This is a genomic window from Natranaerofaba carboxydovora (assembly GCF_022539405.1).
GTDB classification, from domain to species: Bacteria; Bacillota; Natranaerobiia; order Natranaerobiales; family Natranaerofabaceae; genus Natranaerofaba; species Natranaerofaba carboxydovora.
Window position 1 is genome coordinate 2,893,600 of the sequence record NZ_CP054394.1, and the last position, 57,671, is coordinate 2,951,270.

Genomic DNA, 57,671 nt, shown 5'->3' on the forward strand with positions numbered 1-57,671 from the left:
AATATTTTCATCCCTTAGTGCACTATATACTCCTTCATCTGAAGTTTCATTAATTTGATTATGAGAAGCAAATAAATAAGGATTAGAAGCTACCTCAGAATATATACACTGGTATACTCCTATAACCAAACTTATAACACCTAGAAGTACAAAAAAACATTTTATATTATACTTTTGTCCTTTTATTTTATTCAATATTCGACCCATCTACGCTCTCCCCCTGCTTCTCTGCTAAAGATTTTTTCAAAGCTTTCAAAGATGTTTTTTCAAGTCTTGATACCTGAGCCTGGGAAATATTTAATTCACTAGAAACTTCCTCCTGAGTTTTGCCCTGGAAAAACCTCAGTATCAAAAGCTCTCTCTTTTTTTCTGGCAGCTTGTCTAAAGCTTCCTTCAGTGCCAAATTTTCAATCCAGGAATCAAAGGTCTCTTTTTCATCTTGAATTTGGTCGAGAACAAGTAAAGGCTCAGTACTATCTGAGAAAACCGGTTCGTGCAAACTCATAGGTGTATTGTTAGCATTCATAGCCAGTACAACTTCTTCAGAAGAGATAGATAGTTCATCTGCAATCTCTTCAAGGGTAGGCTCTTTTTCTTTATCTTTAGACAATTTTTCTTTGGCCCTTGTTATATCTTGACCTAAGTTTTTTAACGAACGGCTTATTCTTATTGAGTTATTATCCCTTAAATATCTTTTTATCTCACCGATTATCATTGGAACCGCATAAGTAGAAAACTTGACATTATGTGTCGGGTCAAAGTTATTAACCGCTTTTAATAATCCTATACAACCAACTTGAAAAAGGTCGTCCATATTTTCATTACGATTCTTAAATTTTTTTAAAACACTTAGTACCAGCCTTAAATTCCCCTGTATAATTGTTGTTTTAGCTTTTTCATCTCCATTCTTGTAGCGCCAAAAGAGTTCTTCTTGTTCTTTAGAATCCAAAACCGGTAGTTTAAAGCTATTTACACCACTAATGGTAACTTTTTTTAGTTTAATTTTTCTCCCCTCCTTTCCTTCCTTCAATTTCCTTCTATTGTGAAGTATTGCCAAATGTTAAATGATTTAGACATTAAATTGTAAATTTTTTTAATAGAATTAATTTGATATAATAGGGACGACTATATTATTCGAAGGGAGAATACACATGGCAAAGCTAACGAGGTTTGGGATATCTATACCGGAAACACTTCTCGTGGAATTTGATAAAGTAATAAATAGGAAGGGATATCCTAATAGAAGTGAGGCTATAAGGGACCTTATAAGGGAACACTTAATTGAAAAGGAATGGACAGACGACAGGGAGGAAGTAGCAGGAACTGTCACACTAGTATATGACCATCATGTTAAGGGGCTAACCAACCATCTAGTAGCTCTGCAGCATGATTATCATGATATGATCTTATCCACAATGCATATACACCTAGATCATGATAACTGTCTAGAGGTTCTTGTAGTTAAAGGAAAAGCAAAGAGGGCTCAGGAAATGGTAGAGCAGATGACCACAGTAAAAGGTGTAAAACATGGAAAGTTTACAATGACCTCAACAGGAAAAAATATTTCATAAAAAAAAAGAAGCGGATACCGCTTCTTTTTTTAAGCTTTATATATTTCATGTTAATTGTTGGTGTTCTTAAGAACGGGCATGTTACCAACGTATCGCAAGAGCTTTTTATTAATTATTTTTAATCTCATATTTTAACTTTTATAATTCTAGGACGATTAGCTAAATCTCTTATAATACAGGTATTTTCTTCTTCCAAAAAAAGTTCTAAAACCTGTTCTTTTTGACTTTCCCCTATTTCTAACAACATAACACCATCTGAAGTTAAGTATTTTTTATATTCTTCTTTTATTTTTTTATAGTAATATAAGCCATCTTCCCCACCATCTAGTGCAATTTTTGGTTCTTTATTTACTTCATCTGATAGATTTTTCATCTCAGAAGTAGGTATATATGGTGGATTTGCTACTATTAGATGAAAACCTTTATTTTGGGGAAAGGAAGAAAAAATATCGCTTTTCTTAAATACTATCTTTTCGTCACTTAATTGCAGCTTATTTTTGTTTTTCCTGGCAACATTTAATACTTCTTCTGAAACATCACTGGCATATATTTTTAATCCATCTTGCAACATCGCAAGGGATAGACCTATAGCTCCACTACCTGTAAAAGGTTCTAAAACAAATAACGGAGGAGAATATTTTTCATTTAGCTCATCGATTGATTTTAAACACTCTTCAACAAGGAGTTCTGTTTCAGGACGGGGAACCAATACATTTTCATCAACACTAAACATAAAGCCCATAAACTCCTTTTCCCCGGTCAAATAGTGATACGGAACACCTTCAGCTCTTTTTTTAATCAACTGCTCAAATTCCTGTGCTTTAGAATTTGTCAATTCGTATTCTGGATAGGTATAAATTATTGCCCTGTCAAAATTTAGAACATATGCTAAAATATAATCGACCTCAGAATATATATCATTTATTTTATTTTTTTCCTTAAAATAATTATAGGCCCATTGCCGGGCCTTCTCTATAGTTAAGCTCATCTTCAATTATATCTCCCTACAATTTTTACTCTTCTTCTATTCTACTTCCTGTAAAAGCTCGGCCTTCTCATACATAACTAACTTCTCAATAAGCTCTTCAATCTCGCCTTCAAGTATATGTTCTAATTTATGAAGGGTCAGGTTTATCCTATGATCAGTCACACGGCCCTGCGGGAAGTTATAAGTTCTAATTCTTTCACTTCTGTCCCCGCTTCCAACCTGGCTTTTTCTGGCCTCAGCTTCTTCTTCTTCTTTTTCTTGTTGATATTTATCAAGTAGCCTTGCCTTAAGAACCCGCATCGCCTTTGCTTTATTTTTGTGCTGGGATTTTTCATCCTGACAGCTAACCACTATTCCTGTGGGTTCGTGGGTTATTCTTACGGCAGACTGAGTAGTATTAACACTTTGCCCTCCCGGACCAGTAGAACAAAAAGTATCTATACGCAGGTCTTTCTGTTCAATCTCGACGTCTACATCTTCTGCTTCAGGTAACACTGCAACAGTAGCAGTAGAGGTATGAATCCTTCCTCCTGATTCAGTTGAAGGGATTCTCTGTACCCTGTGAACACCACTTTCATATTTTAATTTTGAAAAAGCACCTTTCCCTTTTACAAAAAACACCACTTCTTTAAAGCCTTTCATATCGGTTTGGTGTGAATCAACGATCTCTACCTTCCAGTTGTTTAGCTCTGCATATTTAGAGTACATCCTAAAAAGATCACCTGCAAATAAGGCAGCCTCATCACCACCTGTTCCTGCCCTAATTTCAACAAAAACGTTTTTGTCATCATTTGGATCTTTAGGTACCATCAGCATCTTTATTTCTTCTTCTAAAGATGCTTTTTTATCTTCAAGCTCCTCTACCTCCTGCTTGAAAGATTCTTTCATCTCATCGTCAGCTTCCTCATCAAGAAGTTCCCTGGCATCTTCTACGTCTTCTTTGACTTTTTTATATTCATTGTATTTTTCTATTATATCTTTTAGAGAAGAATATTCCTTTGAATATTCTTTAAACGTTCCCTGATCATTAATGATCTCAGGGTCTGACATTAACTTTTCTAATTCTTTAAATCTATTTTCAAGTGATTCTAGCTTATCAAACATCTTTACACCTCACAAAAATTCCAATTTAACCTGATTTATCAAAATTAAATTCTAAATACTTTAATTTCTTAAGTCTGCTTTTTTTCTTCGATAGTTTCTAAAGCTCTAATAGCAACTTCTAACTGCTGTTTATCTGGTTCTCTAGTAGTAAGCTTCTGCAAAAATAACCCTGGATACGATATCAGGCGTGTAATAAAATTATTTTTCCTTCCAGCAAACCTAATCACTTCATATGACAGACCAGCCACTATCGGCAGTATCAAAAGCCTAATGCCAAATCTGGCTAAAAGGTTTGGCCAGCCAAAAAAGGAAAATAGAATTATGCTTACCATCATAACTATCAATAAAAAGCTTGTGCCACACCTGGGATGTAATGGGCTAAAATCTTTGGCATTTTCGGGAGTTAGTTCTTTGTTTGCTTCATGGCAGTGAATTACTTTATGCTCAGCTCCGTGATATTGGAACACTCGTTGAATGTCTTCAATACGTGAAATTGCAAGAACATATATCAAAAAGATACTAACCCTTACAACACCTTCTCCCAAATTTATATAAAAGGGAACCCCAATTGAGTTAGAGGCAAATCCCATTAAAAATGTAGGGAGAAAAAAGAACAGGCCGATACCCATTGTCAAAGCAAAAGCAATGGTCAAAAATAGCTGAAAGTTAGTTAGCTCCTCTTCGTCTTCGTCAAGAGCTTCATTGGCCGAATAGGTTAGAGTCTTAATCCCAAGAACAAGGGACTCAAAGAAAGCTACAATGCCTCTTAAAACAGGAGCTTTCAACATGGGGATCCTACTGCTGAGTGAATTCACCTCTTCAAATTTAAGAGAAATATCTTCACCAGGCTTTCTAACGGCTACACAAACTTTTCCCTTGTCGCGCATCATTACACCTTCAATAACTGCTTGACCTCCTATTGGATCTTTGCCCAATTTAAAAGACCTCCCCTACAAAAATAGCAGAGCATAGCGGCCCTGCCATAAATAAATTCTCTATTCAAGCCCATATTTTCTCTTAAATTTCTCAACTCGACCGCCACTATCAACAAATTTTTGTTTGCCAGTAAAGAATGGGTGGCAGTTGGAACAAATTTCTACACGCAAACTCTCTTTAGTAGAGCCTGTTTCAAAGCTAGCACCACAGGCACACTTTATAGTCGTCACTTCATATTTAGGTTGTATTTCTGCTTTCATTAATTTTCACCTCTCCTTCAAAATCCTCAAAAGTTGGCAAAGCTAATAATACCATAATATAATTTAAATGGCAATAGCACACTCAGAAACTTTTCACATTCAAAAACTGTACATTTTCTTTAAAAATACTTCATTGCTTTCAGTCGTTTTAAGTTTTTCTACCACTGACTCGATAAAGTTTTCTGACGAGGTATCATTCATAGCCTTTCTAAGGCTCCATAATAACTCTAAATTATCACTATCTATTAACAGCTCTTCTCTTCTCGTACCTGATCTAAATATATCGATCGCAGGGAAGATTCTTCTGTCAGCAAGCTTTCTGCTCAAATGAAGCTCCATGTTCCCTGTACCTTTAAATTCTTCATAAATTACATCATCCATTTTACTACCTGTCTCTACCAAAGCAGTGGAAAGTATTGTTAAACTTCCACCTTCTTCAATATTTCTTGCAGCCCCAAAGAATTTTTTGGGTTTGTATAGAGCTGCCGGATCAATCCCTCCAGAAAGAGTCCTACCGCTTGGAGGTATTACTAAATTATACGCCCTTGCAAGTCTTGTCATTGAGTCTAAGAGTATGACTACATCTTTTTTGTGCTCAACTAATCTCTGAGCCCTTTCAAGAACAAGCTCTGCTAGCTTAATATGATTTTCCGGATAGTTATCAAATGTGGAACTTAAAACCTGACCATGAGCTGCTCTTTCAATATCTGTCACTTCTTCTGGGCGCTCATCTATTAATAATATTATAATTTCAACTTCCGGATGATTCTGTGCAATACAGTTAGCAAGCTGCTTTAATAATATAGTTTTCCCAGCTTTGGGCGGACTTACTATCATTCCCCTCTGCCCTTTCCCAATTGGGGCAAAAAGATCTATAATCCTTGGAGGATATAGATTTTGACTCACTTCTAACTTTAACCTAGAATCTGGATGTATAGGTGTTAAAGATGAAAATGAGTCTCTAGTAGAAGCTTCTTCAGGAGGCCTTGAGTTTACTGAAAAGACATGTAATAATGCCTTATATCTTTCCGAATCTTTTGGAGGCCTTACCTTACCTGCAACCAAGTCACCGGTACGAAGACCAAAGCGCCGAATTTGTGAAGCAGAAATATAGATATCATCACCACTAGAGAAAAAATCCTCCTGCCTTAAAAAACCATAACCATCTGGCATCACTTCAAGGACACCATTGGCAAACTGGTATCCATCATCCTCAATATCTTTTTCAATAATTTTAAAGATAAGGTCACATTTTTTCAGTTTTGTATAGTTTTTCACATCATGTTCTGCTGCAATTTTTTGAAGTTCTGATAAGTTTTTCTGTTCTAGTTCTTTCATCTCCATAAAATGCTCACCTGGTTTCTAAAATTTAAATAGCTATAACCAGGTCGCACCTCCCTTCCTAATAATAAAAAAATTTCAAGCATTCTGATCTAAAAAAGGAAATTTATCACACAATAATCCTGGAATGTAAACTAAGAAGCTACCAAAAAAAGAAGTAAATGTGAAGTAAATGTGAGGCTTATAGTACGGGGCAGTGAGTTTTATTCACTGCCCATAATATACTGAGGCTTTTTGTCAAGGCTATGTATAGCACTTACATACCTCATAGTTCCTGTTTTCTTTCTCATGACAAGAGAATGAGTTCTAGCTTTATAATTCCCTTCATACCTAACACCTCTTAAAAGATCACCATCGGTTATGCCTGTAGCTGCAAACATAAGATCATCCCCACTAACTAGATCTTCCATATCCAAAAACTTGTCAACATCTAAGCCCATCTCTTTTGCTTTATTTTCTTGTTTTTCATCTTTTGGCTTAAGCCTTGCCTGCATCTCTCCATCTACACACGAAAGAGCAGCAGCAGCAAGTACTCCTTCAGGGGCACCACCTATCCCAAACAAAATATCAATCCCTGTATCAGGGATAGCAGCGGCTATAGCAGCAGATACATCACCATCACTTATAAGTTTGATCCTTGCTCCTGCTTCCCTAATCTCTTTTATTATATGTTCATGTCTAGGCCTGTCAAGAACAATCGCTACTACCTCTGAGAGTTTTTTCCCGTTGGCTTTTGCAACTGCGTTTAAATTTTCCTTGACTGACGCATCAAGGCTAACCTTTCCTTTAGCTTCTTTTCCAACAGCAATTTTGTCCATATAAATGTCAGGTGCATGTAAAAGAGCACCTCTTGCGCCAACTGCAATAACAGCGAGGGCATTTGGAAGGCCTTTGGCGATTAAATTAGTCCCCTCTACTGGATCTACAGCAATATCTACCTTGTCTCCACCTTCTCCAACTTCTTCTCCAATATAAAGCATCGGGGCTTCATCCTTCTCCCCTTCACCTATAACCACTTTCCCGTCTATCTTAACCGTATCAAAAGCTCTTCTCATAGCATCCACCGCTGCCTGATCAGCACCTTCTTTATCGCCTTTACCCATATATTCTGCAGCAGACATAGAAGCAGCTTCTGTCACCCTGGCAAACTCCAGGGAAAGTACTCTTTCCATTTTAAATCAAGGCCCCCTTTTTATTTCCTAGGAAATTTATAATGATCAATTTTTCTTATTCCAGTCATCTAAAAATTTCTGAATGCCAATATCTGTCAGGGGATGTTCCACCATTTTCTTTAGCACATCATATGGAACTGTAGCTACATGGCATTTTCTTTTAATTGCCTCTTCCACATGTGCTGGATTTCTTATACTTGCAGCAATAACTTCTGAATCTAAATCATAATAATCAAACGCTTCTACAATATCCCCAGCAATCTTCATGCCATCAACCCCGATGTCATCCAAGCGACCTACAAATGGACTAACATAAGTCGCCCCTGCTTTAGCAGCAAGCAGTGCCTGGTTCACTGAAAAAACAAGAGTAAGGTTGGTCTTAATCCCTTCTTTCTTTAATGTGCTAGCTGCTTTTAGGCCATCTTCAATCAACGGGATTTTAACTACTACGTTTGAAGCAATAGAGTGAAGCTCCCTGGCTTCTTTTAGCATATTATCATAGTCAGTTGCAATAACTTCTGCACTTACCGGGCCATCAATTATTGAAGTGATTTTCTTAACTATTTCCTGAAGACTTAAGTTTTCCTTTGATACCAAAGAAGGATTCGTAGTAACACCTTCGATAATCCCCCAGGATGAAATTTCTTTTATATTATCAAAACTAGCAGTATCTATAAAAAAACGCACAATTCCAAGCCTCCCTTAAATTAAAACCTTTTAACAAAGCTAGGCTTTGCCCGCACAGCCAAAAAGTCTTATTTTTTCTTTTATTACTTCTTTCATTTCTTCTTTAGCCGGGCGAAGAATTTTTCTTGGATCATACTCATCTGGCTTTTCACCAAGAAGCTCTCTAACCCCTTTGGTGAAAGCTTGGCGAATATTTGTGTCTATATTTATCTTTCTAACACCTAAGTCAATAGCTTTTTTGATAGATTCATCGGGGACTCCTGATGCACCATGTAATACTATCGGTGTGTTTGTCAGGTTTTTAATTTTTTCTAAACGTTCAAAGTCGAGTTTTGGCTCTTTGCCTTTGTAGGGGCCATGAGCTGTACCTATAGCAACAGCCAGGGCATCAACCCCTGTTTCTTTAACAAAAGTTTTAGCCTCATCAGGATCAGTCAAAAACGCATCCTCTTCTTCTACGTTAATATTGTCTTCTGTACCTGCAATTCTTCCCAGTTCACCTTCAACAGATACACCTACAGCGTGAGCAATTCTTACAACTTCTGCTGTTTTTTTGATATTTTCTTCAAGAGGTTCTTCTGAACCATCATACATAACAGAGCTAAAACCTTTACGAATACATAACATATTCTGATCAAAACTTGTTCCATGGTCAAGGTGCAGTGCAATTGGAATATCAGTTTGCTTTGCTGCCGTTTCAACAAGACCTACTATGTAGTCTATCCCAGCATATTTTATTGCTCCCTGACTTGCCTGTAAGATAAGTGGCGAAGATTCTTCCGTTGCAGATTCGACCAAAGCCTGTATAATCTCCATATTATTAACATTAAACGCACCTACTGCATAATTCCCCTCTTCTGCTTTTTTCAAAAGTTCAGTCACAGTTACTAGTGACATTTTAGAACCTCCTTTTTTTATATATTTTAACCCGTAGGCTCATCCACTAATTTAGAGAATAGCACTTATAATAAATCTATTCAAGCATAGCAACACAAATACGTTTATTTAAAGAAAATTTCTTTTGTTGTTTTATTTTCATAAAACTAAATTCTATTAATATTAAAAATCTCCTCCTTTTCAAAGATTAATCTGTTTTACGCAGTAGAATCAATTTTATTCTTTCTCTTCCTTAGTATTGTTTCTTGTATCCTTAACTAACTGTAGGGAAATATATTAAAGAAAGGAAAGGAGGCAACCAGTAACATGAAAGAGATTATAAAGAGATTAATCAAAAATTTCAAATTTACATTTTTAGGATTAATTGCAGGTTTAATAAATGGAACTTTAGGAGTCGGAGGAGGAACTTTTCTTATCCCTTCCCTTACACATATAAGCAAAACAAAACAGCATATTGCTCACGGAACTACTATTCTTGTAATACTCCCTACTGCAATTGCCAGCACGATTGTATACGGGATAAACCAACAAATAGATTTTGCTCTTACATGGCGAGTAATTTTAAGTGGTATGATTGGCAGTTTTATCGGCGCAAGGCTAATGAATAAATTGTCTGCCCCCCTATTAAAGAGTTTATTTGCTATTTTTATTATTATTACTGGGATAAGGTTAATACTGATATGATTTATGTTATTGGAGTTATAACAGGCATAATTACAGGCCTAGCCCTTGGAGGGGGAGCAGTATTGATACCATTTTTGGTAATTTTCTTGGAAGTAAGACAACATGTAGCCCAGGGTATTAGCCTGATGGTATTTCTCCCAATTTCTGTAGTTGCTATAATCACTCATCTAAAGCAGGGAAATATCAATGTAGAACTGGCCATTTATATTGTAATAGGTAGTCTTGGCGGGGCTATTGGCGGCGCTTTACTAGCTATGAATCTTGAACCAGGTTTTTTGCAAAGCTTATACGGGGTTTTTTTGATAATCATGGGGATATTCGAGATTTGTGAAGCAAAAAAAATGAAAATGTAATGTTGATTCTACTGCAAAAGTCATATGAACAAAGTTTTGTTTTTGATTAATAAAAAACACTATATCTTATGTGAATAGACTTTTTGAAGTAGAGTCAACATTTACCAAACACCCCAGTGAAGCCCTGGAATATCAAAATGCTCATCACATATTTCCCTTGACACCTTGTTTGGCAAGAAATGTTCTTCTTTTACATGGTCATCCGGGCAGTTAGTACTAGCTATATTGCCTGACTCTTGACATATATCTTTTGCGACCATCCCATCAGGCTTATCAAAGTTACCAAATTCATATTTTTCATCTGCCCTATTCATAAACCTGGCCCAAAGGGGCGCAGCAAGACCACCACCAGTACCCTGTAAAACTTCATTTTTATCATCTCCAATGTGAACACCCACAACAAGCTCAGGAGTATAACCGACAAAAGCTGCATCTCTACCATCTTGACTTGTACCTGTTTTGCCGGCAGCATCAAAGCTAACATTCTGATATATTGAAGAAGCTGTACCTTCAGGAGATATTACATCTTTTAACATATTAGTTAGTTGATAAGCAATCCTTTCGTCAAGTACTACCTCTCTACTATTCTCATCCTGGTATACGGTTTCATTTTTGAAATTTTCTACTTCTTTAATCAGAGTTGGAGCAGTTCTTACCCCATGATTTGCAAAGGGCGCATAAGAAGCTGTAACTTCATAGAGACTAACCCCAAAGGCACCCATCGGCAAGGACAGCCAGGGGGAGAGATCGCTTTCTATCCCTAGTTTTTTGGCATATCTAACACTATTTTTAGGATTAATTTCTTTATTTATGGTTACAGCTGCAACATTGCAAGACTTGGTAAGGGCGCGTCTTAAGGTGAAATCTTCATCATGGTATCCCCCGCCAAAACAGGTAGGTGTATAAACTTCATCACTATTACCATCCAGCTTAAATTCTGTTTCTTCACACGTGATCATAGTTGCTGGATGATAGTGTTTTTCTTCTAGGGCAGTAGCATAAACAAAAGGTTTAAAGACTGACCCCATTTCCCTTCCATTTTTTAAGTTGGCCCTGTTTAGCTCTGATTTTTCAAAACTCCTACCGCCCACCAGTGTTCTCACAAATCCTGTGTCTGGCTCTAATGCTACAAGAGAACCCTGGGGTTGTGCCAGCCTAGTTTCATCAACCTCCAAATATCTTTGTACAGGTAGATCGTTTTGCATAATTGATTTTGCTTCTTTTTGAAGCTCCCTATCAAGAGTTGTATGTACTACTAATCCATTTTCGTGAATAGACTTTCCTTTGTTTCCTTTAATCTCTCTAAGCTCTCTAATTACCTGGTTGGCGAAATAAGGAAACTCGGATTTCCCTCTGCTGATCTCAGCTAGCTCTATATCATCATTCATTGCTTCAGTAACCTCTTCTGCACCAATAAACCCATTATCATACATTTTTGATAGAACTACATTCCTTCTTCTTTTGGCTGCGCTTATATCATTATGAGGGGAATAACCATAAGGACTTCGAATGAGACCGATTAACATAGCTTTTTCTGACAGAGTAATGTCAGAAACATTTTTGTCAAAATAAAGCCTGCTAGCGGCTTCAATACCATACGCACCATGGCCGAAATAAACTTTATTTAAATACCTCTCAATAATTTCTTGCTTGGTCAGGTTTCTTTCAAGAAATATTGTATATGCAACTTCATTAATCTTTCTGGCAAAAGTTCTATCCTGGCTCAAAAAATAATTCTTGGCTAACTGCTGGGTTATCGTAGACCCACCCTCTACTATCCTTCGCTCACTTATATTAGTAAGTGCTGCTCTTGCTACACCTCTAAAATCAATGCCATAATGATCATAAAAACGTTCATCTTCTACGGATATTAAAGCTTGTATTACCTCGTTTGGAATTTCATCAATGGATTTTTTTATTCTGTAATCACTATAATCTTTGTAGAATTCATTGCCATCCTTATCTAATAAAGTTACTGCAGTCTTTTGGTCTGGTATAGGATCCTCTTCAATTGCTTTTACTACAATGGGTAAATAAAATACACTTAAGAAAAATATTAGGACAAAAATAAGGAAAACTAATAGCAAGAACATTTTTTAAAAAAAGATCTTTTAGGTCTTTTTTGTTTTTTAGCGAGATACATATGCTAGTTCCTCCCGTTTTTAAACCTATTCTTCCATGTTTGGCCGAGAATTATTACTCTGATGATTAATCTGATGATAAATTGTTTTTTTTATTAAAAAATAAGTTACCTTCTGTCAATCTTTGTTGAAAAGGTTGTCTAAAAGTGATAATCTTATATAGATTAATATTTATTTAAAAGTCAAGGAGGCAAGTTTTTGATGCCAGAACAAAGAAGTACTTATTTTGAATCAATACCTGTAGATTCTTGGAATGATTGGAAATGGCAATTAAAAAACAGAATTACAAGTGTTGACGAGTTAAAGGAAATAGTTAACCTAACGAAAAATGAAGAAAAAGGTATTGGCGAAACCCTTAAACATCTTAGAATGGCAATAACACCTTATTATGCTAGTTTAATGGATAAAGACAATCCTAGTTGCCCCATACGGCTTCAAGCTATCCCAAGTTCTTTAGAGGTTGATAGAAGCAAACATGATTTAGAAGACCCTTTACATGAAGATACAGATTCTCCTGTGCCAGGTATTACCCACAGGTATCCTGATAGAGTTTTATTTCTTGTTACTGACCAGTGTTCAATGTACTGTAGACACTGTACAAGAAGGCGAATTGCAGGCACCACTGATAACATAAGACCTTCAGAAGAGTTAAATAATGCTATAGAATACATTAAAAAAACACCTGAAATTAGAGATGTATTAATCTCGGGTGGCGACGGCTTATTAATCCCTGACGAAAAACTTGAAGAGTTAATCAAAAAACTAAGAGAAATTTCCCATGTGGAGATTATTAGAATAGGAACTAGAACACCAGTGGTTATGCCGCAAAGAATTACAGAGGATCTAGTAAGTATTTTAAAAAAATATCATCCAATTTGGGTAAACACACATTTTAATCATCCTAAAGAAATCACAGAAGAAGCAAAGAATGCTATAACAAAATTAGCAGATGCCGGGATACCTCTCGGTAATCAAAGCGTACTTTTAAACGGTGTCAATAATTGTCCACATATAATGAAAGATCTGGTCCATGAACTAACCAAAATACGTGTACGTCCTTATTATCTGTATCAGTGTGATCTCTCACAGGGAATAGAACATTTTAGGACTCCAGTTTCTACTGGGATAGAAATAATAGAGTCCCTTCGCGGGCATACCAGCGGCTTTTGTGTGCCAACTTTTGTTGTGGATGCTCCGGGAGGAGGCGGAAAAATTCCTGTTTCGCCTCAGTATCTTATATCTCAATCATCTGACAAGGTTATCTTGCGTAATTATGAAGGTGTTATAGCAAGTTATCAGGAGCCACTAAAACAAAACGAAGACGAAAGAACCCATTTGTGCGTTAAAGGTGAATGTTATGATAAATCTTCAAATAATAGCAAGGAAGAGATTGGAATCAAAAAGCTTTTTGCAGAAGAGTCAATAAGTTTGGAACCTAAAGAACTTTCAAGAGAACTTCGCAGAAAAAAATAACTTGCAATCTAGGTGACCTTATAAGATAATAATGCTGGTAAAATTATAGTTTCAGGAGGGTAGGGAGCATGCCAAAATTTATATTTGTAACCGGAGGAGTAGTGTCTTCATTAGGCAAGGGAATTGCAGCTGCATCAATTGGGAGACTTCTTAAAAACAGAGGCCTAAAAGTAACAATGCAAAAGTTTGATCCTTATATTAACGTGGATCCTGGTACAATGAGTCCTTACCAGCATGGCGAAGTATTTGTTACTGATGATGGAGTTGAGACAGATCTTGACCTTGGCCATTACGAAAGATTCATTGACGAAAATTTAACCGGCATCTGCAATATAACTACCGGTAAAATATATTGGTCGGTATTGTCAAAAGAAAGAAGAGGAGAATATTTAGGTAAGACAGTACAGGTAATCCCACACATTACCGACGAAATTAAATCAAAGCTTACAGGTGCAGCCGAAGAAAGTGGAGCAGAAGTAGTTATAGCTGAAATAGGAGGAACAGTAGGAGATATAGAAGGCCTCCCTTTTCTTGAAGCCATTCGGCAAATGAGAAGTGATGTGGGAAGAGATTCAGTAATGTATATACATTTAACTTTAGTGCCCTATTTGGATAAGTCAGGCGAACTAAAAACAAAACCCACTCAACACAGCGTTAAAGAACTAAGAAGTATTGGGATACAGCCAGATATGATCCTTTGCAGAACAGAACAAAAACTGTCTAGAGAGATAAAGGAAAAGTTAGCACTGTTTTGTGATATCAATGTAAATGCTGTAATAGACAATCAAGATGCTAAAACAATCTATGAAGTCCCTCTGGCTTTAAATGAACAAGATGTCGATGAGTTTATTGTCGAAAGATTAAACTTAAATTCAAAACCGGTTCAGTTAGACAACTGGAAAAGTTTAGTTCATAATATTTTTAATTTAAATAATAAGGTCAAGATAGCTTTAGTTGGAAAGTACACTTCATTACATGACGCATATATGAGCCTTGTTGAAGCATTAAATCATGCAGGTTATAACAACAATACTAAAATAGAAATAAAATGGGTTTCAGCTGAAGATCTAGAAAGAGAAGAAGTAGATTTGGGTGAAATTTTTGAGGATGTAAATGGTATCGTAGTACCTGGTGGTTTTGGCGATAGAGGCATCGAAGGTAAGATTAAAGCAGCAAATTATGCTAGAGAAAATAGATTACCATATTTGGGCTTATGCCTGGGCATGCACTGTGCAGTTATTGAGTTTGCTAGAAATGTAGCTAAACTATCCGGAGCACATAGCTCGGAATTCATGCCTGAAACAAGCTATCCTGTAATAGATTTGTTACCTGAGCAAAAAAATGTGAAAGATAAAGGAGGCACCATGAGACTGGGTGCATATCCCTGCAAACTAAAAAAAGATACATTAGTCTATAAAGCCTATAACGAAGAAGATATATCCGAAAGACACAGACACAGGTATGAATTTAATAATGATTATAGAAAAAGATTAGAAGATAGCGGTTTGATGATTTCTGGCACATCGCCCGATGAAAGGCTAGTAGAAATAGTAGAACTCGAAGATCATCCCTGGTTTGTTGGAGTTCAGTTCCATCCAGAATTCAAGTCAAGGCCAGAAAAACCTCATCCATTATTCGTAGATTTTATAAAATCATGTTTTTGATTCTACAGCAAAAAACCTACCTGCTACCAACGTGTTGCAAGAATAAATATCACAATAAACTATATCAAAGCCAAACAAAAAACTTCCGACCTAAAGATTAAATCCCTTGGTCGGAAGTTTTTTATCATTTTATACAGTTATCATTTTGCAGCTTCACTTAAAGTCTTACTTATCAAACCAGGATGTAACGGGTTTGTCATAACCCATCAGCTTAACACCGGTAACAGCTGATGCATTTATATTCAAAGCTACAAGGTCGTCCTTTGAAGGTTCATGAGTATCATTATGGCCTGATAGGGCTGTCAAAGTAACTAGCTCTTCTCTAGTTGCTTTTAGATAGTTACCAAGCTTATCTCCAGCTTCGTCGGGATCAAGTTTTGCAACTTTTTCTTCGTCTTGTGTTGCTATGCCATAAGGACATGTCCCGGTATGGCACTGCTGACACCCTATACAGCCTATTGCTACCATAGCCGCGGTTCCTATACCACAAGCATCTGCCCCTAGGGCAAGAGCTTTGTACATATCTGCACCGTTTCTTATCCCGCCCATAATTAGGAATTTAATACCTCTTTCTTTGGCACCTGTTTCATTGAACGCTTTCATAGCAGGCTCAAAAACACCTAAAGTTGGAACACCAGCGTGTTCTGCTACAATATGTGGAGCACAACCAGTTCCACCTTCTCCTCCATCAATTGCTACTGCATCAGGTCCAGCTTCTATAGCTAGCTTTGTATCTTCATATATGTCTCCAGGGCCTAGTTTAATAATTATAGGAATTTCATAGTTTGTTAGTTCTCTTAATAGGTTAACATGCTTTGCAAGGTCCTCAGCAGACTCAACATCAAGGTGTCTACAAGGGCTAAGGGCGTCTGTATCTTCATCTATTCCTCTAGTTTCTGCAATTTTGTCATTGATTTTTTCGGCCATCAAGTGACCACCCATACCAGGCTTTGCTCCCTGGCCTAGCTTTACCTCAACTGCATCAGCATTTTTCAGGTAGTCCATATTTACTCCAAATCTACCCGTCGACCACTGAACTATTAGTTTGCCACCGTATTTTTCGCAAATCTCTGTTTCTTCTTGTAATCTGCCACCTTCTCCAGTTGCTGTAGCTATTCCAACCTGAGAAGCACCTTTTGCAAAGGCCATTTTGCCGTGTTTGCTAATAGCGCCAAAAGACATAGCAGCTATAAAAATAGGTACTTCTAGCTCTAAAGGACGTTTTAGATCTTCACCTATAACAACTTTGGTATCTATAGTTTCACGATATTTATCGTAAGCTGTCTTGTGTATTTGGGCCGGAACAATGAGTAGATCATCAAGGCTAGGATATGGCATGTTTGCTCCAAAACCTCTAAGTTGATACTTTCCTTCTTCACCTTTTTGTTGTATATTTTTAATTATATTTTTTGTCCATATACTACTTAATGCCATTTACGCTCCCCCCTGACTTTTATCTTTCTCTTTAGTTTTATAGAAAGGTCTTAATACCTCAGGCTCTATTTTTCTAAATTTACTAGCATCAGCTTCAATGCCATATTTTTCAAAATAATTTTTTAATTTATTAATGTCATCATCATTTAGATCTGAAAGTTTTGCATTCCTTCCAAATCCATCAAATTCTCCACCTAAATATATTGAACCTTTTATAATCCATTCTCCAACCTGTGCACCAGCATTACCGGTAATAATTATATCACCAGCCAGGGAAAACAATCCTATGTTGTCTTTAACATTGCCATCAACTATAATTGTTCCACCTTTGTTCATCTGTCCTATTTTATTTCCTGCATCCCCTTTAACAACAATGGTTCCACCATACAAACCAAAACCAAGTCCATCTCCTACACTTCCATCAATTACAATCTCACCATTACACATCATGTTACCTGTAAATCTACGAGCACTACCTTTAAGCTGTAAGCTAGCACCACTATTTAGCGCTCCAAAAAAATCACCTACATCCCCTTCAATTTCAACCGGGTAAGGCTCTTCTATTCCTACGGCAATATTGTCTTCTAAGTTAACATCGTTAATTACAGCCTTTTTCTTCTCTTTCAGCTCTTTCGTAATGGTTTTATTCACGCCATTTGACAAAGCTCCATCCCCCCAATAAAAAATTATATTTTTATTTATATATTTTATTAAAATATATAAATATTAACATTAGTAAAGTACTTTGGTATAGTTCCAAGTTCAAACACACTATTTAGTTCATTACATTATATTAGTTTTAAGTATATTTTCCCCTTCTAGCCTACGAATTTTAACACGAAGAGAATGAGTTGTCAAGTAATTGGATTCAATCCAATAATTAAGACAAATAAAAAATGCGAAGGTTTACTTCACATTTTTTATTCTTACTTCCTCTGAGTGACCTATTGTAGCATTTACCAAAGTATCCATCGGGTCAATCAAAGGCTTCTCTATCATATCCTCTTTTAAAACCATTCCTATCTCACTACAACCACATATTATTATATTAGCGCCGCTTTCTATTAATTCATTGCTAGCTTCTATTAAAAGCTCAACAGGTTCTCCTTCAGTCTGGCCACTCTTCAACCCGTTTTCCCCGTATATTGCTTCCATCACTTTTCTCTTCTGGCTAATATGATTTGGATATATAACATTTACATCACCTAAGTATTTATCAAATAAACCCGTTTCTATTGTGCCAGTAGTAGCAAGCACTCCAACTTTTAAGTGGGAAGGAAAGTTGTTATAGATATATTTTTTAACTTCTTCAAAAACATTCATGATTGTGTATGAGACTTCTTTTTGGATATCTTCTATAAAATAATGAGCTGTCATACAGGGCATACACGCAACATCTACACCTAATAGTTCGAGATTTTTAGCAGTTTTAGTTATTTCGCTAACTGGGCTTTTTCCATTTTCTAAGATGGCTTTTGTTCTATCTGGAATCTTAGCATTACTATCAATGAAAACATGATAATGCTCTTGATCTTTTTTGGCTCGTGTGGCTTTAATTAGCTTCATGTAAAATTCACTTGTTGCTTCAGGGCCCATGCCACCTATTACCCCAATTTTTAAATCGTTCATTATTTCGCCCCCTATTAATCATGTTGTAGTTTTTCATCAATGACCAGTGTGGACATTAACAAACGTATGAATTTAAAAAAATATGAATTTTTTAAATTTTTATATTTTCATCATTTTTTATTATTTTTCTATTATAAAACAGCTCTTAGCGTAAATCAAGAAAAAAATTTTTGACTTAACAATATAGAAACTTACATTTATTCCAATTAACTCTTTTAATCACTTTAACTTTCATTATATTCTTTTCTTTTTTCCTCAATCATTGTTCTTTTCAAATTCCATAAATCTTCAGAAAGATCTACATAGTATTTCTGTGGATTTTTCTTTCTCTTGTGTTCTTCCCACAGTTGTTCTAGAGAAGCTTCTCTGTTGTTTCTAATTTCTTCTAAACTTGGAGGTGTAGTACATCTTTCACCGTTATTTATAACTTTTTCCTGAAGCTCTATAGCCTGATAGTCTTCAACTATTTTTTGCTTCCAGGGGCTAAATGGATCAAATAAAAGTAGGTTGTTTCCTATTTGCGGCAGTCTTTCTTCGAACCTTGTTATATAATCTCCTTCTGACTTACCGGTATTTCGGTTAATAATGCGGTAGGGACGTTTTCTTCCGGGGAAAACAATTTTTTCTATATTATCAGACACCTTAATTTTGGGAATTCTTTCTTTCCCTTCTATTACTTCCACCAGCTTATAAACACCACCTAATGCCGGTTGATCATATGCGGTAATAACTCTTGTACCAACAGCGTACATATCTAGGTCCGCTCCCTGCAGCTTTAGGTCAGAAATAACATATTCATCCAGGTCACTGGAGGCTACAATTTGTATATCACTAAACCCATTTTCATCCAGCATACGCCGTGCTTCTTTTGACAAATAGGCCAAATCCCCACTATCTAATCGTATTGCTTTTACTTTTATTCCTTTTTCGTTTAGTTCTTTTGCCACCTTTATTGCATTTGGAACCCCGGTTTTTAGTGTATTATAGGTATCTACAAGAAGTATAACATTATCTTTATTTTCCTCACCATAAGCTCTAAAGGCTTCTTTTTCATCTTCAAAGCTTTGTACAAAAGCATGTGACATGGTACCTACCACAGGAATATCAAATCTTTTACCCGCTTCTACCAGAGAAGTCCCTTCAAAACCTGCAATATAGGCAGCTCTTGTGCCATAAAGGGAGGCCCCTAGCCCATGAGCCCTTCTAGCACCGAACTCAACAACCTGCTTGTCACCAGCAGTGTGCTTAACTCTTGATGCCTTAGTTGCTATAAGTGTCTCATGGTTAAAGATGTTTAAGAGAGCGGTCTCTACAAGCAGCGCCTCTATTATTCTGGCTTCAACTGTTAGTATAGGCTCATTGGGGAAAATTACCTCCCCTTCTTTCATAGAATATACATCCCCCGTGAACCTTAGACTTTTAAGTACCTGAAGAAAACCTTCATCAAAACCAAGGAAACGTAAATATTCAATATCTTCTTCTTTAAATTCTAAATTTGTAAGGTATGATATTATATGCTCTAAACCTGCATAAATTGCATAACCATTGCCAAAGGGCAACCTCCTAAAAAACATATCAAATACAACATTTTTGTCCTGCAGTCCTTTTTTCACATAGGTCTGCATCATATTTAGCTGATATAGATCAGTATGAAGTGCAGCACCTTCTTTGGTTTCCATTTTGTACGTCAACCTCCTGTTTACATGGTAATTAAGCTATAATCACAATGATTATACTTTTATTATTTGTGTTTCTCTATTATATCAGTTTTCCTTTTAAGTTAAAATTTTCTTTTTATATCCAAGTTCTTTGTTATGAAATTTTATTTCTCTTTAGTTCACTAACCAAGACTACTTATGTTATAGTATAAAAGATCCATTAGTTATTTAAAGAAAGGAGATATTAATGTCAATAAAAAAACATCCAGATTACAAAGAAGAACTGCAGTATCTAGAAAATATTAAGCAGTTTATTGATAACTACATAGACACTGTCACTAAAAAACAAGAAGATTCCAAAAGTGACATAAAAGAAGCATTTGAAATTCTAGACTTTTTAGATAGCAGTCAAAGTTATATCACGATTTTAGTAAATGCCCGGTACTTAGATCACAGTAAAGAAATGATAGATAAAATCCTTCAAACAAAAGACAAACCCTACTTCAGCAGGATTGATTTTAGGGATGGCCGGGATGATAAGCTGACAAAATATTATATAGGTAAAGTATCTTTATTTAATGAAAATAACGAACCACTAATCATTGATTGGCGCTCTCCCATTGCAAGTTTATATTACGACGGTAGAATTGGTGATGTTGCCTATGAAGCAAACGAAGGAGAAGTCACAGGACAACTATCTTTGAAACGTCAATACAGCATCGAAAAAGGGGAGCTTATAGACTTTTTTGATGTGGATATTGCTACTAATGATGAACTTTTACAGGCTTCTTTAAGAGACAAAGCCGATAACAAGCTTAAAGATATTGTATCTACAATTCAAGCAGAACAAAATAAAATTATCCGTGCAGATTTAAGTAAGCCATTAGTAGTTCAAGGTGCGGCTGGCAGTGGCAAGACCACGATAGCACTTCATAGAATTGCATATCTGATATATACCTACGAAAAATCATTTGATCCTGATAATTTTATGATTATAGCTCCTAATAAATTATTTTTAGACTATATATCTGATGTTCTTCCTGAACTTGATGTTGAAAATGCAAGACAAACTACTTTTACAAACTTTTGTTTCGATCTATTAAACATTAAAAACAATTTAACCGTTAAAAGACAGGACGAAAGTCTGTCAATGATATTGGAAGATAAAGATAAGTCAGAAAATCAAAAAGAAATGTTTACATGGACTTTAGCTTTTAAAGGTTCCATGGCTTTTAAAAAACTTATAGATAATTATATTAATGAAATTGAAAAGGATTTATTACCAAAGGAAGATATCTTAATAGGAGATCATACGCTGATGACTAAAGATGAACTAAAACAATCTTTTCTTTACGAATACGACTACCTTCCTGTTCATAAGCGACTTGACCAGATTAAAAAGAAGCTTTCTTCTCGAGCAAAACAAAATAAAGAGATTATCATAGATAAAATATCAAATGAGTATGAAGGAAAAATCAATTCGGCTCGTAAACGAGTTCATATAACAGAAGACGGAACAGAAATTGGCAAAGACAAAGTTGTTAATTTGATAGATAAGCGTGATGAAAAAATCTCCCAGGTTCAAAATGATGTAAAAAAAGTAAGTGGAAATTTCACAAAACAATTTAAAAAGAAAGATGCTTTAACACACTATAAAAAGCTAGTCAAAGATCCAGAACTGATTATAAAATATTCACCAGAAGATATAGGGGAAGAAAAAGCCAGGTTTTTGGCAGATAATTCTACGAAAATGTTTAAAAACAAAGAACTTGAACTAGAAGACCTTGCTCCATTAATATACCTAAAAGCTAGACTAGAAGGGTTTAAGGAAACAGTTAAATGTAGCAATGTGGTTATTGATGAAGCCCAGGATTATAATCTTTTTGAATTTTATGTATTAAGACATATCTTGAATACGGACAATTTCACTTTACTTGGTGATTTGGCACAAGGAATATATTCTTACCGGGGAATCTGCAGTTGGCAAGATGTTAACAAAGAAATATTCTCAGGTGAAGCAACAGAACTTACCTTGCAGCAAAGTTATCGCACAACGATAGAGATAATGAACCTTGCCAATACGGTTTTAGTAAATGGAATAAGCGATCAAAGCATTCTAGCAAAACCCGTAGTTCGACATGGTGATAATCCTGATGTTACAGAGTTTGCCAACAAAGACCAACTTGCATTTAAGGCAAAAGAAAAAATTGTTAGTTTACAAAATAAAAATTACTCCTCCATTGCTATTATAGGAAAAACACTAGAGGAATGTGAAAAAATCAAAGAACTTTTGGAACAATTAGGACTCACTGAAACAACTCTCTTAACAGGGCTTGAAGAAGAATACAATGCCGGAGTAGTTATTGTTCCAGCTTATGCAGCTAAAGGGTTAGAATTTGATGGAGCCCTAATTGTCAACTTGGATGAAACTTTTACATGCTCTGAACTTGACACAAAACTACTGTACGTTGCCATGACAAGAGCTATACATACTCTTTTTGTTTATTATATGAAAGATACTATAGCTCATTTAAAGGACAAAAACTTAAACCGGGTAGCCATACAATAAAAACAGTAAAAAATTAATCTAATTTATTTTCAATCAAAAATCAAATTCTTCCAGGCGATAAAATGTCAAAGAAGGGTTTCTTTCTTTAGCCCAGTTTAGAGAAAACTCATTTTCAAAAAGTATAACAGTGTTATCCTTCTGGTCTAATACAGTCATATCTCTGGTCTGGGATATATATTTAGACTCTTTATCTTTGATCCACCTTGCTGTTTTATAAGGTAGACGATTTATGTTTACTTCCACTCCATATTCATGTTTTAAGCGGTACTCAAAAACTTCAAACTGCAATTCTCCGACAACTCCAAGGATAATTTCCTCAGTTGTCGGGTCTTTGTATACCTGTATGGCACCTTCCTCTGTCAGTTGAGAAAGTCCCTTATGAAACTGTTTGTGTTTCATTGCCTGTTTGGCAGTTACTTTAGCAAAAAGCTCCGGGGTAAAGCTAGGTAATTTCGTGAATTCAAAAGAATCACCTTCAGTTAAGGTATCACCAATTTGATAAATCCCCGGATCAAATACCCCAATAATATCCCCAGGATAAGCTTCTTCAACAATATCCCGGTTTTGTGACATAAACTGGCGGGGCTGAGAAAGTTTTACCTGCTTTCCTGTTCTTACATGATTAACAGTCATATTACGCTGAAATTTGCCGGAGCAAACTCTTAAGAAGGCTATCCTGTCTCTATGATTAGGGTTCATGTTAGCCTGAATTTTGAAGACAAAGCCAGAGAAGTTTTTTGTTGTCGGGTCAATAATACCTATATTACTTTGCCTTTTTGCCGGAGGAGAAGCATATTTAACGAAGTCCTGAAAAAATGATTCTACCCCAAAGCCGTTAATTGCACTACCAAAATATACAGGTGTCAACAAGCCATTTTTAACTTTTTCAGTATCAAAGTCCTCACCGGCCACATCTAGCAATTCAATTTCTTCTTTCAGATTGGCAGCTATTTTATCATCAGCAATATCATCTATATCCAGTTCTTTTACTTCCTTATCCTGCTCGTTTACTTCTATTTTTTGTGTACTCCTATTATAAAGTCCATAACTACTAGAACCTACATCTACAGGCCAATTTACAGGAAAGGATTCTATTCCCAAAACCTCTTCTATCTCACCTAGCAAATCCAATGGATCTTTACCCTGACGATCTAGCTTATTAATAAAAGTAAATATAGGTATCCCCTGCATTCGACATACTTCAAAAAGCTTTTTGGTTTGAGCTTCTACACCTTTAGCCAAATCGATAAGCATCAGGGCACTATCTGCAGCAGTCAAAGTCCTATACGTGTCTTCGCTAAAATCTTGATGCCCTGGAGTATCCAAGATGTTTATTTTGTAACCATGATAAGAAAAGTTTAAAACACTTGAAGTTACAGATATTCCCCGTGTCCTTTCCATCTCCATCCAATCTGAGGTAGCATATTTATTTGTTTTTCTGGCTTTTATAGATCCAGCAAGCCGGATTGCTCCTCCAAGCAAAAGAAGACTTTCTGTCAAAGTTGTTTTCCCGGCATCTGGGTGCGATATTATAGCAAAGGTTCTTCTTGAGTTGACTTCTTCAGTTATATTTTCTTGTTTAACAGCCATTTTAAAATTCCTTTCTATGCAAAGCTAACTTCTATGTCAAACTAAAATCTATTCTAACATCAATATATTGTAGTTTACAAATAAAATCACAAAAAACAAAAGCCCCGGGTTTTACCGAGGCTTTAAATAAACAACGACATATTAATTATCAATCATTCCATTCTGGTTTTCTCTTTTCAAAGAAACAACTAATACCTTCTTCTGCATCTTGGTGCTTGGTATTATTTGCTATGACTTCTGTGGTATAAGTAAGAGCCTGGAAATCCTCCATGTTTAATTGCTGATAAAAAGTTTGTTTTCCTAGTTCAATAATGTTTAAGCTTTGCTTAGTAACCTCTTTTGCCAGATTTTCTGTTTCTTCATCCAAATTTTCAAGAGGGACAACTTTATTAACCAGTCCATATTTTAGGGCTTCATCTGCTGACATGAAGTTACCTGTGAAAAGTAGTTCAACAGCTTTTTTCCTACCGATGTTTCTACTTAAAAAAACTGCTGGGGTACTGCAAAACAGGCCGCTGTTAATACCTGGTGTGGCAAATCTTGCATCTTCTGATGCTACTGCCATATCACAGTTAGCAACAAGTTGACAACCAGCCGCAACTGCAACTCCTCTAACTTTTGCAATTACGATTTGAGGCAATTCCCTAATTCTTCTCATGAATCCCTGGCAGTCTTGAAATAGCTTTTTTACGTCTTCAAGTGAGCCTGATTGTATTTCTTTTAAGTTATGTCCGGGACTTAATGTTTTTTCATTTCCCTGAATAACAACTACTTTAACTTCTCTATTTTCTGCTATTTCTTTAAGTAAGTTATCAAATTCATGTATTACTTTAGAGGATAAGGCATTGAATTCTTTGTCGTTTTGAATTGTGATATACCCTATTTTTTCATGTTTTTTGTAGCTTAAGTAATCCAAGAAAAACCAACTCCTTTTAAAATTTATAGAAAGATTTTACCCTTTTACCTTTTTCTTTCCCACCCTTCCTGATAAAACAATAGGGTCATACACAGGTGAGAAAGGTGGAGCATATGCCAAATCCAGGTTGTACAAATCTTTGATAGTGCCATTTAACTGAATCATGCATGTATATACATCTATCTTCTTTGCTTCATCAATAGGACCCAGAATTTGAGCCCCTAGAATTCGACCGGACTTGGAATCAAAGTTAACTAGAATCTTAATATTATCACTTCCAGGGTAGTAATGTGGCTTCGTCCTACTTTCTACTACTATAGTTTCAGCTTCAAAACCATTTTGTAGCGCCTCATGATGCGTTAGACCTGTCATGGCCACCCCATAATTAAAAATCTTTAAAATGGAGCTTTTCGCTATCCCCGGGAATTCTTCTATATCACTTTCACTAGCTATATTGGTTCCAGCAATACTTCCTTCTTTATTAGCTTTAAGAGCCAGGGGTGAAAACACAGGTTCACCTGTTATCAAATCCACAGTTTCTACAACATCTCCAGCAGCATAAATATTATCATAGTTTGTCTTCAAATACCTTGACACTTTAATAGTATTACTTACACCTAGCTCAATCCCTGAGTCTTTAAGAAATTCAGTATTGGGGGCTACACCCATGGCTAGAATTATCAGATCAAATTCTAACGGCTCACCTTCTTTAGGTACAGCAACTGCCTTATTCATATCATTGCTTTTTTCTTCAACTTTGTCAATTTCTGTATTTAATTCTAAATTTACATTATTATCTTTTAAAATTCCCAAAATATCCTTTGAAATCTCTTCTTCAAAGGCTCTATTCAGCTGATCCCTCCTATGTATTAGCGTTGTATCCAAATTCATCTGGGATAGAACTTCTGCCATCTCAAGGGCAATATAGCCCCCTCCTACTACCCCTACCTTTCTAATATCTTTCTCATTTATATATTCCCTAATTTTCTTACCATCTGCAACATTCCTAACCGTAAAAACATTACCGGATTCTACTTTAATCCCCTTATTAGATGGCGATGCTCCAGAGGCTATTACAAGGTAATCAAAACTTTCTTCTATAGCTTGTCCATCTTTAGTATATTTTAGACTATTATCCTGTGGATTAACCGACTTAACTTCCGCGTGCAGCCTAAGATCGATGTTTCTTTTCTCAGTAATAACGTCTTGTTTCAAAGCAAATAAATCTTCATGGTCTTTTATTTTGCCCTGGATATAATACGGAATACCACATCCCGCATATGAAACTTCATCGGTTTTCTCTATTACTATTGTCTCCCAAGCTGGATTAGTACGTTTAATTTGACTAGCAGCACTTAATCCAGCGGCATTTCCACCAATTACAATAACTTTTTTTGACACAATAATCACCCCTGGTAAAAATTTTAAGAATTTCATTGTTTTTTAAGTGTAATTTCCTGAATATTATGACAACTATAACACAATAAGAATAGCATAATAATTTATAAATGTCAAAAACATCGAAAACTTATCTAGAGCCTTAGTGGCCTGTATCCAACAAGTAAAGTAAACTCAATATCATCTTTAAAATCTAACCCTTTTATTAAAATTATGTATGGTACGGTTCATTCTTATTAATTTTGAAAGCCCTAAATATTTGTTCTAGCAAAATTAATCGCATTAATTGGTGAGGAAAAGTCATTTTAGAAAAAGAAATTAGCGTATCAGCTTTTCTTTTAAGTCCATCAGAAAGCCCCATAGTCCCTCCAATAATAATATTTATCTTGTTAATTCCAGTGTTCTCAAATTCTTTTATTTTTTTGGCAAATTCCTCAGAAGTGAATTGTTTACCTTCTAGGTCCAACATTATAATATGAGAATTACTGTCAAGTTTTCCTTTAATTTTCTCCCCTTCGATATGTTTTATTTTATCAATTTCTTTATCATTATTTTTTTTTGGCAAAGGTTCATCTTTAACTTCTATAAGTTCTAAATTTATATATTTACTTAATCTTTTTTTATACTCTTTTATTCCCTCTGCAAGATATTTTTCGCCAATTTTTCCAACGCAAATTATTTTTATCTTAAGCACTTGCCTCCACCCTTTCTAACAAACAATAAGGAGCAGCTTAATAATGAACAAAACTGCTCCTTCAAATAGAAATATTTAAAATAAAGGCTTCCCATTTCAAGACTATTAACCTTAACTTAGATGTTAGTTCCTTGGACTGCCTAAAACAAGATCTAATTCAACTTCTTCCTGTCCTCTCATAACAGTTATAGTTATTTCATCACCTATTTCGTATTGATCTCTAATTTTCCTAAGTTCTGCTAAGGTTTGCACTTCTTCATCCTCCATCTTCAAAATAATATCTCCTCTTTGTAAACCTGCTTCATCTGCCGGACTTCCATTTTCCACCTCCGCTATACGCATACCTGGTATTGGAGCAAAGGGATCTACTTCCTCAACAATGATCCCTAGCCACGGTCTTTCAACGTATCCCTGATCTCTTAATTCTTCCACAACATCTTGCACTAAGTTAGAAGGAATAGCAAACCCCATCCCTTCAACTCCATGAGCCTGTATTTTTACACTGTTTATACCAATAACCTCCCCTTTTGCATTTACAAGAGGCCCTCCACTATTACCTGGGTTTATTGCAGCATCAGTCTGGACCAATTCTACGTAATCATTTTCAATTAGCATGGTCCTGTCAGGGGCACTGATAACACCAGAAGTCACCGAACGTTGAAAGTCAAGACCCAAAGGATTCCCTATGGCTACTGCTAGCTCACCCCTTACAAGTTCATCGGAGTCACCAAATTCTACAGCAGGCAACCCACTTTTTTCAATTTTTAGAAGAGCAAGGTCAGATTCCTGGTCAGTTCCTATTACTTCAGCTCTTTCATCATCCCCCTCTTCTATGTTTATATATATTTCATTAGCATGTTGAATAACGTGATAGTTAGTAACTACGTATCCATCTGAATCGACAATAATTCCTGATCCTGCACCTTCTAATTCTTGCTGTTGCCCAAAAGCACCTACTCTATCAGTTGAAACTCCAACCACTGATGGCATCACAGCATTTGCAGCTCTAACAACAGGAGTATCCTGATAATCTTCTTCCTCATCATTAAATGGCCAAATCTTTTCTTCTCCTTCTACAATATCTGCAAGTTCTTCTTTTTTCTCTTTTGAAATTTGTTCATCTTGGTTTTGTTTTGTATTTGTGTCCAGATTTTCTTCTAGCTGGGCTTCAAATCTACTAACTACTACAGGCGGCAAAATAATAGCAAGCATTATACCACCAATTATTATTCCAAAGAACAAGGGTAAAATTAAAGATTTGAAGCGACTGGTGGATTTGTTTTCAAACTCATCAAATAAACTCATAATTAACCCCTCCTAAAATTGCTTAACCTTCCACTTGAATTAATGAAGTTCCATTTTTTCTATCTGCAACCATCAAATTGGTTTCACCTGCTGATATACCGTTAAACACCATTGAGTTCTTTATACAATTAAAAGCCAAGTCAGGTTTATTGTTTTCTTCACTAAGGTGGGCTAATACAATATTATCTGTGTTTGATGTTACAATATCTCCAAGTTTTTCAGCCAAATCATCATTTGACAAATGACCTTTTACGCTCCTGATTCTTTTTTTTAAAAAAAGAGGATATGGCCCTTTCTTTAATAATTCTGGATCATGGTTGGACTCAATGATCAAACAATTAGACCCTTTTAGTCTATCTTTCATAACACTACTAAAAACTCCACAATCAGTTGCTATGCTTATCTTTATATTATTAACCATTAAGTTAAAGCCAACCGGGTCCAAAGCATCGTGCGATACCGGAAAAGGTGCTACATATATATCATTTAGTTCAAACCCACCTTTATGTAATTCTCTTTCATTTTGATGGTTAATTTCACCAATCATTGATTTTAGTTGTTCCCACGTTCTCTTTGTTGCATATACTGGTATATCATATCTCCTGCTAAAAACTCCTACTCCGGTCACATGATCTTTGTGCTCATGAGAAACCAAGATTCCTGAAAGCTCATTTGGGTCAACGTTTAATTCTTTCAATTTATTTTCTATAAATTTACCAGATAGACCAGCATCAATAAGTATTTTAGTATTATGACCTTCAATAAATATTGAATTACCATTACTGCCACTTGCTAGAACTTTTACTTTAAACATAGCCCTCTCCCTTGGTTGTATATTCTTTTTTTACTTTTTATTTTTCTTATCATCTTCTTTTTTGAGTTTTTGATCTATTTTTATTAGTTCATAATCTTTAGTACCCATCCCCAGTTCTTCAGCATGATCTATATGCCACTGTGGGTGTTTCTCATTGATGGCTGCAAGGGGTTCTTCTTCTTTTTTAACTTCTTTTTCATATCCTTTTGATTCGGGAAGTAGCTCTGCCTCTTTTAATATATCTAGAGTTGCTTTTTCTATTGCAACAATATCATCCGAAACAAGTACTCCTTGATCTTGCACAACAGGTGTATCTGCCATAGGCATACAATCACATTCTGGTTGAACTTCTAATATAAAGTTAATATACAAAATCTTGCCTTTTTGGAATGTACTCACAGCAGCATATGCAGCTTCAGCAAGGCCTTTTTGAAATCTTTCTTCTGATTGAGGTAAAGTCAGAGCTTCTTCTTTACACACTCTTGCACACCTTCCACATTTAACACAGATCTCATAATTAACCTCTATATTTTCGGTACTATCGTCTTTGTATATCGCCTCGTGAGGACAAACCTCTATACATCTTTCACAATAAGTACATTTTTCTTTATCCCATTCAAGACTGATATTTTGAGCAAAGTGAATTCTTCCTCTTTCAGCGTGACCGCAATCATTCCTACAGCTTATTGCACCCATTCCCAAGTTTTTTATCGCCCCACCATATCCTGACCCTATATGCCCTTTGCAGTGTGATATAACTATCATCGAGGGAGAATTATATATAGTTGAAGCAATTCCGATCTCGCCCAGTATGTCACCTGCTTTTACATTAATTTTGTCTTGTCCGAAAATACCGTCTGCAAGCACCATAGGAGCTCCAACAGAAAGGTGATTTAAACCTTCCATATTTGCTACTTCCAAATATTCAAGACCGGGTATTCTAACCGTATCAGTTACAAACGGCTGTCCACCATGTTCTTTTATTTTTTCCACAACTTTTCTTATAAATATAGGCCTTATTATCCTGTGTGCACCATAAGACCCAAAGTGTGTCTTCACTGCCACATATTCTTTTTCATCAAAATAATTAGATAAATCAATTCGATTTAATATTTCTTCAAACTTAGCAACAAAACTGTGATTATAATCAAATTCATTTGCTCTTGCATCAGCAAAATAGATTTGATTTTTTGCCATTTTGACCACCCTCCTTCTTAATAAGTTATCCCTTCTTCACATCCTTTAATATGGCATATATCATTTAAAAGCACTATTCTTGCTCTAATCTCATTACTATAATAAGAAACACTAACTTTAGTTAAAGATGCGTTACTAAAGACAAAAGGCCAGGGCATATCATATAAGTTATAACCTGTAATTAAAGCAATGAAACCACCAAGTACCCTGCCGTGGGTCACAAGAGCGATATTTTCATTCGTATCAGATGCATCCCTCAAGTGTCTTTCGACTAATAAATTAAAAACTCTTTGAAGCCTTTCTTTAAAAGCAAGTATTCCTTCCTCTTCAGGTATAGTTGTATTCCAGAAGTTTTTTTCCATTTTATTTGCTAATTCGCTATATTTCAACCTTATTTCTTCTCTTGTGAGCCCTTCTATTATGCCCCAACTATATTCTCTTAGCTGTGGGATAACTTCTATTTCTAATTTGTTATCATGGTATCTTTTAATCTCTTCTGCTGTATCTTTTGCCCTTACTAAGTTACTAGAATATATTTTAGATATTTTTTCATTCTTTAGCCTATTTGCCAATAGCTCTGCTTGTTTTGTCCCAGCTTCTGATAATGGATAATCTAAGGTCCCCTGAAACCTTTTATCAATATTTGCTTTAGTAGCTCCATGTCTTATTAATAATAAGTTCATTTTTTCTCTCTGTCGAAGAATATGTTCTTACCACTAGAAGTAAGAGGTATCCCGTAAGCAATTTTTACCTCTTCCCCAAGAAAGCCTAAGTTCAAAGCAGCTTTTCCTGCTGTAAATAACACTCGATTATCCACTCTAAAATCTGCAGCTTTGCTAACAGCAGAACCAATGGCAATACCCAAATCCCCAGTATTGAAAGCACATATACCATTATTCTTTTTATTTTCTTTACAGTTTAAATAACCACAGTATCCACAGGGGGCTACTCCCACAGGTTCTATCTTAGTTCCAATCAATACTATATAGGGTGTATTTTCTAAGCAGCCCGCATCCCTTCTAAAAAATTCAGCCCCTTCTTCATCTGCTATCCTGTACATTTCCTTTTGAAGTTTCTCTAAAGATTCATCAGAAATAACTGCTGTAACAATATTATCAACACCTTTACCTTTAGGTGCAGTTCTAGCTGCAACGCAGATTAATTCTGCTACCTGTTTTAGACCTTTTTTCTCAGCGGCTTTTCCTTCTATTATCATAGTCCACCTCCTTGAAAAATTAAATAGTATAATCAAGTTCTAATTATTATATTAACTACTCAAAAGCTTCTATTTTTCCTTCTAATTCACCAGTAAATGCATTTATATAATAAATTCTATCTTGCAATTTAAATTTCCAAGCAGGTAAAGCATCCCATTTATCTGCATAAAATTCTTGAGTATAATATCCAAAACTTACCTCTTTAATTACATTTTCTACCCCGGAAGGCAAATGACTTTCCAATCTTAATAGTGCCGTAGTAGCAGGTATTATTTCTATAGAATCCTCAGACTTCCCTTTGAAGTCAAGCCAAAAAAATTGGCCTCTTATAATCCCATTAGGTGTAATGATAAGTCTCAGATAACCACCGTAAAAATTCTCATCTTCATTTTTTTGGTGGTACAATAGTTCAATTTGGTTCTCATCTCCAAAATATATCTGTTCCAAAAAAACATTATCTGGTACAGAAATAGTATTAACAAAATCTTTCCCCCAAAAAACTTTATCTGTTGAATGCCAATAATTACTTTTTATAGGAGAATCCACAGGAGTATAACCTCTTGGAAAATAGAATTTGATCATTCCAGAGTTATATATATATATCACCTCATCCTTGGGGCCCATGTATAAATTAAAATTTTCATTTTTTGTTTTCTCAAACTCATTTAAATTTAGTTCTAGGTCATCAAAAAACTTTTCTTCACAAAAACCTTTATTTCTTACCTCATAAAAACTCTTAGACTGTACTTCACCTGGAATATCACTTTTTAGAGAAATATTCTTTGCTTGAAGGTAGTCCAAAACCTCCTCCTTTTTTTCTGGAACTATCCACGGGGAGAAAGATTCAGCCCCTGAGAACCACAATCGATAACCTAATAAAATATTAAGGCATAAAAAAGCAAAGATTAATATTGTTTTTGTTTTATTCCAATCCATCAAAACACCTCATCAACATTTACTTTTCTACAATTACTCCGCCGTCTAAAGCATCGAAAACATATTTATTAGAGTCACTTTCAATAACCAAAACCGGGATTAAAATATTTTGATCTTCTTGTTTATAATAAGCATATTTTATATCTTTAACATCCACTGTAATTTCAATTTGTTTATCTTCATCTATTTGTTTTTCTTCATCAAAGTCTTCAATTTTTCCTTTTAATTCACCCGATAGTTTGTCTTTTAACCAGTTAAGTAAAATTTCTTCTGGTTCTAAAAGTGTTTTTTTTATATTTTCTTGCATGTCTTCATGATTTTGATTTACTGGTTCAATATTTCCTGGAAGCATTCTGAAATAATTAAAAGTTCCCTGAAAATTGAAATCTATTTTAATTGATTCCATATTAATAATGGGATAGCCTTCATGATAATACCTATAGCTTGTTTCAAAATTTCCTTCATCTCTAATTTGATTTTCTCCTGCAAAGTTTAAATTTTCTATTAGCAGATTTTCATTCCAACCGCCATACAAAGAAATATATTCGCCGCTTTTTTCAATGGCTTGTTTTATATTTATACCTTCCCTTGTTGTTTTTGTTAAATCTGTTGCATGCGGCGCATCATATTCAAAGCCTCCTCCAGGTAAAAAACGTAACGCTTTTTGTCCATCAGTATAAATCAAACCACCATCCCATTCATCTATCTTTCTAACAAAAGATAAATCATGAAAGAAAGCCTTAGCTAATCGTTCTTTATCTAATTCTTCATACCCTATTTCTTTTTTGACCATATATTCAGTCATCTCAGGCAAAGTAATTTCACAACTTTTCTCAATTGAAAAGGAGAACTGATCTTTACTAAGTTTATCAATATCAAATTTACCATTTTCGCTTAAATCTAATAGAATTTCATTTGTGTCAATCTGATCAATTAATTCAGATGCAGTTAAAGTTTCACCAGGTCCATCATTTTCTAGATTTAAGTTTTCACTAAGTTTTTCCCTCATGATACCCAATTCCTCGTTAAGTTCTAATTTTAATAATCTATTTTCATTTTTGCAATCTTTCAAAAAGATTCCTATTATTTCAAAGCTGTTATCAAGATAAATTGTCAGCTTGTCAAAATCATTAAATTCATAATTCATGATTTGAGAAGTCTTCAAATTTTCTTTTATTATTTCGACTATGGGAAAGTCAAATTTTAAGATCAATTCATTATAATCATTCTCTAATTTATCTGATATGTCTTCTTTATCATAAATTTCAATTGACAGGTTTTGTTCAATTAACGTTTCAAAAAAATCTTCTTTTAGTATATTCCATATATGACTATATCTTTTTGTGTTTTTTCTAAAAGAATATATAATATCACTTTTTCGTGAGTTGTCTTCTGCATCTGTAAGAATATCAAGTTCATCTGAAGTAATAGTCTCATTCACATCTGCTACTTTTTCGTCTAAAGCTTCGCCTTTTAATCTTAGTAATATTTCAGTGGGTGCAATCTGTTCAAAGATTTGCGCTTTTTCCCCATAATCAATTCGCTCTGATGTTGGCTCATCTGCTAACTCATAATGAGACGATCCCATCCATAATTGACCACTTAAGACTATAGAAGATATTACTAATGTTATAAGAAGTATCGTTTTAAAGTGTTCTAGCATACTTTCTGCCTCCTACAAAAGTGTCATTATTCATGCATCATGAAGTTATACAGATTTTAGGCCCTCCTGATATTTTTCTCGGTTTTGAAAGGGAATAACAGTTCAATAGTTGTCCCTTCTCCTTCTTTACTATAAGCTTTAATCTTTCCTCCGTGAGCTTTGATTATTTCCCGGGAAATTGCAAGTCCAAGGCCTGTACCACCTTTTTCTCTAGATCTCGCTTTATCTACTCTATAAAATCTTTCAAAAACCCTGTTTAAATCACTATCTGGTATCCCTATACCACTGTCTTCTACTATAATTTTCACACCTTCTTTATTTAAGTTTGTAGATGCACTGATACTTCCTCCCGCCGGAGTATATTTTATTGCATTCTCTAAGACATTAGTTAACACTTGTATTATTCTGTTTTTATCACCAGATATCCATAATTTTTCTGGGTAAAAATCTGATTTTAGTTTAAGTTCTTTTCTTTCTGCCATTCCTTCTATATTTTCTATCGACCTTTGGACAAGCTCATTAATCTCCACTTCTCTAAAATTTATTATGTCTTCCTTTTTGTCTAATCTAGACAAAACCAATAAATCATTTATCATGCTAACCATTCTAGAGGTTTCATTTTCAATAACATTCAAAAACCTGTAAGAGTTTGATCTATCTTCCATTGCTCCATCCAAAAGAGTTTCTACGTAACTTTTTATTGATGTCAGTGGAGTTCTAAGCTCATGAGACACATTTTCTATGAATTCTTGCTTCATTTTAATTAACTCTTCTTGTTCTGTAATATCGTTTAATACTATTATAATCCCTTTTTGACTATTATCCTGACTTTTATAAGGTACAACCTGGGCTTTCAAAATTTGATCATTGACTGAAGTAATAAATGTTTCTTTGTTTTTATCTTCAATTGCCTTTTGCGCCCTTAAAAATTCTTCTTTAGTCATAAGGTTGTTTATAAAACCAAGCATTTGTTTAGCAGCGGGATTCATATGAATAACATTATAATCATCGTCAACAACTATCACACCATCTGTCATCTGCTCTAAAATTCTTTCTACCTTGCCTTTCTCTGACGAAATTTCTTTTAAAGTCTTGTCCAACCTAGAAGCAAGAAAATTAAACATCTTGCCAAGACTTCCAACTTCGTCATCACCCTTTATATCAATACGTTTATCAAAATCTCCTTTGGCCATTGCTTCTGCTGTCAAAGTTACTTCTTTAATTGGGTCAGTTATGGTTTTAGCTAGCATAAACCCTAGTATTGCTGTTATTAACATCGCAATTAATGTGCCAGAAAATAATATGGTCCTGACCTCCTCCATGGTAAGGTCAATTTTTTCTAAGGAACCAATCATATAAACTACACCTAAAATCTGTTGTCCTTCTTCAATTGGCATTGCCATGTATTTTTCTCTATAATTAGTTTGAGGGTTTATCCTGATGTCGGTGCCTGTATTTCCTGAAAGAGACCTAGTTATTTCGTGTTCTAAGATTAGTTTACCTTCTAACTCAGAGTCAGCTCCTGTTGTGGTTATTACTCTCCCATTTTGATCAAGGAGAATAATCTCTTTTTCAGTTTCTTTACCTAACTCCTCAATCAAAGAATCCATATACTCTCTGTCAATATCATCATCATCCATATGCCTTTTTAACAAAGTCCCAACAAGCTGAGATTGTGACTTCATGCTTTCCCTGTAATCATTCAAATAATAATTTTCTAGTGAATCCAAAAGATAAACGCTGATAAGTTCCATAGCAATTAAGATTAATAAAAGATAAATAAACACCAGTTTCCACTGTATACTTTTAAGCATTATTTTCAGTCCTCCTAAAGTAGTACCCCATCCCTCTTTTTGTTATAATATAACTAGGAGAACCCGGATCGTCTTCAACTTTTTCTCTTAATCTTCTAATTGTCACATCAACAGTTCTATCATCACCTAAGTATTCATAACCCCATACATGATCTAATAGCCTATCTCTAGTCAGTATTTCTCCTCGATTATTAACAAAATAACTTAAAAGTTTGAATTCTCTGTTTGTTAGTTCAATCGCCTCGCCATTTTTTTCCACGACAGCTTTTTTAAAGTCTATCCTTATATCTCCAATTTTTACTACATTCTTTTCACGCTTATCTTCAGTTTTATTACCGTAGTCAACTCTTCTCAAAATAGCTTTTACTCTCGCTAATAACTCTCTATTACTAAAAGGTTTTGTTACATAGTCATCTGCTCCCATTTCAAGGCCAATAACTCTGTCTACTTCCGAATCTTTGGCTGTCAAGACCAGTATAGGCACAACGCTTTCTTTTCTAATTTCTTTACATGCAGTAAGCCCATCTTTATCTGGTAGCATTAAATCCAATACTATTAAATCAGGATCTTCTTCTCTAAATTTATTTACCCCTTCTTCTCCATTAAAAGCCGTAATTACTTTATAACCTTCATTTTCAAGGTTAAATTGAATTATATCGGCTATTGGTTTTTCATCTTCTATAATAAGTATCCTGGACATGTTCAAATCATCCTTTAGATATTTTCTATCAGTAATATTAATACAATTATAACATACATATAAAATTTGATATCACAAAAAAACACAGCGCCACCGGGGCACTGTGTTTTTATTTATTTAAAAAGAGGGGGTCAGACATCTTTCCTTATCGTCTGATTATATTTTAGCCTATTAATGTTACAACAATATTACAATAAGATTAAATATTTTTAACAAGCCTGTAAACAGACTTTTTGCTCCAGAATCAAAGTTTATTTTTGGATTTAGCATTAACCAGTAATGCCATCAAACTCTCTTTCTTCGTCTTCAGGAGTTTCTATATACACCACCATTTGATTTGGTACGCAGGCTATCGTCTGGCCTGTATGTTCAATCCAACCGGTGTCAGCGCAAATTCCCTGAGGACAAGTTTCTCTAGGCATTCTCTGTACTCTTACTCTATTATTTTCTAGCTCAATATTCGCTTCCCCCCTGGGAACATCAACTGTAACCACTTTCTCTTCTCCCTCGGAGGGAAAAGACATTTCTTCAACCACCTGTCCTTCTACTTCTACAATTACAACTCGCTCATTATAATCATTCCCAAACCAAAACCAACCACTGCTAACAATAACTGATGCTATAAGAAAGACAGTAATTATAATGTCTCCTAATTTTATATATTTTAAATAACTTTTTATTTCCATTTAACTCACACCTTTAAAAATTATTATTTAACATTCACAGCAAAACTTTGAAAAAAACTTTATTTATTCGACTTTAAGTATAACATAATAAACTAACTAATCAACAAAAAATAAAAGGATTATCTCATTTTAATGAGACAACCCTTTATACCGTTTAAGGCCTTGTGTATTTAAATGGATCCACCTGGCTACCATTTCTATGTATTTCAAAATGTAGATGAGCTCCCGTAGCGTTACCTGTTCTTCCGATTTCTCCTATAGGCTGACCTTGTTCTACCGTTTCACCTTGCGAAACATAATTTGTAGCATTATGTGCGTAAAGAGTTTTATACCCATTTGAATGGTTTATAATAACGGTTTTACCATATTGACTTCTATGACCTGAATATTCTACAGTCCCATCATCAGCCGCTTTTATGGTAGTTCCTTGCGAGGCTGCAAAATCCACACCACTATGAAAACCTCTTCCTCTAGGGCCAAAAGTAGAGGTTACATGTCCACTTGAAGAGTTTGCCGGCCATATAAATTGTCCACTTCCCTGTCCACTAGCAGAACCTTCAACTATAACTTTATCTTCTGGATCTTTAACAATTTTTTCATCTATTACTTCTCTTTCTACTTCTTCTCCATTTTCTTTAGTTACTCTATAATTAACTTCTTTCAAGCCTTCTTCCCCTGAGTTTGCCACCTTTTCCTCCCCTGCCGGCATTGAACTATCTTCTTCATAAATCGTTTCATAAGGTATAGATTCTTCTTCTACCTCTTCTATGGTTAACATTACGCTTAACATTTGTCTTTTTTCTGTACTTTCAGATTTTACTTCAGTATCACCTTCATCAGATCCATCCGAGTAGGCTCTTCTAATATTTTCTCGGGTATTACTCTCATTTGAAGCCAAATTAACATCTGATTCTCCAAATAATATAATGTCAAGAGCCTCTTCTTTTTCTATTATTTTTTCAGGTAAAACATACTCAGAATAAACGCTTATTTGTTCTTTAAAGGAAATGTCTGTAATTTTAATACTTTCTTTTTCTTTATAGTCTTCAGTATAGTTAGATTTAACCTCTGCCATAATATTTTCTACTGTTTCTCTATCTTCTAATATAATTTCGTTTTGGGAATCGATATTTAATACAAATGCATTTGTTACAAAATTCAACTTGTTTTCAAGTTCATTGTTTATAAATTTTAGATTTTCCATATCTTTTTCGCTTTCGACAATTTCATGTTTATATTCATTTTCGTATTTGTCTCTATCTAACTTGGTAATGGAAATCTCATTTTTAAGTTCTAAACTATAGCCTTTATTTTGCTCTTGTTCTTCCTTCAAGTAATCTATGTATTCCTCCACTTGTTGAACGTCATTCTCGTCTTCTAAGGCACCAACGACTTTCTCATCAACTTTAACAAGGTAAACATTACTATCAAATATTTCTACAAAATCTGTTGTAAATATTCCACCCGTAATGAAGAATATAAATAAAAATACAAAAGAGTAATATAACTTTTTTTGCCCAAGCCCGCCCCGGTATTCTAAATCATAAGGTAAATCAGGTTTAAAATTATATTGCAATGCTTACACCCCTTTAACCTGGTTCATTTGAGTTTTGTCATTAATAGTCATTTATAACAGCTTTTTTAGCCGCGCAGAATCATTATTCTTTAAAAATTCCATTTTTCCTTCTTTTTTAAAAATTTTTTGCCTATTTGCCTAATTACTACTTATGACTGGTGTAAAAAGTTATATGAACAATGTTTTGTTTTTAATTGCTATAAATTTTGATGAAAAAATAAGAAAAACAGGACTTTTGTCCTGTAACAAAAAATAATAAATAGAAATAAAAATGGTGCCGAGAGACGGAGTCGAACCGCCGACACGAGGATTTTCAGTCCTCTGCTCTACCGCCTGAGCTATCTCGGCACATTTTAAATGGTGACCCCTAGGGGATTCGAACCCCTGTCTTCGGCGTGAAAGGCCGATGTCTTAAACCACTTGACCAAGGGGCCACTTCAATCAATTAAAAAGTACAACTAAACTTTTTAATGGTGAGCCATCCAGGATTCGAACCTGGGACACCCTGATTAAAAGTCAGGTGCTCTGCCAACTGAGCTAATGGCTCACATTACCTCTCAAAAGGGCAATCACTATCCTACACCACTACGCTGTTTTTGTCAAGAGGGTTTCTAAATATATTTTCTAAATATATTTTGTTTTAAATATATTAGAAAATGTCTTTAATAATTTTTGTTTGGTCTCGACCAGGGCCAACTGATATAACCGAAATTGGCACAGAACAAATCTCTTCAATTCTTTTTAAATAGTTTTTGGCATTAGTGGGTAAATCGTCATACGATTCTATTCCTGTAATATCTTCCTCCCAGCCTGGAAGCTCTTCTAATACAGGTTCGCACTTTGATAAAACTTCTAAACTAGCAGGAAACTCTTTTAAAGTTTCGCCTTTATATTTATAGGCTACACATAATTTAAGTTTTTCAAAGCCTGATAAAACATCTAATAAAGTAAGTGCAATTTGATCTAGACCGCTTACCCTTTTTGCATATCTAGCAATCACAAGATCAAGCCAACCTATTCTACGCGGCCTTCCTGTAGTTGTTCCAAATTCTCCACCTGCTTCTCTAATTTTGTCCCCTATATCATCTTTTAATTCACTGGGGAAAGGTCCGTCTCCAACCCTTGTTGAGTAAGCTTTTAAAACTCCTAAAACATTTGTTATATTAGTAGGTCCTATCCCAGCTCCAATGCATACCCCGCCTGCTACGGGATTAGAAGAAGTCACAAAAGGATACGTTCCATGATCTAAATCCAAGAGTGTACCCTGTGCCCCTTCAAATAACAATTTTTCACCGTTTTCTAAAGCTGTATTTATATAGTAAGAGGAATCTCCAATAAAAGGTTTAATCCTTTCTGCATATCTAGTAATATCTGCTACCATTTTATCCGGGTCAAAAGCCTTTGAATCATATACCCTGTCAAGAAGCTGGTTCTTTTCTTTCAAAGAGTTTTCAATTTTTTTCTTAAGTATCTCCGGTTCTAAGAGATCACAAACCCTTATCCCTTTCCTTGCAGCTTTGTCCATATAACAGGGGCCTATGCCCTTCTTGGTTGTCCCTATTTTTTCCTGGTCTCTTCTTTCTTCATCAAGTTCATCTAGCACCTTATGATAAGGCATTATTAAATGAGCTCTATCACTTATTATCAGGTTCTTTACTGTAACACCATTTTCTTCAAGATAGTCTAGCTCACTTATAAGAGCTTCTAGATCAATAACCATCCCATTCCCAAGCACACACATTTTATCAGGATAAAATATTCCAGATGGTATTAAGTGTAATTTATATTCTTTATCAGCAATTTTTACGGTATGGCCTGCATTATTTCCCCCCTGGTAACGTGTAATTACATCAGATTTTTCAGCCAAAAAGTCCGTAATCTTACCCTTACCTTCATCTCCCCATTGTGTACCTACAATTACAACACTTGACATTTATTTCCCTCCTAAGGTTTTAAGGCTAATACCTTTTTAGTATCTCTCTAGCAACAAGCATACCTGATACTGAAGCTTGTATTAGCCCTCTAGTTACACCTGCTCCATCTCCACAGGCAAAAAGATTTTTTATGGATGTCTCCAGATTATTGTCTAGTGCTATTCTAGAACTATAAAATTTGACTTCTACTCCATAGAGTAAAGTATGACGCGAATATATCCCCGGAATAAATTCATCCATAGCTTTTAACATTTGTCTTATACTCACTAGATGTCTATAAGGCAAAACCAGGCTCAGATCACCAGGGGTTGCTTCATTTAGGGTTGGTCTGACATGGCCCTTCTTTAATCTATCTTCTGTAGTTCTTCTGCCATTTAACAAATCTCCGAGTCTTTGAACTAAAACTCCTCCCCCTAACATATTAGCTAACCTGGCGATGTCTTTCCCGTATCTTATTGGTTCATTAAAAGGCTTTGTAAAGTTTTTACTTACCAGCAGAGCAAAATTTGTATTCTCTGTTTTATAGTTGGCATAACTATGACCATTAACAGTCATCAAACCTTCATTATTTTCTAGAACCACCTCCCCATGAGGGTTCATACAGAAAGTTCTAACACTATCTTCAAAAGAATGCGAATGATATATAAGTTTTGATTCATATATTTCGTTTGTTATATGTTCTAAAGTTACGGCAGGGACTTCAACTCTTACTCCTATGTCAACTGGATTGTTGCTTCTTTGTAAACCTAGTTTATCTATCTGATTTAAAAACCATTCAGAACCTGACCTTCCGGGCGCACTTATTACATAATCTGAATAATATTTTTCTTCGTCTTTTGTTTCTACTCCGATTACCTTTCCTTCATCAATAAGCAAATCTTTTATATATACCCCCGTTAAAACATCAACGTACTGGTCTAAGTGTTCTCTAATATCAGCCAAAATTTGAGTACTACTATCAGTTCCTAAGTGCCTAATTTTGGCCGGGATTAACTTCAAATCAGCACTAGCAGCCTCCCTTTGAAACTGCTTTATTTTATCCTTATCTCCTTCATAATGTTTAGTAGGCGCCCCAAAGTTTTGATATATTTTGTCTGCCTCATCAATCAATTCTTCTATCTTTTCTTCTGGTTGATATTCAGTCAAAAAACCTCCAAAATCCTTGGTCAAGGTTAACTTACCATCGCTAAAAGCTCCTGCTCCGCCCCATCCACTTACTAGATTACACGGCTTACAGTCATAGCATTTGCCTTTTTTGTTTGTTATTGCACAATCTCTATTTGATAATTCCTTCCCTTTATCAATAATTAGCACTTTCATGTCATCTTTTTTTGTAAGCTCTAGAGCAGCAAATATTCCAGCCGGACCAGCACCAATTATTATACAATCATATTTTCTCATTGCTATCCTCCTTTAATTCTTATTGCGAACGATATTTTCCTAGGATAGCAGTTGTCCGTGTATGCCAAACATCTTTTGTTGGACTATTTAGCAGCATCTTTAGTTTAACAGATCCTGGTGTGATTGTCAATCAATTTTACGAACAATCTTCTGACTTTCCTCGCTATCGTTCGCTATTATTTGTTAGTCATTACTTATTTTAAACAATTAAATAAAAAAAGATGGTTTATATCTTAATTTATAATAAAACCATCTTTATAATATATTCTATCATCTAATATAAATATTTTCCAAATTTAGTTTGCATATCGTTTTTCAAGGTTATAAAACTTATTAAAGTCTTTTTTGAAGAACAGTTCTACTGAACCAACCGGGCCATTTCGTTGTTTAGAAACTATTATTTCGGCAATGTTTTCTTTTTCGCTTTCTAGATCATAGTATTCGTCACGGTAAATAAATAATACCACATCAGCATTTGCTTCAATACCACCTGACTCTAACAAATCACTTAACATTGGCCTTTTATCCTGGCGTTGTTCAACAGCTCTTGAAAGTTGAGATAGTGCTATCACTGGCACATTTAACTCTTTTGCAAGGGCTTTTAGCGACCTAGATATTTGTGATATTTCCTGCTGTCTGTTTTCCTGTGATTGGCTTGACTGCATCAACTGTAGATAGTCAATAAAGATTGCTTCAAGGCCTTTCTCTGCCTTTAATTTTCTTGCTTTAGTTCTCATCTCCATAACAGACATGGCTGGGGTATCATCAATAAATAAAGGTGCTTGCGATAAAGGTCCTACAGCCTGTCCAAGCTTTGGCCAATCTTCACTATCTAAATTACCTGTTCTAAGCTTATGGGCATCAACCTCTGCTTCAGCACAGAGCATTCTCTGGACCAGTTGGTCTTTACTCATCTCAAGACTAAAAATTGCTACAGGTTGTTTTTCTTTTACCGTTACATTGTGCGCCATATTCAGTGCCAGGGTAGTTTTACCCATTGCAGGCCTTGCTGCCAATATAACAAGATCTGATGGCTGCAGTCCCGAGAGCATATTGTCAAGATCTTTAAAGCCACAAGAAACACCTGTAACACCACCAGGTTTGTTATACAATGACTCAATCTTATCAAAAGTTTCCATTATTACTTCTTTAACTGGAACAAAACCACGTTCACTTGAATTCTGACTTATTTCAAATATTGACTTTTCTGCTTCATCTAGAAGCTTCTCGACTTCATCCGGTTCCTCATAACCCATCCTAGCGATTCTAGTAGCAGCATTAATCAGTTGGCGCAGGGTTGACTTTTCTTCAACTATTTTGGCATAGTATTGTGCATTTGCAGAAGTTGGAACCTGATTAGCTAGTTCAGTTAAATATTCAACCCCTCCAACTTCATCAATTTGATTTTCTACTCTAAGTTTTTCCGTCAAAGTAACAAGGTCTACCGGTTGACTTTCTTCCTGCAAATCCATAATTGCTTCATAGATTTTGCGGTGATTCTCTTTATAAAAATCCTTTGATTTTAAGATCTCTATGACAGTAGATACAGCTTCTTCATCAATTAACATAGAGCCAAGTACTGACTCTTCTGCCTCAGTACTTTGAGGTGGAAGTTTTTCGTCTCCCCTCATATTAATAACCCTTCTTTCCCTTGCTATTTATATTATTCACTTTCAGTCACTTCCACTTTTAATTTGGCTTCCACTTTTGTGTGAAGTTTGATATCAACTTCATAACTACCAACATCTTTAATAGGATCATCTAATTCAATTTTTCTCTTATCTATTTGGATATTTTTGTCCTCTTGTAATTTTTCCGAAATATCTTTATTAGTAACAGAACCAAACAGTTTTCCTTCATCACCTGTTTTAACCTTAATGACTAATTTTTCTTCAGCTAATTTTTCTTTTAACTTTTCGGCTTCTTCTACCTCTTTTTCTTCCTGCTGTTCCCTTTCTTGTCTTCTTTTTTCAACCTCTTTTAGCTTATTCTTAGTAGCTTTTTCTGCTAAACCTTTCGGAATTAAATAATTTCTTGCATACCCTTCTTTAACTTCTTTAACTTCGTCTTTATTACCTAAGTTCTTAACATCTTGCTTTAAAATTACTTTCATAATATAACCTCCTTCATTTATTTTTTATTTCTATATTATATCTTCTTATATCTTTCTAAAGTTAAAAGTAAGATCTAAAATTCCTGAAAAAAGAAACACTAAATTAAGCGGTGGTATAATAAACAATAAAAATAATCCAGCTACTGAAATTACTTTCCCGAAGTTCTTTTCCCTTAAAAACCAATACACAAGCGAAGCTCCCTGAAGTAGCAGAGCATAGGTTAGAATATTAAACAGATTGATTGAAAAAACCCCATATAAACTATCCCCATTCCCTATTATCAAAAAAGCTAAAAAGCTTAAGATAAAAACCAAAGACAAATACCTTGGAAATGTCCAATACTTAAAAGGTATAAGCGAGGTAATCCTTTCACCCAATAAGCTAAGTACTTTATATGCCATTAGATAATGTAAAGAAGCAATTATTACTGCAGATAATATTAATCCACTAGGTACAAGGGGAAGCATATACTCAGAGTACAATTCAGGTATACCTTCTATATCCTCAACCTGAGATGCAGGTGCACCCGCTTTCTCCAAGTAGTTAACCTGAGTTTCTACAGTTTCTTCTAAAGTTATATAAGTTTCTTCTAAAAAATTTATATTAAAAACAACTTGCAAGCCAAATATTAGAAAAGTAAATAATAATACAATGATTATACTACCTGCTTTGATTGTATTAAACGCAGGTTTGTTTTTGTGCGTTAAATATCCATAAAGTGTTCCCAAACCCAAAACATAAAGACAGATAAAAAAACCCATAAAAATTCCAAACAATAAAACATACAAGAATCCAGTTACAATAAGAAGGCCAAGATAAGTTTTATAATTTATTTTGTGGTAAACTACCGAAAAAGGCAATGGAACAATTAAAAGAAAAATAATAGCTAGAGGTGTCAAAAAAGATAGTATGGAAAAAAAAGATACTATTATAAAAGTAATTACAGCATACCTTATTTCCATATGTTGAAACTTATCATACATACCTTCACCTCTTTTTAGATTTCATAAATTCTAAAAGCTCTTCTAAATCCCCATACCATGCTTCAGCTTCATGGTTTTCCTTTATCTGTTCGACGATTTTTTGTTGGCAGGATGCTTCAAGAGATGTAAAACTAATACCTAATCTTTTAGCTAATAAGTACACGGTCATTAAAATAGCACTAAGTGCATCTAAAATTAGTTTTTCAGAACCATTAACCATCGCCTTTAATAGCTTCCCTACAGATTCTACAAGTTCACCTTTTAACCATTCAAGCATTTGCAGGTTTTTAGCTATTTTATCATTTTCGCCCGGCACTCTTCCTACCTCCTCTTAGCCTCCTTTTCATGGCTGTTTAAATACATTATAACCTGATTTGGGGCTTTTTAATAATATTTTGATTTAATGATGTTTCATTTTTAAGTTTTTCGTCAGTTTAAATAAAACTCCTTCATCTTATTTAAAAAAAGGGAGCTTTTATGCCCCCCTTTTTTGGTATTTCTTATTAACTTTCAATAGTAAACGGCAATAACGCCATTAACCTAGCTTTTTTTATTGCCCTAGTAAGCTGTCTTTGATGCTTCGCACAGTTGCCATTTATTCTCCTGGGTAGTATCTTACCCCGTTCAGTAATGTATTTTTTTAATTTCTCAACCTCTTTATAATCAACTTTTGTAGCTTTTTCTGCACAAAAGTTACAAGCCTTACGTTTCTTTCTTCTACCTCTTGCCACTAAAAACCCCCCTATTCAAAACAATTTTAAAACGGAACATCATCATCTTCCACTTTATAATCTTCGCCTCCAAGGCCGAAGTCACCCGATGAATCATCAGACCCTAAAGTATTTGTAGATGATGGGCTATTTAGCTCCTCATCGGCTTCATCATTGCCATAGAATTCATTGTCAGTTGCCGCAGCTGCTGTATTTCGATTTTGACTTTGATTATTTGGCCACTTCAAAAACTGTACGTTTTCAGCAACAACCTCAACAACATTTCTTCTATTGCCTTCTTTATCTTCAAATGATCTGCTTTGTATTCTTCCATCTAAAGCCACTAAAGCACCTTTACTTAGATGATTCGCACAGTTCTCTGCCTGTCTTCTCCAGACAACAACATTGATAAAATCTACGTCGCGCTCGCCTTGTTTATTGGTAAAAGGCCTTTCAACAGCCAGCCCAAAATTAACAACAGCCACGCCACCACCTGGAGTATACCTCAATTCAGGATCTCTTGTTAAGCGCCCGACCAAAATAACTTTATTGAACAAGTTTATAACCTCCAGAGTTTCATTTAGTTTTGATACTTGAATACATTTTACTCATCAACTCTAATAATCATGTAGCGAAGCACTTGATCTTTTAGTTTAAAAGACCTCTCTAGTTCGCTTGTGGTTTGAATTTCGCCATAAAAGTATCCAAGCATATATTGACCTTCCTGATAGTCATCAATTTCATAAGCCAGGCGTCTTCTATCCCATTTTTTTAGTTCTTCAACTTTTCCATTATTGGACTCAATTATGCTTTTGGCCCATTCAATGTTTTCATTAACCTGCTCTTCTTCTAGATCAGGTGTCAATATATACATGACTTCATACTTATTCAAGCTACTTCACCTCCTCCCTTTGGACTAAGGCCCTACCTTTCAGTAGATAGAGCAGGGACCGCAGGAGATATATTACCATAACCTGCTTTAATTTGCAATTAAAGAAGAGTTATTTAAAATGAAAATAAATCACATCACCATCATTAATTAAGTACTCTTTTCCTTCAAATCTTACCAACCCTTGTTCTTTAGCCTGGCTAAAACCATTAAGTTTTACATAATCCTCCCAATTTATAACTTCAGCTTTAATAAAGCCTTCAGACATATCAGTATGGATTTTACCAGCACCTTCTTTTGCAGAAGTACCTCTTTTTACAGGCCAGGCCCTGGTTTCTTTTTCATTAGTTGTATAAAAGGTTATAAGATCCAGCATATCATATGTACTTTTAATAACTCTTTCAAGACCAGCTTTTTCAATATTTAGCTCCTCTAAAAATTCTTGCCTTTCCTCGGGCTCTAATTCTCTTAACTCAGATTCTGTTTTTGCATTTATTGGTATAACCTCTGTGTTCATGGCTTTTTCAACGTGTTCTTTAAGGTCTTTGAAGTTAGTCGACTCTAGAGCCTTTGAATATGATTCAAATTCTACGTTAGCTAAGTATAATACAGGTTTTTCTGACAATAAGTTTAATGGCTTTATAATGTTTCTTTGTTTATCATCTAGATCCAAATCTCTAACCTTATTGTCTTTTGAAAGTTCTTCTTTTACATTCTTCAATATTTCTAATTCTTCAAGGTACTCTTTTTTATTTGTTTTTGCCATTTTTTCAGCCTTTTCCAATCTTTTGTCTATTGTTTCAATATCTTTTAGAATCAGCTCTATATTGACAGTTTCTATATCATCAATAGGTTTTATTTGACCATGGACATGGCTGACATTTTTGTCTTCAAAACACCTTACAACATGAATCAAAGCGTCCATTTCCCTCACATGGGACAAAAACTGATTACCAAGACCCTCTCCCCGGCTAGCTCCTTTTACAAGACCAGCTATATCAACAAACTCCACCGTTGCTTGTACTTCTTTTTTAGACTTAGCAGTCTGGTGTATTAATGATATCCTCTCATCCGGAACAGATACCACTCCAACATTTGGGTCAATTGTACAAAAAGCATAGTTTTGTACCTCTGCTCCAGCGCAAGTTAAAGCATTAAACAAAGTTGATTTCCCTACATTTGGCAACCCTATTATACCACATTTCAAACTCAATAATATTACATCCTTTCTCTTACAAATTTCATATTGATTATTTGATTCTGGTGCAAAAAGTTAATTTGCGGATTTTTTGATTTTTTGAACTATAGATGTATCAAAAAAAGCATTTTATTTAAGCAAAGTAATTTTTTACACTAGAATCGAACATCAACTTAATTCATCATTTAGTTCTTTTTCATTCAGTATCTTCTTAACCCTTTTTTCAAATTTGACTCTTGGGATCATCAGACTTCGCTTACAAGCCTTGCATTGTATCCTAAAATCTGCTCCAACCCTTATTATTTTCCACAAATTCCCTCCACAAGGGTGTGGTTTTTTTAATTTTACAACCTGTCCAACTTGAAAATCTGTCATTACATTTACCCTCCTGCTGAAAAGACTACCCATAAATATGATACTGCTTCTAGCATAATCATTGCGAGTTTTGAATTATATAATTCTGTGACAAAATAATGTGGAAAATTCACCGTAATTAAAAGTACTAACAGAAAAACATATAATGAACACACTGTAAAGCCTTGAACCATCCCTAATAATAATCCTGAATAAGAATCTGCAGTTTGGCTATTTAAATTCTTTCTAAAAATCATATCTGATACTGCTTTGCTAAAGAAATTAAGTGTCCAGAAAAAAATCAAAAAACTAACCAGGTTAGCTAGTAAAAATATAAATAAATCTAATTCATAAATAGTCTCTCCGGCCGATTGGCTATTAATATCAAAACCCAGGACTTCTTTATAGTCTTCTTTTAAAAACCAGTAATCGATAACTTCTGTAGAAAGATTAAATTCTTCTAATATAGTGGTATTTACACTTAGATCGTAACCTAAACTCTTAAAGTAAGGTTTTAAGTATGAGGACATTACAGGCGAGATGCCTGAAGCAATATAAGAATGAGCTTTGGCAGTAATCCCAAATGAGATTAAAAGTCCCAACAAACCACTGATCACTGTTTTTACTCCTTTAAGATATCCCCAGATACCCTGCCATGCAATTGCACCAATAATTATAATGTCAATTATATTCATTATACCCCTCTTTTTCTTTCTATAACAAACTTTTGTTATTAAAGTGTACTAAGTTGTACTAAGGGATATAACTACAAAATTTTAATTATCTTTTGTCTTTTTATATAAGCTTAATATTTCATCATCTTTTTCATAAACTAAAAAGCTATTACCTTCATCATCAAAGGTTCCTAATTTAGCTTTACCCCAGGGGCTGCGAAAAATATTAAGCCCATCTTCTTCATCAAATTCATAAAGATGACTTGTTGTGGCAATAGAAAAGTTATTAGGGTGATTTAAATTAACATCTAGTACCTCACCCCTTAAAGCTCTTTTTTTCCTTACTTCTATTTCTTTACCTGACATTTCAATTAACTTTAATTCATTGTCTTTATCTTTTTCTTCAGGGCTTAGTATTATCAATATTTTATCTGCAAGGAGAAAGAAGTCGTCAATATTACCCTCGCTATTATATTCATATAACTTTTCTTCTAACATCTCACTATCTTCTACATTTTTCAAAAGTGTTATCTGGTTATTATCACCAATTGCCAGTGTATTGTCTCTAAATTTTATAGTGGTGTCTTTATCTTCTTCAACTCTCATACCTATAGTTTTTCTCTCAATATTGCCTTCTTGATATCTCAATAATTCTAAATTAGGACTTTGGGAAAATGAAACAGCTACATATAAATCTATCTCCGTATTATCACTTTTAACGCCTTCAATGATGACCAAATCTTCTAATTCTAACTCCTTAATTTTATTTCCTTCATAATCTAACCATTTAAGCTGTTCTGAATATATAATATTTTCTTCCATTTCAAGGTTATTTTCTCCAATCAAAATTCCATTATCGCTAGCAGTTATCTTTTCTCCACCTTCTAGGTTGATTTCAGCAATATTTTGTCCTCTTTCATCAAATGTTAAAAATTTATTTTCTGTACTATGTATAATTCTCTTTTTATCCATTAATTCAACATTTGTTAATAGTGAGCCTCCCGATTTTACCTCAAAAATATCAACATCAGTTAAATAGTCATCAATTATAATTATGTGTTCTTCATAGTCTTTATCTTTTTGAACCATCCATCCTCCTCTAATTGGTATCACTTCCTTAACATATGCTTTATTACCTTTATCTTGTTCTATTAATTTATAATTAGCTTTCTCTTCAAATCCTGAAGACGAAAAAACAATTAAGGGATTTTCAAATTGGGGGTTAGCCTGCATAAATAAAAAAACTGCAATCAAAGCTGAAAATACTATTAATAGCCCGAAGACCTTCTTCTTTTTTTCCTGTTTTCCTCTTGTAATTCCTTTTTTTTCATCCATCTAAGACACCACCAAAAAAATTTACTTTAGATTCATCTAGCGTATAAAAAAACATTCAATTGGAAATGATACAACTTAGGTCTTTAAGAATAGCGTTCAATACTCGAGGTGATCTTGTGAAAAATTTTTTACCTTCTTTTAATTATACCAAAAAAAACAAAGTCACTGTAAATACTCCTCTGGCACAATCAAAAATTGCAAAGCATTTACTACATATTCTTTTTCGAAATAATATGTATAAAAAAGATTTAATTATTTTATGTATAGGCACTGATAGGTCAACCGGAGATAGTTTAGGTCCTCTAGTGGGAAGCAGACTGATGAATCATCTATCCCCTGAGGTAGGTGTATATGGTAGTTTAGCAAATCCTGTTCACGCAGTAAACCTAAAGAGTAAGTTAGAATATGTTGAAAGTAACTATTATAACCCTTTTATTATTGCGGTGGATGCTTGTCTAGGAAAAAGCAAAAATGTAGGCAAAATTAATATTGAACCTGGGCCTTTAAAACCAGGAACAGGTGTAAATAAGTCCCTGCCTGAAGTGGGTAATTGCCATATTACGGGTGTTGTCAATGTAGGAGGTTTTATGGAATATTTAGTCCTTCAAAATACCAGGCTATCTACAGTATTTCAACTATCAATAACTATCAGCAAAGGAATTATTCTAGCGATTAATTATCTTAAGTCACATGAATATCTAAAAAACAAACAAGTCAAATAAATAAAGGAGCTGAAAACTCAGCCCCTTTATTTATTTGACTTGTTTGTGTCTTTTCCCTTTTTAGTCTTATTATCTTCACTTGCTTTTATATCTTCACCCTTTCCCTCTTCTTTGTCTTCTTTGCCCCTTTTTACTGTTTTATGTTTATCTATATTTTTATCACGATTTTCTTTAAATTTTTTATTGTTTTCATTACTATCCTCACTCATTTCACAATTTCCTTGGAATGTTGCACCAGAATCAATATACAGGTCAGATACTTTTATATCTCCCAACAACTTTGAAGAAGGCATTAATTCCAACTTTCCTGTACATTCGATGTTTCCATATACCTCACCAGCGATAGTAATGTTCTTACCTTTTGCATTGGCTCTTATCTTGCCTTTCTCACCAACTATCAAGTCCCCTTTAGTATCAATTTCTCCTTCAATTTTTCCATCAATTCTTACTATACCAGTTGCTGTTATTTTACCATTGAATTCAGTACCTTCACCAATTAATGTGTCTATTTTATCAGAGTTAATATCAACTTTTTTTTTGAACATTCCCGTTCCTCCCTTTTATATTCGGGTTATTTTAAGTACTCTTTTGGATCGACGGGGCTATTATTGACGTGTATTTCAAAATGCAAGTGAGGGCCTGTGCTATTGCCTGTGTTACCTACAAAGCCAATTACCTCGCCCTTTTCTACCTCTTCTCCTCTGTCCACATCAAAGCTTGCTAAATGTGCATAATGAGTCTCATAACCATATCCATGGTTTATAACTATTAAGTTTCCATAACCACTTCTATATGAAGCATACTGTACTCTGCCATTTGCTGCGGCTTTCACTGGAGTACGGTGAGGCGCGGCTATATCTATGCCATCATGAAATTGCCTGGCTCCAGTAATAGGTGAATTCCTGTAGCCAAATGATGACGATATTCTTCCTTCTACTGGCCAATAATCTGGAGTATGCTTTAATTCTTCTTGCCTTTCAGCCAAAGATAGCTTTGTATTTTCTAAGTTCTCTTTTTGTTGTGGGATTTGAGCACTTAATAATCTAATTGTCTCTTCCGTTCTCTCAACTGTACCATTAGTTTCACTGTTATATTCACTACCTCGGGTATGTCCCGTCCTAACCAATTCATCGTTATCTCTATCCAAATTCACTTCATTGAATTCTTCTTGCTCATCGATATCATCCTCTATATCATCAAGATCCGCTAATTCTCTAATTTTATTTTCTGTTTCCATTAATGTCTTTAATTCTTCTTCAAGTTTCTTTGTTTTCTTTGCAAAATCATCTATCTTTACCTCTTGTTCGGTGTTTTCTTCTCTTAAAACTTCTAGTTTTTTGTTATCCTGAACTAAATTATGATAGTTATATGCAAATACCATTAATAAAACAACAGATATTGCAAACATAACCGAAAAAATTTTCACAAACACTACTGGAAGTTTAAATGATTGGCTTGACTTTTCTGAGTGCGGAACAATCAAAACAGTAAAGTGCCGTTTTTTATCACCTGACATTTTGAGCATGACCACCACCTTTAAAATAAAATCTAGTACTATAATTATAATATGATGTCAACTATATCTATGACTACCACAATTATCTTTATTTCTTTGTAAATTAATTAATTCCTGCTTATATTAAAATAATAATTTATTTTTTTACTATTCAAGTTCACTAACTATCTTTTTTACTGCAGATATAGCATTCAATATATCTTCTCTCGTATTAAACGCGCCAATGCTAAACCTTACCGCACCCTGATCTAAATTATCATAGTGTTCATGAATTAATGGAGCGCAGTGCAGTCCTCCTCTTGATGCTATATTAAAAGCCTGGTCAAGTACAAAGCTTACTTCCTGTGAATTTTCTTCCCCTATATTAAATGAAATAACAGGCGATATTTTTGCAGCATCACAGGGGCCATAAATTTCTATCTCTGTAATATCTGACAGTCCTTCTAATAATTCTTTTGCTAAATTTTGTTTCTGATTTAATACGTTATCTATTCCTCTGCCTAAAATATAATCAATTCCTGCCTCTAAGCCAGCTATACCTGGTGTGTTAGGCGTACCACTTTCTAACTTATCAGGCAAATCTTCAGGATGGTAAGGGGACTCAGACTTACTCCCCGTCCCTCCTTCACGCCAAAAATCTAGATCACAGTCATTTGCTATATATAGGCCACCTATCCCTTGCGGCCCCATTAACCCTTTATGACCCGGAAAAGCAAGAAAGTCAATTCCACCGCGGTCTACATCAATTGGAACTATTCCTGCAGTCTGAGCTGCATCCACTAAAACCTTAGTATATGTATAATCTTTCAACATTATACCAATTTCTTCTATAGGCTGTATGGTGCCGATCACATTTGAGGCATGACTTATTGCCACCAATCTCGTTGATGGTTTGATGAGCTTTCTAATTTCATCTATATTTATAAATCCTTTTTGATCAGGTTTTAGTATATCTAGTTCTATATAATCATCAGCCATCCTTTTAAGCGGTCTTACGACTGAATTGTGCTCTAAAGCTGTCGTTATAACATGATCCCCCTCTTTTAGCAACCCCTTGATCACCATATTTATTGAGTCTGTTGCATTAAGTGTAAAAATCATTGATCTAGAATCCGTCGCGTTAAACAACTTAGCTAGTTTTTCTCTAGTACGCATAATAATTTTACCTGATTCTATTGACATACGGTGGCCACCTCTTCCGGGGTTAGCACCTATATTCCTCATGAAATTGTCCATTGCATTGTATACCTCTTTTGGTTTGGGCCAACTTGTTGCTGCATTATCAAGATAAATCAATCTTCTACTCCTTTCTTTAAAGATATTAAAAGTATTTATTTAACTAATATAGCAGTAATTATATTTGTATAAAACAAGCATCAAATGTTTCACGTGAAACATTTGATGCTTGTTTTCTTTAATCTTCTTTTAACAATAAGTTTGACAGCTTATTTAATTCGTCTTCCTGCACAAACTCTATTTCTATTTTACCCTTTTTCTTTCCCTTTAAAATTCTTACTTTTGTGCCTAACTGTTTTTCTAACTTATCTTGTATTTCATTATAGAAAGGGTTGTCTTCTTTCGATTCATCTTTTTTATTAGAGTTATCTTCGCTATCTTTTAATTTCTTTACATATTCTTCTGTTTGTCTTACACTCAACCCTTTTCGACACACATGATTAGCAGCTTCTATTTGTGATTCTCTTTTAAGCGAAAGTAAAATCCTTGCATGTCCATCACTTAAAAGACCTTCATTTACCATATTTTGAACTTCTTCTTCAAGATTAATAAGTCTTAGTGTGTTTGCAATTGAAGACCTGCTTTTTCCAAGGGTTTTAGATAATTCCTCTTGAGTCAGTCCATGTTCTTCAATTAATTTGTTTAGTGCTAATGATTTTTCCAAAGGATTCAAGTCTTCCCGTTGTATGTTCTCTAGAAGCGCAACTTGCATTACTTCAGAGTCAGATAGATCTTTAAGGATTATAGGAACTTTTTTTAGGCCAGCTTCTTTAGCTGCTTTCCACCTTCGCTCTCCGGCTATTATCTGGTATAGTTCCCCCAGCTTCCTTACAATCAATGGTTGCAAAACTCCATGGTTCTTAATAGACTCAGTAAGTTCTCTTATTTTTTCATCAGATATGCTTTTTCTAGGCTGATTAGGATTTGCTCTTAATTTGTTAATGTCAACTTCACTAATATTATTTTTTTTCTCTTCCTCACTTAACTCAGGAATCAAAGCATCTAACCCTTTCCCAAGTCCCCTCTTATCCACTATTCTCAACCTCCTTGCTTAACTCATTGTAAACCTCTGCTCCCTTTGACTTATCATCATAAAAAATAATTGGTTTCCCGTAGCTAGGTGCCTCACTTAATCTAACATTCCTAGGTATAATCGTCTTATATACCTTCTCTTTAAAATAATTCTTTACTTCATCAACTACCTGTGTGCTTAACTTAGTCCTTGTATCGTACATAGTTAGCAAAACGCCTTCTATCTCTAAAGCAGTATTCAGATGTTGTTGCACCAATTTCAAAGTATTTAATAATTGAGTTAATCCCTCTAAAGCATAATACTCACACTGTATCGGTATAATCACCGAGGTAGAAGCAGTTAAAGCATTAATTGTCAAAAGCCCTAAAGAAGGTGGGCAATCAATTATTATATAGTCGTAATCCTCCTTAATATCTCTAATCACTTCTCTAAATTTCACTTCACGGCTTATAGTGGGCACAAGCTCTATTTCAGCTCCAGCCAATTGTATTGTTGCAGGTACTAAATCAAGGTTTTCTACCTGAGTTTGTATCATAACTTCATCGATAGGCTTGTCATTTATCAAAGCATCGTAAATACAAGACTCTAATTTTTCTTTATCAATACCAACCCCACTAGTTGAATTACCTTGTGGATCAATATCAACAAGCAAGACTTTGTTGCCTAATTTAGCCAAACAAGCACTTAAATTTACTGCAGTAGTTGTTTTCCCAACTCCTCCCTTTTGATTTGTTACTGAATATATTTTAGTCACATTTAACACTCCTTAATTCATAAACTATCTGCCTCCTTAATTATAAAATAAAAATACAAAATATAAAATGTATAAAATAAAAAAAGCAGGTTTTTTTTCCTGCTTATTACAAAATCCATTATATCTAACTCACAAAATATATTGTTTTTCCCTAATATTTAGATCTAACTAATATTTTTCGGTAGCGAAATTTTAATCTCTATTCTATCCTCATAATTTTCCTCTTTCACTTCAGGTTCAATCCCTGCTTCTCTAATAGCTGAAATTGCTTTATTAATAGTATTAACAAAAATCCTGTGATCCTTTACTACTCCACGTTTTAAACCCTTTTTCCTTTTTATATCTTCAGTTTTTTTACTATTATCCTGTACTGTAGAATTCAACATCTTTTCGATTTCTTCCTCAGTCTGTTTTACATTGAGACTCTTTTCAACTATTTTACTAAGTAATTCTAGCTGTTGTTTTTCGTCCTGTAATTTTAATAATGATCTTGCATGTCTTTCCGTTATATATCCACCACTTATAGCCTTTTTAATCTCTTCTGGCAAATTTAATAGTCTAATTTTATTTGCTATTGTAGACTGGCTTTTACCTAATCTCTGAGCTAATACCTCCTGGGTTAAATTAAATTCATCAATTAATTTTTTGTATCCTCTAGCCTCTTCTATTATATTTAGATTTTCCCGCTGCAAATTTTCAATCATTGCTAGAGCTGCCATTTCACTATCACTATATTCTTTTACAATTGCCTTTACATAATCCTTTTTTAGCTTTTTTAAAGCTAAAAACCTTCGTTCTCCTGCAACAATTTCATACCTTTCTCCAGCTTTTCTTAATACAATAGGTTGTAATAATCCATATGTTTTAATAGACTGGGCTAGTTCATTTACTTTATCAACATCAATATTTTCTCTTGGTTGATACGCGCTTCTATCAATTAATGTTATAGGGATATTTATAATTTCTTCATTTGTATTAACATATCCTTCAGTTTGTTTAACACCAAATAACTTTGCTGACCAATTATCTTTCATAAAGAGGGCACCACCTTTAAGAAATTTCGTTGACAACTTCGATAACTTTCACTTTATCACTTTCTATAATTTTCCCTCTTATCCTGCTTATTCGCAAATCAACACAAAATATTACAAAAGAATACATCAGTCAACAAATTTTCTACAAAAAATAATTCATAAAATAGGACGTTTCTTGGGAATTCCTGGTTTTCTGGGATACTTTTGCGGAGCCCTATCTATTTTATTATAGACAGCATAATACCTACTATCATCAATATTAAAATTATTTAACGAAACTCTTGACTTTATATTATCAATATAATATATTCTTTCAATAAACTTCCCACCCAGAATTAATTCTCTTCCATTATTACCTACATTATCATTTTCTTTTTTATTGCCATCTACACCATTTGACTTATTATTCTCCCAGGAAATTAAGTAACCACCTATCTTAACTAACGGTAAACATAATTCTAACAATACATTTGGCTCAGCTACTGCTCTACTAAGGCAAAGATCAAATTTCTCTCTATAATATTTATTTTTACCAATATTTTCTGCCCTATCTTCTATGACATTAATATTCTGTAACGATAATTCGCTTATAACTTTTCTTAAAAAGTTGGCTTTTTTCTTTCTAGATTCAATTAATGTCAAATTAAAGTTATTAAAAACTAAATGAATTGCAATTCCTGGAAATCCAGCACCTGTACCAACATCAACTACCTCTTT

General features: G+C 34.6%; 57 protein-coding genes and 3 tRNA genes (2 of these 60 only partly in view). 7 read left to right on the forward strand and 53 right to left on the reverse strand.

Going from position 1 to position 57,671, the window contains the following annotated elements; genetic code table 11:
* Both spoIIR and sigG read right to left on the reverse strand, forming a co-directional pair.
* Window positions 1–207: the beginning of a stage II sporulation protein R gene (gene spoIIR, locus ACONDI_RS13690; protein ID WP_241079103.1), read on the reverse strand. Its footprint begins 516 nt before the window's first position; the window shows 207 of its 723 coding nt (coding positions 1–207); it begins with the start codon at window positions 205–207; its stop codon lies off the left edge, out of view.
* On the reverse strand, window positions 188–1,003 hold the full coding sequence (gene sigG / locus ACONDI_RS13695; RefSeq protein ID WP_338086505.1) for an RNA polymerase sporulation sigma factor SigG: 816 nt from the start codon (window positions 1,001–1,003) through the stop codon (window positions 188–190). Before sigG ends, spoIIR begins: the two co-directional genes overlap by 20 nt.
* Before the next feature lie 148 nt (window positions 1,004–1,151).
* Between sigG and nikR the strand changes: the two genes are divergently transcribed.
* A complete protein-coding gene (nikR, locus tag ACONDI_RS13700) occupies window positions 1,152–1,571 on the forward strand; it encodes a nickel-responsive transcriptional regulator NikR (RefSeq protein WP_241079105.1) in 420 nt (139 codons plus the stop codon).
* A 124-nt stretch (window positions 1,572–1,695) separates the two neighbouring features.
* On the opposite strand, the gene prmC is transcribed toward nikR, so the two are convergent.
* The 8 genes from prmC to ACONDI_RS13740 form a co-directional block, all read right to left on the reverse strand.
* Window positions 1,696–2,559: a peptide chain release factor N(5)-glutamine methyltransferase gene (prmC, locus tag ACONDI_RS13705; RefSeq protein ID WP_241079106.1), complete on the reverse strand. Its 864-nt coding sequence runs from the start codon at window positions 2,557–2,559 to the stop codon at window positions 1,696–1,698.
* Between the two features lie 36 nt (window positions 2,560–2,595).
* Window positions 2,596–3,663 carry a peptide chain release factor 1 gene (prfA, locus tag ACONDI_RS13710; protein WP_241079107.1) on the reverse strand — a complete coding sequence of 356 codons (1,068 nt, stop codon included), beginning with the start codon at window positions 3,661–3,663 and terminating at the stop codon, window positions 2,596–2,598.
* Window positions 3,664–3,731: 68 nt separating this feature from the next.
* A complete protein-coding gene (locus ACONDI_RS13715) occupies window positions 3,732–4,598 on the reverse strand; it encodes a DUF1385 domain-containing protein (RefSeq protein WP_241079108.1) in 867 nt (288 codons plus the stop codon).
* Between the two features lie 60 nt (window positions 4,599–4,658).
* Window positions 4,659–4,859: a 50S ribosomal protein L31 gene (gene rpmE, locus ACONDI_RS13720; RefSeq protein ID WP_241079109.1), complete on the reverse strand. Its 201-nt coding sequence runs from the start codon at window positions 4,857–4,859 to the stop codon at window positions 4,659–4,661.
* 99 nt (window positions 4,860–4,958) lie between these two features.
* The gene (gene rho / locus ACONDI_RS13725; protein ID WP_241079110.1) at window positions 4,959–6,203 is read right to left on the reverse strand and encodes a transcription termination factor Rho; all 1,245 of its coding nucleotides are present in this window, start codon (window positions 6,201–6,203) and stop codon (window positions 4,959–4,961) included.
* A 200-nt stretch (window positions 6,204–6,403) separates the two neighbouring features.
* Window positions 6,404–7,372, reverse strand: a complete 969-nt coding sequence (gene glpX, locus ACONDI_RS13730) for a class II fructose-bisphosphatase (protein WP_241079111.1) — start codon at window positions 7,370–7,372, stop codon at window positions 6,404–6,406.
* Window positions 7,373–7,417: 45 nt separating this feature from the next.
* Complete coding sequence (gene fsa / locus ACONDI_RS13735) at window positions 7,418–8,059, reverse strand: fructose-6-phosphate aldolase (RefSeq protein WP_241079112.1); 642 nt, start codon at window positions 8,057–8,059, stop codon at window positions 7,418–7,420.
* A 39-nt stretch (window positions 8,060–8,098) separates the two neighbouring features.
* Window positions 8,099–8,956: a class II fructose-1,6-bisphosphate aldolase gene (locus ACONDI_RS13740; protein WP_241079113.1), complete on the reverse strand. Its 858-nt coding sequence runs from the start codon at window positions 8,954–8,956 to the stop codon at window positions 8,099–8,101.
* Window positions 8,957–9,262: 306 nt separating this feature from the next.
* Between ACONDI_RS13740 and ACONDI_RS13745 the strand changes: the two genes are divergently transcribed.
* Together ACONDI_RS13745 and ACONDI_RS13750 are read left to right on the forward strand one after the other, a co-directional pair.
* Window positions 9,263–9,640, forward strand: a complete 378-nt coding sequence (locus tag ACONDI_RS13745) for a sulfite exporter TauE/SafE family protein (RefSeq protein WP_241079114.1) — start codon at window positions 9,263–9,265, stop codon at window positions 9,638–9,640.
* Window positions 9,637–9,993 (forward strand): sulfite exporter TauE/SafE family protein, encoded by a 357-nt coding sequence (locus ACONDI_RS13750; RefSeq protein WP_241079115.1) that lies wholly within the window; start codon window positions 9,637–9,639, stop codon window positions 9,991–9,993. Before ACONDI_RS13745 ends, ACONDI_RS13750 begins: the two co-directional genes overlap by 4 nt.
* 101 nt (window positions 9,994–10,094) lie before the next feature.
* Here ACONDI_RS13750 and ACONDI_RS13755 read toward each other — a convergent pair whose 3' ends face one another.
* Window positions 10,095–12,086 (reverse strand): transglycosylase domain-containing protein, encoded by a 1,992-nt coding sequence (locus ACONDI_RS13755; protein WP_241079116.1) that lies wholly within the window; start codon window positions 12,084–12,086, stop codon window positions 10,095–10,097.
* Window positions 12,087–12,335: 249 nt separating this feature from the next.
* On the opposite strand from ACONDI_RS13755, the gene kamA reads away from it, so the two are divergent.
* Both kamA and ACONDI_RS13765 read left to right on the forward strand, forming a co-directional pair.
* On the forward strand, window positions 12,336–13,607 hold the full coding sequence (gene kamA / locus ACONDI_RS13760; protein ID WP_241079117.1) for a lysine 2,3-aminomutase: 1,272 nt from the start codon (window positions 12,336–12,338) through the stop codon (window positions 13,605–13,607).
* 68 nt (window positions 13,608–13,675) lie between these two features.
* The gene (locus ACONDI_RS13765) at window positions 13,676–15,271 is read left to right on the forward strand and encodes a CTP synthase (RefSeq protein WP_241079118.1); all 1,596 of its coding nucleotides are present in this window, start codon (window positions 13,676–13,678) and stop codon (window positions 15,269–15,271) included.
* A 165-nt stretch (window positions 15,272–15,436) separates the two neighbouring features.
* On the opposite strand, the gene ACONDI_RS13770 is transcribed toward ACONDI_RS13765, so the two are convergent.
* The 4 genes from ACONDI_RS13770 to ACONDI_RS13785 all read right to left on the reverse strand — a co-directional run bounded on the left by ACONDI_RS13770 (window position 15,437) and on the right by ACONDI_RS13785 (window position 20,013).
* Entirely contained in the window at window positions 15,437–16,705 is a 1,269-nt protein-coding gene (locus ACONDI_RS13770; RefSeq protein ID WP_241079119.1) for an FMN-binding glutamate synthase family protein, read from the reverse strand.
* The gene (locus ACONDI_RS13775) at window positions 16,706–17,368 is read right to left on the reverse strand and encodes a GltB/FmdC/FwdC-like GXGXG domain-containing protein (protein ID WP_241079120.1); all 663 of its coding nucleotides are present in this window, start codon (window positions 17,366–17,368) and stop codon (window positions 16,706–16,708) included.
* A 243-nt stretch (window positions 17,369–17,611) separates the two neighbouring features.
* Window positions 17,612–18,334: a cysteate racemase gene (gene cuyB, locus ACONDI_RS13780; protein WP_241079121.1), complete on the reverse strand. Its 723-nt coding sequence runs from the start codon at window positions 18,332–18,334 to the stop codon at window positions 17,612–17,614.
* Window positions 18,335–18,558: 224 nt separating this feature from the next.
* Window positions 18,559–20,013 (reverse strand): nicotinate phosphoribosyltransferase, encoded by a 1,455-nt coding sequence (locus ACONDI_RS13785; protein WP_241079122.1) that lies wholly within the window; start codon window positions 20,011–20,013, stop codon window positions 18,559–18,561.
* 226 nt (window positions 20,014–20,239) lie between these two features.
* Between ACONDI_RS13785 and helD the strand changes: the two genes are divergently transcribed.
* Complete coding sequence (helD, locus tag ACONDI_RS13790) at window positions 20,240–22,561, forward strand: RNA polymerase recycling motor HelD (protein WP_241079123.1); 2,322 nt, start codon at window positions 20,240–20,242, stop codon at window positions 22,559–22,561.
* 33 nt (window positions 22,562–22,594) lie between these two features.
* On the opposite strand, the gene ACONDI_RS13795 is transcribed toward helD, so the two are convergent.
* The 31 genes from ACONDI_RS13795 to ACONDI_RS13945 form a co-directional block, all read right to left on the reverse strand.
* A complete protein-coding gene (locus ACONDI_RS13795) occupies window positions 22,595–24,151 on the reverse strand; it encodes a peptide chain release factor 3 (RefSeq protein WP_241079124.1) in 1,557 nt (518 codons plus the stop codon).
* Window positions 24,152–24,299: 148 nt separating this feature from the next.
* A complete protein-coding gene (locus ACONDI_RS13800) occupies window positions 24,300–25,067 on the reverse strand; it encodes an enoyl-CoA hydratase-related protein (RefSeq protein WP_241079125.1) in 768 nt (255 codons plus the stop codon).
* A 36-nt stretch (window positions 25,068–25,103) separates the two neighbouring features.
* A complete protein-coding gene (locus tag ACONDI_RS13805; RefSeq protein WP_241079126.1) occupies window positions 25,104–26,468 on the reverse strand; it encodes an FAD-dependent oxidoreductase in 1,365 nt (454 codons plus the stop codon).
* A 208-nt stretch (window positions 26,469–26,676) separates the two neighbouring features.
* Complete coding sequence (gene rlmH / locus ACONDI_RS13810; protein WP_241079127.1) at window positions 26,677–27,159, reverse strand: 23S rRNA (pseudouridine(1915)-N(3))-methyltransferase RlmH; 483 nt, start codon at window positions 27,157–27,159, stop codon at window positions 26,677–26,679.
* 123 nt (window positions 27,160–27,282) lie between these two features.
* Entirely contained in the window at window positions 27,283–28,464 is a 1,182-nt protein-coding gene (locus ACONDI_RS13815; protein ID WP_241079128.1) for a S1C family serine protease, read from the reverse strand.
* Window positions 28,465–28,486: 22 nt separating this feature from the next.
* A complete protein-coding gene (locus tag ACONDI_RS13820) occupies window positions 28,487–29,278 on the reverse strand; it encodes an MBL fold metallo-hydrolase (RefSeq protein WP_241079129.1) in 792 nt (263 codons plus the stop codon).
* Window positions 29,279–29,308: 30 nt separating this feature from the next.
* On the reverse strand, window positions 29,309–30,475 hold the full coding sequence (locus ACONDI_RS13825) for a DUF362 domain-containing protein (protein ID WP_241079130.1): 1,167 nt from the start codon (window positions 30,473–30,475) through the stop codon (window positions 29,309–29,311).
* A 17-nt stretch (window positions 30,476–30,492) separates the two neighbouring features.
* A complete protein-coding gene (locus ACONDI_RS13830; protein WP_241079131.1) occupies window positions 30,493–31,158 on the reverse strand; it encodes a histidine phosphatase family protein in 666 nt (221 codons plus the stop codon).
* Complete coding sequence (locus tag ACONDI_RS13835) at window positions 31,155–31,691, reverse strand: ferredoxin domain-containing protein (protein ID WP_241079132.1); 537 nt, start codon at window positions 31,689–31,691, stop codon at window positions 31,155–31,157. The genes ACONDI_RS13830 and ACONDI_RS13835 overlap by 4 nt, the downstream gene beginning before the upstream one ends.
* Before the next feature lie 55 nt (window positions 31,692–31,746).
* Window positions 31,747–32,628, reverse strand: coding sequence for a two-component system regulatory protein YycI (gene yycI, locus ACONDI_RS13840; RefSeq protein WP_241079133.1), 882 nt, complete (start codon window positions 32,626–32,628; stop codon window positions 31,747–31,749).
* A 19-nt stretch (window positions 32,629–32,647) separates the two neighbouring features.
* A complete protein-coding gene (gene yycH, locus ACONDI_RS13845) occupies window positions 32,648–34,291 on the reverse strand; it encodes a two-component system activity regulator YycH (protein ID WP_241079134.1) in 1,644 nt (547 codons plus the stop codon).
* A 56-nt stretch (window positions 34,292–34,347) separates the two neighbouring features.
* Complete coding sequence (locus tag ACONDI_RS13850) at window positions 34,348–36,105, reverse strand: ATP-binding protein (protein WP_241079135.1); 1,758 nt, start codon at window positions 36,103–36,105, stop codon at window positions 34,348–34,350.
* Entirely contained in the window at window positions 36,098–36,805 is a 708-nt protein-coding gene (locus ACONDI_RS13855; protein WP_241079136.1) for a response regulator, read from the reverse strand. Before ACONDI_RS13855 ends, ACONDI_RS13850 begins: the two co-directional genes overlap by 8 nt.
* Window positions 36,806–37,074: 269 nt before the next feature.
* Window positions 37,075–37,491, reverse strand: coding sequence for a NusG domain II-containing protein (locus ACONDI_RS13860; RefSeq protein ID WP_241079137.1), 417 nt, complete (start codon window positions 37,489–37,491; stop codon window positions 37,075–37,077).
* Between the two features lie 154 nt (window positions 37,492–37,645).
* Window positions 37,646–39,067 carry a peptidoglycan DD-metalloendopeptidase family protein gene (locus ACONDI_RS13865; protein ID WP_241079138.1) on the reverse strand — a complete coding sequence of 474 codons (1,422 nt, stop codon included), beginning with the start codon at window positions 39,065–39,067 and terminating at the stop codon, window positions 37,646–37,648.
* Between the two features lie 272 nt (window positions 39,068–39,339).
* Window positions 39,340–39,415, reverse strand: a tRNA-Phe gene (locus tag ACONDI_RS13870).
* Between the two features lie 10 nt (window positions 39,416–39,425).
* Window positions 39,426–39,501: transfer RNA gene (locus ACONDI_RS13875), tRNA-Glu, on the reverse strand.
* 37 nt (window positions 39,502–39,538) lie between these two features.
* Window positions 39,539–39,614 (reverse strand) — tRNA-Lys (locus ACONDI_RS13880).
* A gap of 102 nt (window positions 39,615–39,716) precedes the next feature.
* Window positions 39,717–41,000, reverse strand: a complete 1,284-nt coding sequence (locus ACONDI_RS13885; protein WP_241079139.1) for an adenylosuccinate synthase — start codon at window positions 40,998–41,000, stop codon at window positions 39,717–39,719.
* A 25-nt stretch (window positions 41,001–41,025) separates the two neighbouring features.
* Window positions 41,026–42,402, reverse strand: coding sequence for an NAD(P)/FAD-dependent oxidoreductase (locus ACONDI_RS13890; protein ID WP_241079140.1), 1,377 nt, complete (start codon window positions 42,400–42,402; stop codon window positions 41,026–41,028).
* Window positions 42,403–42,698: 296 nt separating this feature from the next.
* The gene (gene dnaB / locus ACONDI_RS13895; RefSeq protein ID WP_241079141.1) at window positions 42,699–44,033 is read right to left on the reverse strand and encodes a replicative DNA helicase; all 1,335 of its coding nucleotides are present in this window, start codon (window positions 44,031–44,033) and stop codon (window positions 42,699–42,701) included.
* 32 nt (window positions 44,034–44,065) lie between these two features.
* Window positions 44,066–44,515 carry a 50S ribosomal protein L9 gene (rplI, locus tag ACONDI_RS13900; protein WP_241079142.1) on the reverse strand — a complete coding sequence of 150 codons (450 nt, stop codon included), beginning with the start codon at window positions 44,513–44,515 and terminating at the stop codon, window positions 44,066–44,068.
* 45 nt (window positions 44,516–44,560) lie between these two features.
* Window positions 44,561–45,499, reverse strand: a complete 939-nt coding sequence (locus ACONDI_RS13905; protein ID WP_241079143.1) for a DUF2232 domain-containing protein — start codon at window positions 45,497–45,499, stop codon at window positions 44,561–44,563.
* A 4-nt stretch (window positions 45,500–45,503) separates the two neighbouring features.
* Entirely contained in the window at window positions 45,504–45,815 is a 312-nt protein-coding gene (locus ACONDI_RS13910) for a MazG-like family protein (protein WP_241079144.1), read from the reverse strand.
* Window positions 45,816–46,002: 187 nt separating this feature from the next.
* On the reverse strand, window positions 46,003–46,230 hold the full coding sequence (gene rpsR, locus ACONDI_RS13915) for a 30S ribosomal protein S18 (protein ID WP_241079145.1): 228 nt from the start codon (window positions 46,228–46,230) through the stop codon (window positions 46,003–46,005).
* 26 nt (window positions 46,231–46,256) lie between these two features.
* A complete protein-coding gene (ssb, locus tag ACONDI_RS13920; protein WP_277397785.1) occupies window positions 46,257–46,766 on the reverse strand; it encodes a single-stranded DNA-binding protein in 510 nt (169 codons plus the stop codon).
* 47 nt (window positions 46,767–46,813) lie between these two features.
* Window positions 46,814–47,101 carry a 30S ribosomal protein S6 gene (rpsF, locus tag ACONDI_RS13925; RefSeq protein WP_241079146.1) on the reverse strand — a complete coding sequence of 96 codons (288 nt, stop codon included), beginning with the start codon at window positions 47,099–47,101 and terminating at the stop codon, window positions 46,814–46,816.
* A 109-nt stretch (window positions 47,102–47,210) separates the two neighbouring features.
* Window positions 47,211–48,311, reverse strand: a complete 1,101-nt coding sequence (ychF, locus tag ACONDI_RS13930; protein WP_241079147.1) for a redox-regulated ATPase YchF — start codon at window positions 48,309–48,311, stop codon at window positions 47,211–47,213.
* Between the two features lie 153 nt (window positions 48,312–48,464).
* Entirely contained in the window at window positions 48,465–48,671 is a 207-nt protein-coding gene (locus ACONDI_RS13935) for a DUF951 domain-containing protein (protein WP_241079148.1), read from the reverse strand.
* Window positions 48,672–48,676: 5 nt separating this feature from the next.
* Window positions 48,677–49,345, reverse strand: a complete 669-nt coding sequence (locus ACONDI_RS13940) for a hypothetical protein (RefSeq protein ID WP_241079149.1) — start codon at window positions 49,343–49,345, stop codon at window positions 48,677–48,679.
* Between the two features lie 81 nt (window positions 49,346–49,426).
* Complete coding sequence (locus tag ACONDI_RS13945; RefSeq protein ID WP_241079150.1) at window positions 49,427–50,659, reverse strand: hypothetical protein; 1,233 nt, start codon at window positions 50,657–50,659, stop codon at window positions 49,427–49,429.
* 116 nt (window positions 50,660–50,775) lie between these two features.
* On the opposite strand from ACONDI_RS13945, the gene yyaC reads away from it, so the two are divergent.
* Window positions 50,776–51,381: a spore protease YyaC gene (gene yyaC / locus ACONDI_RS13950; protein WP_241079151.1), complete on the forward strand. Its 606-nt coding sequence runs from the start codon at window positions 50,776–50,778 to the stop codon at window positions 51,379–51,381.
* A 26-nt stretch (window positions 51,382–51,407) separates the two neighbouring features.
* Here yyaC and ACONDI_RS13955 read toward each other — a convergent pair whose 3' ends face one another.
* The 7 genes from ACONDI_RS13955 to rsmG all read right to left on the reverse strand — a co-directional run.
* The gene (locus tag ACONDI_RS13955; RefSeq protein ID WP_241079152.1) at window positions 51,408–51,926 is read right to left on the reverse strand and encodes a bactofilin family protein; all 519 of its coding nucleotides are present in this window, start codon (window positions 51,924–51,926) and stop codon (window positions 51,408–51,410) included.
* Window positions 51,927–51,952: 26 nt separating this feature from the next.
* Window positions 51,953–52,897 (reverse strand): M23 family metallopeptidase, encoded by a 945-nt coding sequence (locus tag ACONDI_RS13960; protein ID WP_241079153.1) that lies wholly within the window; start codon window positions 52,895–52,897, stop codon window positions 51,953–51,955.
* Between the two features lie 147 nt (window positions 52,898–53,044).
* Window positions 53,045–54,193, reverse strand: coding sequence for an aminotransferase class V-fold PLP-dependent enzyme (locus ACONDI_RS13965; RefSeq protein WP_241079154.1), 1,149 nt, complete (start codon window positions 54,191–54,193; stop codon window positions 53,045–53,047).
* A 118-nt stretch (window positions 54,194–54,311) separates the two neighbouring features.
* Entirely contained in the window at window positions 54,312–55,166 is an 855-nt protein-coding gene (locus tag ACONDI_RS13970) for a ParB/RepB/Spo0J family partition protein (RefSeq protein WP_241079155.1), read from the reverse strand.
* A complete protein-coding gene (locus ACONDI_RS13975; RefSeq protein WP_241079156.1) occupies window positions 55,159–55,920 on the reverse strand; it encodes a ParA family protein in 762 nt (253 codons plus the stop codon). Before ACONDI_RS13975 ends, ACONDI_RS13970 begins: the two co-directional genes overlap by 8 nt.
* Window positions 55,921–56,084: 164 nt before the next feature.
* Window positions 56,085–56,954, reverse strand: coding sequence for a nucleoid occlusion protein (gene noc, locus ACONDI_RS13980; protein ID WP_241079157.1), 870 nt, complete (start codon window positions 56,952–56,954; stop codon window positions 56,085–56,087).
* 156 nt (window positions 56,955–57,110) lie between these two features.
* A protein-coding gene (gene rsmG, locus ACONDI_RS13985) for a 16S rRNA (guanine(527)-N(7))-methyltransferase RsmG (RefSeq protein ID WP_241079158.1) crosses the window boundary here: on the reverse strand, window positions 57,111–57,671 show its 3' portion. Its footprint extends 213 nt past the window's final position; 561 of the gene's 774 nt are visible here — the last part of the coding sequence; its start codon lies beyond the right edge, outside the window; the stop codon is at window positions 57,111–57,113.

Coding starts and splice junctions, on each gene's coding strand:
- nikR (WP_241079105.1), top strand. CDS start 1,152: ATGGCAAAGCTAACGAGGTTTGGGATATCTATACCGGAAACACTTCTC.
- prmC (WP_241079106.1), bottom strand. CDS start 2,559: ATGAGCTTAACTATAGAGAAGGCCCGGCAATGGGCCTATAATTATTTT.
- prfA (WP_241079107.1), bottom strand. CDS start 3,663: ATGTTTGATAAGCTAGAATCACTTGAAAATAGATTTAAAGAATTAGAA.
- rpmE (WP_241079109.1), bottom strand. CDS start 4,859: ATGAAAGCAGAAATACAACCTAAATATGAAGTGACGACTATAAAGTGT.
- rho (WP_241079110.1), bottom strand. CDS start 6,203: ATGGAGATGAAAGAACTAGAACAGAAAAACTTATCAGAACTTCAAAAA.
- glpX (WP_241079111.1), bottom strand. CDS start 7,372: ATGGAAAGAGTACTTTCCCTGGAGTTTGCCAGGGTGACAGAAGCTGCT.
- ACONDI_RS13740 (WP_241079113.1), bottom strand. CDS start 8,956: ATGTCACTAGTAACTGTGACTGAACTTTTGAAAAAAGCAGAAGAGGGG.
- ACONDI_RS13745 (WP_241079114.1), top strand. CDS start 9,263: ATGAAAGAGATTATAAAGAGATTAATCAAAAATTTCAAATTTACATTT.
- ACONDI_RS13750 (WP_241079115.1), top strand. CDS start 9,637: ATGATTTATGTTATTGGAGTTATAACAGGCATAATTACAGGCCTAGCC.
- ACONDI_RS13755 (WP_241079116.1), bottom strand. CDS start 12,086: ATGTTCTTGCTATTAGTTTTCCTTATTTTTGTCCTAATATTTTTCTTA.
- kamA (WP_241079117.1), top strand. CDS start 12,336: ATGCCAGAACAAAGAAGTACTTATTTTGAATCAATACCTGTAGATTCT.
- ACONDI_RS13765 (WP_241079118.1), top strand. CDS start 13,676: ATGCCAAAATTTATATTTGTAACCGGAGGAGTAGTGTCTTCATTAGGC.
- ACONDI_RS13770 (WP_241079119.1), bottom strand. CDS start 16,705: ATGGCATTAAGTAGTATATGGACAAAAAATATAATTAAAAATATACAA.
- cuyB (WP_241079121.1), bottom strand. CDS start 18,334: ATGAACGATTTAAAAATTGGGGTAATAGGTGGCATGGGCCCTGAAGCA.
- ACONDI_RS13785 (WP_241079122.1), bottom strand. CDS start 20,013: ATGGAAACCAAAGAAGGTGCTGCACTTCATACTGATCTATATCAGCTA.
- helD (WP_241079123.1), top strand. CDS start 20,240: ATGTCAATAAAAAAACATCCAGATTACAAAGAAGAACTGCAGTATCTA.
- ACONDI_RS13795 (WP_241079124.1), bottom strand. CDS start 24,151: ATGGCTGTTAAACAAGAAAATATAACTGAAGAAGTCAACTCAAGAAGA.
- ACONDI_RS13815 (WP_241079128.1), bottom strand. CDS start 28,464: ATGAGTTTATTTGATGAGTTTGAAAACAAATCCACCAGTCGCTTCAAA.
- ACONDI_RS13820 (WP_241079129.1), bottom strand. CDS start 29,278: ATGTTTAAAGTAAAAGTTCTAGCAAGTGGCAGTAATGGTAATTCAATA.
- ACONDI_RS13825 (WP_241079130.1), bottom strand. CDS start 30,475: ATGGCAAAAAATCAAATCTATTTTGCTGATGCAAGAGCAAATGAATTT.
- ACONDI_RS13830 (WP_241079131.1), bottom strand. CDS start 31,158: ATGAACTTATTATTAATAAGACATGGAGCTACTAAAGCAAATATTGAT.
- ACONDI_RS13835 (WP_241079132.1), bottom strand. CDS start 31,691: ATGATAATAGAAGGAAAAGCCGCTGAGAAAAAAGGTCTAAAACAGGTA.
- yycI (WP_241079133.1), bottom strand. CDS start 32,628: ATGGATTGGAATAAAACAAAAACAATATTAATCTTTGCTTTTTTATGC.
- yycH (WP_241079134.1), bottom strand. CDS start 34,291: ATGCTAGAACACTTTAAAACGATACTTCTTATAACATTAGTAATATCT.
- ACONDI_RS13850 (WP_241079135.1), bottom strand. CDS start 36,105: ATGCTTAAAAGTATACAGTGGAAACTGGTGTTTATTTATCTTTTATTA.
- ACONDI_RS13855 (WP_241079136.1), bottom strand. CDS start 36,805: ATGTCCAGGATACTTATTATAGAAGATGAAAAACCAATAGCCGATATA.
- ACONDI_RS13860 (WP_241079137.1), bottom strand. CDS start 37,491: ATGGAAATAAAAAGTTATTTAAAATATATAAAATTAGGAGACATTATA.
- ACONDI_RS13885 (WP_241079139.1), bottom strand. CDS start 41,000: ATGTCAAGTGTTGTAATTGTAGGTACACAATGGGGAGATGAAGGTAAG.
- ACONDI_RS13890 (WP_241079140.1), bottom strand. CDS start 42,402: ATGAGAAAATATGATTGTATAATAATTGGTGCTGGTCCGGCTGGAATA.
- dnaB (WP_241079141.1), bottom strand. CDS start 44,033: ATGAGGGGAGACGAAAAACTTCCACCTCAAAGTACTGAGGCAGAAGAG.
- rplI (WP_241079142.1), bottom strand. CDS start 44,515: ATGAAAGTAATTTTAAAGCAAGATGTTAAGAACTTAGGTAATAAAGAC.
- ACONDI_RS13905 (WP_241079143.1), bottom strand. CDS start 45,499: ATGTATGATAAGTTTCAACATATGGAAATAAGGTATGCTGTAATTACT.
- ACONDI_RS13935 (WP_241079148.1), bottom strand. CDS start 48,671: ATGACAGATTTTCAAGTTGGACAGGTTGTAAAATTAAAAAAACCACAC.
- ACONDI_RS13940 (WP_241079149.1), bottom strand. CDS start 49,345: ATGAATATAATTGACATTATAATTATTGGTGCAATTGCATGGCAGGGT.
- ACONDI_RS13945 (WP_241079150.1), bottom strand. CDS start 50,659: ATGGATGAAAAAAAAGGAATTACAAGAGGAAAACAGGAAAAAAAGAAG.
- ACONDI_RS13955 (WP_241079152.1), bottom strand. CDS start 51,926: ATGTTCAAAAAAAAAGTTGATATTAACTCTGATAAAATAGACACATTA.
- ACONDI_RS13960 (WP_241079153.1), bottom strand. CDS start 52,897: ATGTCAGGTGATAAAAAACGGCACTTTACTGTTTTGATTGTTCCGCAC.
- noc (WP_241079157.1), bottom strand. CDS start 56,954: ATGAAAGATAATTGGTCAGCAAAGTTATTTGGTGTTAAACAAACTGAA.